Genomic DNA, 57,671 nt, shown 5'->3' with positions numbered 1-57,671 from the left:
AAAGGCAACCAATTTAGTATTGATTGCCTTGAAATACATATATTTTGTTTAGTCCCTATGCCACTAAGCTCTATGCTATTATCACTTTCTTACAGCTTCAAAAGTGATGATTTGACTTGCATTCGTTAGTTGTTTTTCATAAACATAGTCAGCAGAACATGTAATATCAGAAAAACCTATACTTTCTAAAATAAGCTTAAACTCTTCAATTCCATACCAACGCATTGCAAAACGTTGTAACTCGGTTTGTATCAATTTTCCTTGACGCCATTTTTCGTATTTTAAATACGACACAGTAATTTGGTTAAGCCAATCCATTTCAATCGATTTGTTTTCCAATGTAATCCCATCTCCGTTAGGTAGAGAAAAAGTTGATGTATTAATTTCTCCTGTCTTCCAATCATAAGGTAGGAGAAGATCAACAATCAAACGTCCACCCAACGCCAAATGTTTATAAAAACATTTCAATGCGCTTAAGGAATCTGCACGACTTTCAATTAAACAAAATGAACCAGTAGGAATAATAATCGCCTCATAATTAGCTGGTAATGAGAATTCCTGCAGTTTACCCTGATACAAATGAGGATTTAGGCCTCTTTCTTCGCAACGTTTACGACAAGAATCCAACATTTCAGGAGAAGAATCAATTCCGTCAACTGTATATCCAGCTTCAAGAAGTGGGATATACACACGTCCAGAGCCAACCGCTGCTTCAAGAATAGTCCCTTGGCAATTCTTTAATCGTTCTTGATAATATTCAATATCCCCGCTTAAAGAATAACCCACAGGTTTTGTAAAATCATAGAGTTCCGTGCAAAGTGTACTGTAATTACTAAACATTTAATTTATCCCTCCGTTTTATTGTACGGAAGCTGTTTAAAAAGAACTTCCTATAATGGTATTAACCCTTCCGTACCTCTAATTTAATTGGTAAGTGGAAAGATCTGACTGTCATAATATATCACTCACTTTCAATAAAGTATAATGATACTTTACCATAATTTACCTCTCTCAAAAAGAGAATAAAAGATTTACAGGTTCCTTTTGACTATATTTTTTCAAGAACACTCCCCTTTAAAATATGCCAGTAAACTGTAAAGTTAAAATTAAAGCGCCTAAAGCCCACACATAATACGCGAATACTTTAAGAGAATGTCGTTTTAAATATTGAATCATCCAAGATACGGCTATGTATCCAAAGAATGCTGCGGATAAAGTACCAACCATCAGCGATGTACTTGAAATCGCTTCTGCTTTTCCTTGAAATACGTCCACAGATTGTAAGACAATGGCTCCAACAATAGCAGGTGTAGATAACAAAAATGAAAAATACGCTGCGGTTTCACGATCTAATTTTCTCCATAGTGCAGCAACAATCGTCATGCCAGAACGAGAGATTGCTGGAAATATAGCAACCGCTTGAAAAGAACCGATAATAAAGGCATCTTGATATGTAATGTCATCCATCTTTTTACGGCCATTTTTTTGTTTTTCTGCCATGTATAAAAACAAACCCGTCACTAAAAACTCCCATCCAATTGTTACACCTGTTTTTGAAATATCTTCAAAGAAATCTTTAAATAATAAACCGATAATGACTGCTGGAATTGTCCCAACAATAAGCAAGAACATAAGCTTTGAAAATGGATTTTTAATTAAATAGATAAATTCTTTTTTATAGTAAATAAACACTGCGAGCAGTGTGCCAATATGAAGCATCGTATCTAAGAAAAGACCCGCTTCATCTAAGTTAAATAAATGTCTTCCTAAGTACAAGTGACCGGTACTGCTTATAGGTAAAAATTCTGTTAACCCTTGAATAATTCCTAATATAAAAGCTTCTAACCAGTTCATGATGATCTCCTTTCTTGTTTGCTTGTACCAGTATATGAAATAGATTTTGAGAGTATGTGAATAAGGAACAGAAAAACAACCACTTAAAGTTTAGTGGTTGTTTTATTCATACTAGCCTTTATAATTTTTTATCCAATCATCAAAATTATCACTTTCTAAATTCTTAACACTTTCCGCTATAGTTTTACTCGTCTTTCTTGAATAATCAAATGTTTTTAATGCAAAAAGAGTGTTTCCGACGCAATATGTTTTTATAAAATATAAAAAATCCTCAAATCATTATAGATTTAAGGATCAATAAACATTATATATACAGTTATTATTTGTAAAACACTTTATCAACGTTATATTTCGCTTGAAATTCATTAATAATATATGTTTCGTAAATTTCTCTTTCCAGTGGATTTTCTACAATACATACATCAATGCGATATACTTCGTCACGATGTGCTTTAATTGGTGACACGTTGTCTTCAAAATGCTTTTTAATTCGTTGTCTAATTTTTCTTGCTTTCCCGACAAAAAGAAGTTCGTCATTAATGTTATAAAACATAAAAATGCCGCCTTTATCTCTTGGGAACAAGTGGAAATCAATGAATCCATGAATTGGAGTAATTCTTGGTTCATCTCCTTTTATGACTTGTTTTCTTTCTGTTATAGAAACATCAACTGCAGGTACATCAATTTTAATCAAGTTACTTCACGTCCTCTTTTATTATAAAGGTAAATAATAGCACAAGTATGTAAGAAAAGCTATTCGTGTTGATTATAAATACAATTTAATTAAATGTATACGAATGATTTCGCTAAATAAATATGCTTTGAAAATATTCTCCCACCTTTTTTCTCAGTATCTACTAAATATTATAGGTATATCATTCATGCGTTTCCTCCAAATCATATGATCACATGCCTCACCCCAATAATCCTTTAGCAAATAATCAGGACCTCCAAATTTTTTCTTCCATATTTTTTGTGCATTGGTATATCCACTATCCAAACAGAATTCTTTTACCCCTTTATCCAATAAGGTAAGAAACATCGCATTTAAAAGTAAATTCCCTATGCCGTGTCTTTGGTAATTTGGGAGTACAAATACAGTTCCCACCTCATACAAATCTTTTAATGCGCCATCTGTGCAAATATTAATGAGTTGACTAGATGGACCAAATTCAATTGTTCCGATAATTTTATTACACTGTTTATCTACAGCTATCAAAAAATATCGATCTTTCCCATTGCTATCAAAGTCACATATCAAGTATTGCTTTTTATTTTCAATTTCCTTTTCTATATCGTCAACTAACTTCGATAAGCCTTCTTTAGCAAATGTATCTATAATGACTGTATGAAACAATTGATGTAACTCTTCATAATCTTCAACGGTTGGTCTTCTTATTTCAACGTTATACACTTATGGCAACTCCTTAATCCTTTAACATTTTATGTGTAATTTTTTTGTACTATCTATTTCAAAATTACAATCAATATAGCTTTCCTCTAAAATACGCGAAATTTCCTCTGCAAATATAAAACTCTTACTATGTACAATATAAAAAGAAACAAAAAAAATTAGGTAGTTGTCCCTAATCTTTTTTTGTTTCTAGCTCTATAACTATTCAATTGCACCAGCTACATCATAATGACTTAAATCTAATTCTATCGACTGGCCTAAAGCAAGTTTTGCAAGTTCAGATCCTAAGTACGGACCAGCAGTTAACCCCGAGGCACCTAGACCATTCGCAACAAGGATCCCTTCGAAACTAGGTAGTGGGCCGATTACAGGTAAGAAACCTGGTGTAAATGGTCTAAACCCAACTCTTGTCTCCAGCATTGTACTATTTTCTAAACCTGGAGCGACTGACAATGCTTTATCAAAAACTTCATGTAAACCGCCTGCTGTTACTCGGTAATCCAAACCAGTATCATTTTCATGTGTTGCCCCTACAACAATCCGTCCATCTTCAAAAGTTAAAATATATTGATCGTTTGGTGGCATAACAACTGGCCAATTTTCAGTATTCGCATTTGGCATATGTAAATGAACAATTTGTGCTTTTTGGAAAGTTACTAAGAAATTAACGTCCAGCGGTTTTAAAATTTCGTTTGCCCAAGCTCCTGCCGTTACAATTACTTGATCTGCTATTACTGTTTCACCATTTACTGTAACACCTTTGACATGATTGTTTTCATGAATTAAAACTGCGTTTCCTTTTATAAAGGTAGTACCATGTTTTTTTGCTGCATTTACAAGAGACTGACGAAGCGCTCGTCCATTTACTCTTGCAGCACCACTTATATGTACAGCACTATATTCTTCAGATAATGGCGGGAATATTTTTTTTGTTTCCTCTTGTGATAAGCGAGTAATTTTACCAATTTCAGGAGCATCCTCACGTCGTTTATATGCTCGCTCTTCCATTTGATCCAACTTTTTTTCGTCCGTATGAAGACTAATGGCACCTACTCGGTTATAACCTGTATCTGTCTCGCCATCCTCTTCTAATTGCTGAATTAAAGAAGCGTAATATCGTGCCCCGCCTTTGGCAATTTTGTACCAAGCTTGATTACGACGCTGTGAAAGCCATGGACATACAATTCCTGCCGCTGCATCTGTAGCTTGCCCTAAATCTTGACGGTCAATTAATGTAACATGAGCTCCCGCCTTAGCAAGATGATAAGCAGTAGACGCTCCCAGAATTCCAGCTCCAACTACAATATATGATTTCATTTCAAACACCTTTTCTTATTCATTCTTTTATGTTTATTTACTATACAAAAGTTCCGATGCATTCCCACAATTTCATTCCAATTACTTGTTTCATCATTGTGTATGTTTATTTTTTCTTTCTACGGAACAAATCAATTGTTTTATACCCTTGTGAAAGGATTTCCACCATTTGTTGTAGACGTTTTTCACGTGTTTTTTGCTGCTTTGCAGAGAATAGATGGCGTGCCCAATCTTTTTGATACCCCGGTGTTAAATTTTGATAAAAGGTAAGTTCATTTGGATAATCCGCTAGTAACGCCTCTACATCTGTAATATTCTCTGCATAATCAGCGACACATTGACTAGCAGCAGGCGTTTTCTTTGCTTTCTTTTTTTCATGCTTTAAACCAACAACAGTGAAAATATCATCCATACTTACCATCCGTGCGAACTTCATATCACTTTTATCTACATATCCATCCTCTCCAACCTTCAATGCTGGGAACATTTCATCTCTGTGAATAAAAGTGTTATAACGTGTATTGCCTTTCTTCGGATAAGCGAAAAACAAATACCCTTTCTCAAGTAATAGTTGTTCTTTATTAAGTATAAATTGTGTATGCTTGGCCATCTCATCAATTGTTTCTACGAAAATAAAAATGGCATCATGATCTTTAGAAAGAGTAGTTGCTTGTTCAGTAAAAACATCATAATCGTTTGGTTGATTAATCACTGCCATATTATTGTATTTATTAAGTTTCAATTTATCGATAATTGTCATAGTAGGCTCCTTTTTATATTTGAGTATTCATTGTTAGTTTTATCATACTTATATTACTATAAAAGAGTATGATCTTGCTGCGCAAACCAAACTATTTAATTCGTTTATCAAATAAATAGTTCGTTCATCGCAAAGTCCTCCTCGTGAACTCATTAGTATTTTCTTTTGTAACATGTATTTTTCATTCTTTTCAGCCTTATCTATGTACATTTGTTTAGTTATTGGTTATATTGTAGTTATTGAATGATTACGATTATCAATCTATCGCTTATATAAACACTTGTATTTCTTATATCCATGACAAAACTACAAAATGCACGAAAATCCATTTGTCAAATGAATTCTATATGGAAGGAGGTTTGTGGTTTATTCATCGGGATATAATAATCAGTTTTCCTTTTAGACAACTGATAAAAATACAGGAGGCGACAGGATGTTTCGTACGATTTCAAATTTTATGAGAGTAGCTGAGATAAGAAGGAAAATCCTTTTTACACTTATGATGTTAATTGTTTTTCGAATTGGCACGTTTATACCAGTTCCTCATACTAACGCAGAGGTATTAAAAATACAAGATCAAGCCAATGTTTTAGGTATGTTAAATGTATTTGGCGGAGGAGCATTGAAGCACTTCTCGATCTTTGCTGTAGGTATCACACCATATATTACAGCTTCCATCATTGTACAGCTGTTACAAATGGATGTTGTACCTAAATTTACAGAGTGGGCAAAGCAAGGAGAAATGGGCCGAAAAAAATCAGCTCAGTTTACTCGATACTTTACAATCATTCTCGCATTCATTCAAGCCATTGGAATGTCTATTGGCTTTAACAATATAGCAGGCGGACAATTAATTAAAGATCCTAGTTGGACTACATACTTATTTATTGCTACAGTTCTAACTGCTGGTACTGCATTTTTACTTTGGTTAGGTGAACAAATTACTGCTAACGGCGTCGGTAATGGAATCTCAATGATTATCTTCGCAGGACTTGTTGCAGGAATGCCAAATGTCGTAAATCAAATTTATTTACAACAATTCCAAAATGCTGGAGATCAACTCTTTATTCATATTGTCAAAATTATATTAATTGTATTAGTTATTTTAGCAATCGTTGTCGGTGTTATTTATATCCAGCAAGCAGTTCGTAAAATACCTATTCAATATGCAAAAGCTGTTTCAGGGAATAATCAATATCAAGGAGCAAAAAATACACATTTACCTCTTAAAGTAAATAGCGCAGGTGTAATCCCAGTAATCTTTGCTTCTGCTTTTCTAATGACGCCACGCACAATTGCGCAGCTATTCCCTGACTCTAATGTATCGAAATGGTTGAATACGAATCTGGATTTGGCGCATCCATTCGGAATGACCCTTTATGTCGGGCTCATCATTGCTTTTACATACTTTTACGCATTTGTTCAAGTAAATCCTGAGCAAATGGCAGAAAACTTGAAAAAGCAAAATGGATATGTCCCAGGTATTCGTCCAGGTAAATCGACAGAACAATATGTAACAAAAATTTTGTATCGTTTAACATTTATTGGTGCCATCTTCTTAGGTGCTATCTCGATTTTACCAATCGTATTCACGAAAGTTGCGACTTTACCGCCTTCTGCTCAAATTGGTGGTACAAGCTTACTCATCATTGTCGGTGTGGCATTAGAAACAATGAAAACATTAGAAAGTCAGCTTGTAAAACGTCATTACAAAGGATTTATAAAGAAAGTAAATTAACGCTTTGGACATATAAATTAAACATATTGAAACCCTCTCATTTTATATACGAGAGGGTTTTTATTTGTGAATGAGTAATAATCTAGCAAATCATTTAAAACAGACGTATTCGACATAAAACCTTTCTTTTTAGGCGGGAGAGAGAATCCGGCCATGCATAGAATCGGTCAAATCCTTTTTCTGCCCCATGCCAAGTGAAAACAAAGAAAGAAAACAAGTGCAGGTCACTTTTTGTTCGTCATAGCCGCGACTTATCTACTGGAAAATCAAAATGGATATATATAGTGGTGCAAAAAGGCTTCTTTTTAATTCCTCACCAAACAAATCATGCTTATGATTTAGAAATCAATAAGTGCAAATTCATGTTCATTCAAATGCTTCTTATGATATCCTTAGACTATGTTCTACAATTTAATGTAAGGAGTTGAGTGGATATTATTACATTAGAAAATATATATAAAGCCTCTGAATTATTACTCGTTTTATCTACATTTTGCTTTTACATGTATTTACGGAAAATTAAACTAAAAAGAAAACTTACCGTTTTTGAATTTTCAATGTATATCGTATCACAACTTGCATACATTCTTTGGGGGATTATCTTTATTTCTAAAACATGGGGTTGAAATAAAGTTGTACAGTTTTAAAGAGAGTTATACCGTTTATAAAAAAGATTGCTTAAACTACAGTCCATGTTTATATAAAAATGATGATAACACTGAATCGTTTTGATAAATCAGCATTCATAAATTCGCATTGTAACACTCGTTCAAAAGTACCTAGTTCCTGTTGTGAGAGATTCGATGAATATAGAAATTCCATTATTGACACAAAAAGCATTTCTTCCGTTTTTACGGGCATGTTGATTGGGTTAAAAAGACTTCATAGTGTATCGCTACATGTCCTAAAACAACAAAAAATAGTTAATATCTCTCCATATTAACTATTTTTTCAGATTGTATTGGTGTAATATCTTTTCTAACATTTCACAAGTAACGGGCTGTGCCCCAGCTGTTAGTTGATATCCAATGCGACCGTTCGGTTCTGCTGTTGCTTGTTGTAATGTTTTAATATCGTGAATTCCTTGTTGTCTTAAATGCATAAATAGTTGCTGTTCCGTCATTTTAGCACGAATTAAATTCCTTTTTAAAAGCTTCCCATTTTCAACAACAATGATGCTATTACCGTTTAAAAATTGTTCCATCTTTCGCGATTTCAATTCTAAAAAATGAATGATAATTAAAATACTTGAAAATATAACAGCTGCCAGAATAGACGAACCTACCTTTCTGCTTAGTACAGGTTCTACAATAATGCGTCCAATAGAGACAACGACAATAATCTCAGCTCTTGTCATCTGGCTAATAGATTTACTTCCCGTCAATTTTAAAACAAGAATCCCTGTAAGGATTAGAATTATGCTTTCAAAAAGAATATTCATCAACAACCCATTCCTTTAATGGTAATTTATGAATAGCATTAATCACATTCTTTATTGTTTACATAGTACATAAAACCAAAACCAAGTATATACTAGCTTTACCTAGCGTGTACTTTGCTTTGGTTATCTTTCAATCCTTATTTCTCCTCAACTCTTTACTAGATTTGTTCAAATTTCATGAAGTGTTTTTTAATTTATGCCTGCTCTCCTACTCCACAAACAAAAGAAGCGGATGTTCCTTTTTCCAAATTTCATGAATAACATAGGAAATCGCTCTCTTCTTTTCACTTAAATAACTTGGTGAACTTATTAATAATCACACTTGTTAGACTACCTATAACAGCACTTCCGATTATATCGAATGGGTAATGATGTCCTACCCAAATACGTGAAAAACCTGTCAAAATTGCTAATAACCACATAATAGAACCAATGAAGCGTTGGTGAAATAAAACGGAAGTCGCTACAGCAAAAGCTAGAGCAGTATGTTTACTTGGAAATGAAGAATTATTCTTCGATGGGATAAGCAAACGAACGCGATGGAAAATAAAAGGACGAGGTTTAAAATAAAAAAGCTGGATAATACGGTTTATAAATAACGTGACTCCTGCTGAAATTCCTGCATACAAGATGATTTTTTTGTAGAAATTGTTTCTAAACCACATAAATATTAATATGACAAGGTACAGATAGCGAGTCTTGTTTGAAAGAAAAACCATTGCCGTATCCATAGTAGTTCCTCTTCCTGCAAGACGATTAATAACTTTAAACAACATATAATTCATTGCAGATGTTCTCCTTTATTTCTGAAATGATACATAAATAGCATCCCCTCTTTAAAAAGATTCCATGTGAAAATTTCTATGCTATGCACTTTTTTAAGTCCCTTAATTAATAAGAAACGGAAAACAATTTATGACTGGATTGTCGGGACGGCCATTGTTCGCTAACAAATTTAAAATGGGCCCCACAATCTATAAACCATACCTCCAACAAAGAAGACTAAACCTAAAACTAATACTATAAAAACAAGGATTGACTTTTTATTATCTTCCATGAAATTTACCTCCTGAAAAATTGTTGATTCTGTATAAATTTCCCCACCATAAAAACCTTTAGTCATAATTATGGCTAAAGGTTTTTATCATCATACTTATGCAATAAAAATATGGAATTATAATCTGCACAAACTATCTATCCGGTTAAAATAGATTAAAACCTTTTTATTTGTCCTCGAATGTCTCCGGTTTAATTTTATTTATTTCCTTAACTTGATGGCTATGAGATCGGGCAGGATAACCATTTTTATCTGTCTCTGGTGAACCAAATATCCTTATACTATACCCATCGATATATTGTTTGTTCAGGAGAATACTTGAGATAGTCGAGTTAAGTGCCTTTTCGGACAGGGAATTCTGCTGTATTATGGAAGATATGTACCGTTCTGTTTTTAATTGGGAGTTTCGTTGCTTCTAGCCTGCTAAAAAGAATGGTGTTATATGTTAATAAGGGAATTGTCCCAACAGAGAATATGGCACAGACAAGGATTTAAAAATTTTTCAAGGTACGAAAGTTGAGTAACTTAGTTTAGATAACCTTTTCAACAAATTTCTAATTTAAGGAGTACTGGGTATGAGAGAACGCATTATAAGAGCTTTTGTTGAAGAGATTCATGATAAAGGCATGAAGTTTACAATGGACGATTTAGCGAAACGCATTGGTGTAAACAAACGATATCTTTATCAACATTTTTCTTCAAAAGTTGAAATTTTAGAATTAATCATTGATCAATCGTTATCAGAATTCGATGAACAAACAGAACAAATTATGAATAATACATCTCTAAGCCTAATTGAAAAGATCAGACAGATTTGTACTGTGTTACCCAATTTTGAATTTTACGACTTCAAAGTGTTGGAACAAATGAAGCGCTATTACCCGGAACAATGGAAAAAAGTGAATGACGCTTTGAGCGAGTGGGAAGCTCTGCGCTTGTTACTCGAAGAAGGTATGAAGCAAGGTGAACTCATTGAAATCAATCCAACACTCGCTGTAAAGCTGATCATAGATGCTACAAATTCTGTCTTTGATCAACGTTTTTATATGGAAAATAATATGACCTTACCAGAAGCACTCTCATCTATCGTAGACGTATTATTGTTCGGCTTAGTCAAAAATAAATCATAATAATGGTCTAATTTAAAAAACGGGTAAAGGAACGTTTGCTACACCCGTTTTTTTGTCTTTATAGGGCCTTCTTGCCTTCTGTATGATCCTGAAAAACGATAGCTCTATCAATTATCGTTATTATGTTTGAATATTCTGAAATTTATTCGCATAAAGAAAGCAGTAATCGCATATGAAGCAAGAGCGGATAACAGCGCTGTGTCATATAAATCACAAATATTTAGGCAAAGTTCACGGCTGTAATGATCGGATGCCGTCCTAATTTCACATTATTTCAAATTAATCTCATGGTTCATTTTATAATTCTTTTTCAAAAATTTTGGGCAATCCCATTCACAAACAAGATTTTTAGCCAAGGAAACGACCCAATCCTTTGTAATATGATATTTTTCTCTATCAACAGTAATAAACACTTCACCATCTGTCACATAGAAAACTTCCTGCTCTTCTACATGCCAAGTTCCTTTATTAGGTTCGCCTACCCACGCTTCCCAAGTGTCAACACCTAATTGTTGTGCTTCTTCTGCTGTAAGTTTTTTCGCAAAAAACATGATAATCCTCTCTCTTTCTCATAGATAATTTCGAAGGAATAGGTTCTATAAACGTACTGTCTTAACATTCGTATCTTTTAAACGTTTGAACTCTTTTTTCATAAAGTATATGGCAATGAGAACGCCTGGAATTTCTGCAGCAGGACCTGCATACCATATACCTTCTACACCCCAGAATTTCGGGAAAATAAATAGAAACGGAAACAAGAACAACAGCATTTTGCTAACATTAATAAACGTTGCGGTCCAGTTTCTCTCTTGGGATTCGAAATAACCGGATATAAGCAAGCTAACTGCATTAAGCATAAACAATGAGTTGAATACAACTGTCGACCAAATGCCCAGTTTCTGCAATTCAGGATTACCTCCAGAAAAAAATGATACAATTGGATCTGCAAAAATGATTAGTAAAGCTGTCGCAATCAAAAAGAAAGCAACAGTAAAAATGAGTCCAATCTTAATTGCTTGTTTAACACGATCAAGATTGCCTGCACCGTAATTATAACTAATGATCGGTTGAAGTCCCGTCATCCCACCGAGCGCTGCTAAGGCGAGCAGATTTGTAATATAACCGTTTTGAATTGTGAAAGCAGCAACGTGCAGCCCACCACCGTAGCTTTGCAGTAAATTGTTGAAGAAAATAATGGCAAAAAACATCATGAACTGACTCGAGAAAGATGCAAAGCCTGTCCAAGCCACCTCACCAATTGTTTTGAAGTTAATCATCATATCTTTTATTTTTGGCTTAAGCTTTGTTTTACCAAACCAAAAATAAAAGATTAGTAAAACAGGAATCGATTGTGAAATTGTATTCGCCCACGAAGAACCCATCATCCCCATGTCATATTTCACTACCATAATCCATTCTGTAATTCCGGCAACAACCGCTGCGGCTAACCAACTGTTCATTGATAATACAGGTTTTTCATCGATATTGGTAAAAATACTTAGTACAACCGCCAATATCGTTATTGGCAATGAAATCCACAATAGCCGGCTGTATTTCACCGCATATGGAAGTGCATCCTGACTTGCTCCGAATAAAGTCATGATTTGATTTTCAAAGACCAATCCAAGTACAGCTAGCAAAGTGGAGAAGAAAAGAGTAAACCATAAAGTTTGCCCCATAATACTCCTAGCTTCTTCAATTTCCCCTTTTCCAAGTCGAAGTGAAATGACTGCTCCGGCTCCTATACCAAAAAGAACGCCAAGCATACGGGTAATAACCATAATCGTAAATCCAATTCCAATACCTTCTACTTCCAGCTCCTGAAAACCGCTGACGAAATAGCCATCGACAACCGATACCACTCCAAGAATCGCATTAGCCATAATTCCTGCCAAAGCAAACCGGAAATATAGTAAAGGAATACTTTTAGTTCCCAGTGCTGAGTCATTTGCTGGCTTATTCATAATTTCTGCTTTTTCTTTCTTCGGTGAGGGACGGTTTCCTGCTATTTCCATACGCATACCCTCCTAAAAATAGTTTATACAGCAAGTTAAGTCGAATTAATTTGCATACCAACCGACAGACTTGGCATGCTGGTGGATATTGATTTGCTTCATTTCCATAAAGTGCTCCAGCCCAGTAGCCCCTAACGCTCTGCCAATTCCACTTTGCTTATATCCTCCCCAAGGCCCTTCAACATAAGCGAGGTGATAACTATTAATCCAAGTGATGCCCGCGCGTAATATACTAATGACACGTTTTGCTCGATCCATGTCTTCAGTAAATACAGCACCGGCTAATCCATAAATGGAATCATTGGCTTTTTGGATGGCATCTTCCTCATCTTTAAATTTCTCTACAACAAGGACTGGACCAAAAATCTCTTCCTTAACAATACGCATATTCGCGTTAACATCAGCAAAGATCGTTGGTGCAATAAAAAATCCCCGATCAAGCCCATTTTCTGTTAAGCGATTACCGCCACAAACTAATGTTGCACCTTCTTCGATTCCACTCTTGATGTAATCTAAAACGTCATTCATATGAGTCTCGCTTGTGATGGCTCCCATTTCAATGTTCTCGCTTTCTCCGTTGCCAACTACAATTTTGCTTGCACGCTCGGCCAGTCTTTCAACAAACTTATCGTAAATTGTCTCTTGTACAAGCAGACGGGATGCAGCTGAACAAACTTGCCCAGCATTGTGGAAAATACCGAACATTGCATTATCGACTGCAGTTTCAAAATCCACATCGTCGAACACAATAAGTGGAGATTTCCCTCCCAGTTCAAGTGTAATTTTTTTCATATTTCCCGCAGCTGCGCGCATAATGCTTTGGCCTATTTTTGTTCCACCGGTAAAGGCAACCTTGTCAACATCATGGCTCTCGGCAAGCTCATTCCCAACTTTTGATCCAGGCCCCAATACCAAGTTCGCCACTCCGGACGGAAGCCCGACTTCCTCAATAATTTCAAATAATTTGAATACGCTTACAGGAGTGATCTCAGCAGGCTTAATTACAATTGTATTCCCTGCAGCGAGTGCAGGAGCAATTTGCCAAACAGCTAACATAAGTGGGAAGTTCCAAGGGACAATAAGCCCACAGACACCAATCGGCTCCTGAATAATAATTGTTTCCGAAGAATCAGCACGAGTGTAAGATTCTTTTTTCATGCCTTTGATCAAGTCAGCATAATAGCGGAAGCATTGAATTGACACCGGAATATCCACATAGGTTGTTGCACGAATAACCTTACCGTTATTTGCAGTTTCCAAACGTGCAATTTCAGCCGCCTTCTCTTCAAGACGGTCTGCAATCTTATAGAGATATTCAGCTCTTTCATCAGCCAATAAATCCGACCAAATCCCACTGTCAAACGCTTTTCGAGCCGCCTTGATTGCCACCTTTGCATCGTCTTCTGATCCATCAACAGACGATGCAATCACCTCTCCAGTTGCAGGATTCATAACGTTTCTTCTAGCACCGGATAACGCTTCTACCCATTTCCCATCAATGAACATGTTAATTTTCACAAGTATCTCTCCTTTACGCAAAAATATCATGCAGTTTGAAACCAATATGCGCTAGATTTACAAGCATAGTTTTCTGATTATGGAACGGAAATGATTTTAGGCGTTCCTTTTCAAATCGATATCCGCCTGCATTCCCTGTAACGATCCATTGTGCCAATAACTTACCAAACAATGTCGAGAGAGAAGCACCATGACCCGTATAACCTGTTGCGAAATATGCGCCTTCTTTGGATCTGCCGATAATCGGGAATGTATCAATTGTAACCCCAATAAATCCTCCCCAACGGTATTCAATTTTGCTTCCTGCCAGTTTCGGCATCAAGTTTACCATCGCATCGTAAACTTTTTGATACACGCCATCACCTAAGTTTGGACGAATATCGCCACCGCCAAATACGATTCGATTATCTGGTGTACGACGGAAATAGTAAAGAAAACTACTCGTATCAAAAACCATGCGATCTTTAGGAATGACAGTATTCAACAATGACTCTGGAAGCGGTTCGGTTGCAATAATACGTGCCGAAATTGGCAGTACACCTTTGTTCAGTTCATTTATGATTTTTCCAGAATAACCATCTGTCGCCACAATAATGTCTTTCGCAATAACAGAACCTTTTTCTGTTTTAACTTTCACACTATTTCGACCGTACTCAATGGATAATACTTTAGAATGCTCAAAGATTCTAGCACCGATCGATTTAGCTGCTTCTCCCAAACCAATTGCATAATTCAGTGGATGGAATGAGTAACTTAAGTCATCGACTAAGCAACCATGATAAACCGGAGAATCGATCTCTTGATGCAATTGACTTCGATCGAGCACTCTTGACTCGTACCCGAAATTTTCATTTAAGTATGCGCTTTCAAGTTTTAATTCTTCAAAATGCTTGGCTTTGTAAGCCACTACAATATGACCTGTATTTCTAAAGTCACAGTTGATTTGATGTTCATCAATAATGCTTTTTACCAGTTCAATACCAAACAAGGAGAGATCGTTTAGCTGTCTAGCCTCGTCGGGACCATACTTTTTGGCAAGCTGCTGCATCGTTGGCTTATAGCCTGGCAATACCATCCCGCCGTTACGACCGCTGGCGCCGTATCCGATCGTTTCTTGCTCTAGGACAATGACATTCTTTCCTAATTTTTGCAAATGATAAGCAGAGGAAAGACCAGTGAAACCAGCGCCAATAATAACAACATCCGTCTCTTCATTTCCTTCTAGAGTTTTTCCTTTCTCACAGCTATTTGCAGTCGCTGACCATAGAGAAAGTGTATTCATTTGATTCATCTTATCACTTCCTTCTTCCTATTTATTTGAAAGAAACATTTTAGTGGAGAATACCGAATACAAAGGTGCACAAAATTTTTTTACTACTTGATTTGCAGGGATCTTCTCTTTAGAAATCAAGCGGTATAACTCTTGTAACTAAAAATGTTATTATAGTTACAAGTTAATTATACTGAATATACTGAATTTTTCAACCATTTTATCTCCTTGTTTTCGGATTAATATTTTGGCAATTTCAAATGTAAACTGATTCACAGGAAGACCTCATTTAATTCCATTAAATGAGGTCTTCCTTTTTGCGTGTTTATTTAGCAACATATTATTAGTTTTAAACTAAAATTATGAAAGAAAAAGTATAAAATCCTATATTTGATATACAGAATCTTATACTTTATTTAGCATGATACATCACTTTTCTTGAAGAACATTCTCTTCAAAATATTTACCCCAATCAGGTTGTCTCCCATCAATATCTTTAAATCCGTATTCTCTTGCTAATTCCCATGAACTAAGTGCTTTCCCTGTTTTATTATGAACATTCGGATCACTTGCTAAAGTAGCGATTGCCCTTCCAACAAAGAAAGGTGTTTCAGATGCAATAAAATGAGGATCTTTTTTTACACCTTCTTGCCAGTTTTCTTCTGTCACGCCAAATAAATCTAGCATCGCTTCCGAACGAAGGAAACCAGGACTTACAGCAACTGCAGTAATATTATGCTGCTCTAAATCTTTTGCCATTGCTTCTGCTAAATGGATGGTTGAGATTTTTGCTAAACTATAATATAGGTTACCACGGTATTGATAATCGATACCGTCTGTGATTTCAATAATAAGTCCTTTCTTATTATTCACCATTAGCGGTACACCGTAATAACTCGTCATCATATGCGAATGAACAGCACGTTGTTGCATAAGTAATCCATTATGTAAGTTGTGTTCCCAAAATGGTTTTTCCCATTCAGTAAGCGGATCGCCGCCCCAAACATCATTTACTAAAATATCCAGTTTTCCGTTTTGTTCATCTTGAATTCTTGTGAATAACGCTTTAATATCTTCCTCTACTGTATGATCCACACGAATAGCGATGCCTTCTCCTCCTTGCTTTGTAACAAGGTCTGCTGTTTCATCAATCGTTTCCGTTCGTCCCATTGATGATAAATTGTTCTTTGTACTTCTCCCTGTTACATATACAGTTGCTCCCGCTTCACCAAGCATCATCGCAATACCTCTTCCTGCACCGCGTGTTGCCCCTGCTACGACTGCAACTTTTCCTTGTAATGGTTTCATATAAAGCTCTCCTTAATTTTTATTTTCTAATTTAACTAATTTAGGTACATGCTCTCGATTATACTTTTTTGTATATTTCTTTCCATCTGGAGTAACAAATTGTAGCGTAATTTCACCACAAACGCCACTATAGAAATTGAACTCACCTTGTGAATTTGAAATAGCACATTCCTTATTTATGATTGATCCTTCATAAATTTTAACATTCGATACAGGAAGGTTGTTATGATCTACAATAATTGACTGTATTTGAACAGCAACCGCTTTACATTCTTCACTTTCTTTGTTATATATAATAATTGCTAATGCTACGATTCCCACGATAATACATATTAACAAGGCTATTATTTTTTTCTTCATAATAAACCTCCTGAAGCATTAGTCTTTTTTAAAATGGAAATCTACACGATTCACTTGTCTCATTTCCTCAATTACTTTATGAATTCCTACCTCGATTTTATCTTCTTTCACATTTGATACGTTGAGTTTTAAAAGTTTGTCCTTACGGAAAAAAGATAAATAATTTTTATCAATAGATTCTATACATATCTGATTTTGTCGTAAATTCTTAATAAGCGTTTCTGTAACTATACTTTTTTGTAATGACAGGCACGTATGTATTCCTATTTCGTTTCTTGCTCTATATGTAAACAAATGTTGATTTTCTTCATAAGCTTTTTCTAATGCCCCTGATAACACCCTAGATCTAGCATAGTAAGACAATCGAATTTTTTGTTTATGTCGTTCAAACATCCCGCTTTTTATATAGATTTCTAAAGCAGCTTGGGAAATCATTGAACTATCAATATCTAATAGTTTTTTATATTTATGAAACGCCCCTGCAATAGAAGAAGGAATAACTGCCACGCCTACACGTAATCCTGGAAAAATAATCTTTGAATAGCTTTTTAAATAAATTACATGTGAAGAGTGATCGTAACTATATAGAGGATCTATCTTTTGATTTTGTTCTAAATCTGCTAAATAGTCATCTTCTACTATGAATACATTGTATTTCTTTGCAAGAGAAATAATCTTTTCGTTTTCGTTCTTAGAATAGGAAGTGCCAAGCGGATGATGGAATCTTGGAATTGTATAAAAGAACTTAATTTTTTCCGTTCGGAATATTCTTTCTAACTCATTTAAATCAATACCTTCAGTAGTGCGCTTTATACCAATTACAGGAATATTGTTTGTTTCTAGATATTCAATAAATAGATGATAACTTGGTTGTTCAATAAGCACTGTTTCATTTTGATTCGGAAATGGTATAGAGGTTAATATAGCTAGTGCTTGTTGAACTCCTGATGTAATAAAAATGTTTTCTTCTTTTGTGAAGACTTGATAATTCGCTAGCTGTTTTTGCACAACTGAAATTAAAGATGGTAGTCCTTTAGGTGTACCGTATATAAATAGATCATTCTTGTACGTGTCAATTGCCTTGTTGATGCAGTGTTGAAAATCTAAGTATGGAAATACATCTGGATCTGGAGCTGATGAAGCAAAATCAATTTTTTCTGTTTCATTTTCTTCATAATTCCCCATTCTCTTCACAACATAATATCCGCTTTGAGGTACGGAATAAATAATATGACGCTTCTCTAATTCATGGAGCGCACGTATAATGGTTGCTTTGTTGCACTGATATTGAGATACCAGTGAACGTATAGACGGTAATTTCTTCCCTTCCTTTATCTCTCCTTTTTGAATCATGGTTTCTAACTCATTTAATACATTTAAATATTTATACATGACTACACCTCCACGCTCATTTTGTACCGGTACAGTTTATATTTGTTCACATTGTAGCACTGACTCAGAAAGATTACCATGTACATATACTGGCCAGTAACAAATTAACTATATGAGGTGGTATTATGAAAAACACAACAAAAGCATATACAGCCGCATTACTATATGCGTTTATTATTGGCTTTTCATTTATGTTTGTGAAATTAGCATTAACCGTTACAACTCCGATTGATATACTTGCCCATCGTTTCACGGTTGCTTTCTTAATAGCAACTATCCCAGTTCTTTTCGGGTTTATAAAATTAAATATTTCATTCAAAAACATACTTACACTTTTACCATTAGCGATATTTTATCCGGCTTTGTTCTTTGCTTTCCAAGCATTTGGTTTAGTATATACAAGTTCATCTGAAGCAGGGATTATACAAGCTGCCATTCCTATATTTACGATGATTTTATCGTCCTACTTCTTAAAGGAGTCTACAAATCCATGGCAAAAAATATCTGTACTCATTTCTGTAATTGGCGTCATTTATATATTTGTAATGAACGGTATGGAAACGCATGAAACTAGCTTTCTTGGCGTTATTCTCATTCTGTTATCCGCATTATCCTCTGCTTGCTATAATGTATTAGCTCGAAAAATGACAAAGAAATTTAAATTAATTGACTTAACTTATATGATGACAGCAATTGGTTTTCTCAGTTTCAATTTCATGGCCATCATTGAACATATAAATAAAGGGACAATTAGCGTATACTTTACACCATTTACAAACGAGAGATTTCTTATATCTATTTTATATTTAGGCGTATTATCTTCCTTGCTAACTGCATTTTTACTAAACTATTCATTAACTTATATCGAAGCAGCTAAAATGAGTGTTTTCAGCAACCTATCCACACTTATCACAATTATCGCAGGGGTTTTATTCTTGTACGAACAAATCGCATATTATCATATCCTTGGCGGGATTCTAATTGTTCTCGGTGTAGTAGGTACGAATTTTGGGAGTAAAAAAGGAGTTTCTACTAGAGAAAAGAATACCTCTATTAGTAAATAAAAAAGCGAGGGATATATGGTGCAACAATCAAATACTATTGATATGAGTAAATGTGTTTTGTAGAAAAAGAACTCGAGTTACTCGAGCAAATATAAGTAGATAACAATATGCTCCCTAATCCATGAAAAATAGTAAAGTTATTTAAGAAACAATAAAAGAGCGAAAGAATTCCCTCTGTTCTTATAGAGTTATTAATATACTAGGAGGAATTATAATGGTTGAATTAAAACCTATGAGTCAAGAAAATTTTCAACAGTATATTATGAAAGCTATTAATAACTATGCAAAAGAAAAGGTCACTTCTGGAAATTGGAGTGGAGATGAAGCAATTGACCTATCCAGAAAAACATTTACTGAACTGTTACCACAAGGTGAAAAGTCTGAGTTTAATTACTTATTTTCTATTTTTCACGACCAAAACATAGTTGGGATGATTTGGATTGCGCAAAAATCACCTGCGAATCATGATGAAGGTTATATTTATGATTTTATTATCTTTGAGCAATACCAAGGGCTAGGGTATGGCAAGAAGGCGATGAAAGAAATCGAAATTATCGCTAAAGAATTAGGAATGAAAAAAATTTCTCTTCACGTTTTTGGTCATAACGCAATTGCACGTGAATTATATGAAAAGTTAGGTTATGAAATTACGAACATAACGATGGCAAAATCAATTTAAAAAGCTATTACATTACTTCATATAGAACGGATGGATCTCTTTGTACAGTCTCATCCTGAAAGGAATTAAACCTTTTTATAAAAATTAAAAGCGTGTTTTAAGAAATCTTTTTTTCAAAACACGCTCTTTTTCATTTTTATATTATTAGTAATAATTTCATCAAACTTTATTCTCAAATAATAGTACTAACATATGTCCATCAAACTAAGCTTTGAATTATTCTATACTTATTATTAACCTTGCTTATTTCCAAGTTTTTTAATGTTTTCCATTTTTCGGTGCAAAGGAAATTCCATAACGACTTTTAAACCCCTTTGGTCCTTGCCGCTTGCAAGAATGAGGCGACCGTGATGGGCCTGCACAATCCTTGCCACCATCGGAATCCCTAGACCATGACCTTGCTGGACAGTCCGCTTTCTCCTTAATGAATAAGGTAACTCGGTAATCTCTTGTAATTGCTCCTGCGGAATACCCTTTCCATTATCCCTTACAATAAAGTGGTATTGGGAGCCGTCCTTAGATAAGGCGGTTTCCAGTATGATTTCGCATCCTTGCGGGTTGTGACGTACACTGTTTTGGACAAGATTACTGATTGCCCGAAGTAGCAATTTCTCATCCCCAATGATCTGGACCGCTTCAACAGTTAGCCTTAAATCAATGTCGTACCGGTCATCCAATCCATTATTCAAAAAATCCGTGGCAACCTGCCTCGCCAAAACCGACAGCCGAATGTGTTTCAAACGCAATGGCTGCATTTCATACTCGAGCATAGAGACCAGATTTAGGTCACTTATAAGTGAGCGTAGCTTCTCACCTTGATACCGGATGATACCAGCCTGATGTCTTTGCTCCTCCGGCAAGTCCGAATTATCCTCCATTTCGCTTGCATAGCCGAGAATAATCGAGAGCGGAGTCCGAATATCATGAGAGATCCCAGCAATCCAGTTGGAACGCGCTTCATCTCGCGCCTTTAATGCGGCCGTCTTATTCTGAAGCTTAGCCGACGCGGAATTAATGCTCTGGGCCAAATCACCGAATATACCTTTGGAATCCAGCTCAACTGTTTCCTCCCTGGCAAGATTGTGGACTCCCGACACAAGAGGACGTATCCCTCTTATGAGACGCGTGCCAATCACGACAGAGATCAATAGAGTCATCCCCACATTAAAGATCAGTAGCAGAACAAGGCGCAGAGGCATCGATCTTAGCCAGTCAGAAAGAAAATCAAATTGATACTTCCAGTGGCTTTCCTTTGGATATCCCACTACAATTAGGCCAGCCTCATGCTCCCAAATATAGACAGGATATTTCAAAAGATAATAACGTGAGAACTTGGCTACATCGACTAGATTGTAGGTTTTCGGAACATCGTTAGGAAGATGGTAATCCCATTGCACATGACCATCTTCATCAAGCAGCATAGCCCATGCCTGTTTGTGCTGCAGAAGCTCGGCGGCGTGTTCATCCAGACGATAGCTGCCGTCCTGCTTCCCTAAACCTTGAGCTACTTGCTTAAGCACATTTTCCGGGGACGGACTTTGATTAATTTCTTCGAACACCAGTGTTCCTAGTAGGACAAAATTAAAAATAAGCAAAAATATCAAGATAAAGATAGGCATCGTGACAAAACGGCGTAATATACGAATAATTCCTTTCACTCAACGTGTCTCCTTCACCAGCAGTTTATATCCCAGTCCCCTGACGGTGAGAAGATGGATCGGTTTGGAAGGATCTCGTTCAATTTTTTCACGAACCCGTCTGATATGGACCATCAATGTATTTTCGTAACCATAGCTGTCATCACCCCAAACGGCCTGACATAGGGCATCGCTCGTAACGATTCGACCTTGATTTTCGTACAACTTCATAAGAATGGCATGCTCCTTTGCCGTCAATGGCATTTCCTTCTGATTCCTGCGCACGACAGCGCTTTCCAGATCAATGGTCTGTTCCCCTAATCGGAAGACAGATAGACGCTCTGCCACTGAAGAGGAATAGACCCGCTTCAGAATTGCCATGAGCCGCAATACCAGCTCACGCGGCAGGAAAGGCTTCACAATGTAATCATCTGCTCCTAAACCCAGGCCGAGCAACCGGTCTTCATCCTCGCCCCGAGCGGAGAGAAAAAGGACTGGCATGTCCGAGAACTGTCTGATGGAAGACAGAAGTGAGAATCCGTCTCCATCAGGCAGCATGACATCGAGAATCACGATATCCGGTTTGCCTGTGTGGCAGAATGCCAGAGCTGAAACGCAATCGGCGGCAGTGTAAATGCGAAAAAAGCCCTCTTTCCTTAAAAATCTTTCAATCATTATTCTGATTTCCGGTTCATCATCTACAATTAATATTTTTTTGTCTTTTAAATTCTCCATCCTGCATCACCCAATTTTATTATACATGAAAAAGAAATTATCGACGTTTCAGTTCATAATGTTCTTAACTTGATGGTTATGGAACGTCTCCTTCTTCTTTCAGATTCTTATTATTTTTGATACTGCTGTTGTACTACCTCAGGTAGCTCCTTGAAGTTAACCTCTTCCCAGTGCGTGACTCCCCGAAGCAGTGTATAATACAGCTGGACGTAAGCCCCTTCTCTCAATTGCTTTCCAGCCGAAAAACTAATTTTTTTTTCTTTCCTTTCTCATTATAGGCTGTCAACTCATAGTCATAACGTTCATTCTTATCTCGAACGCCTGAACCTGTTATCTCTGTGTAATTGATGGTTTTTCCAGCAGGATTGTCAGGTGTAAGCTTCTCTGGACTGAAGAATAACATCAACAAACATGCCCCAATCACGATAATGACCCCCAGTACCAACAATATTTTTTTCATTAAAAATTCCTCATAAGCTCAATCAAGATGAAACAATATCTTTGTTCTTCAACCGTCGGATTGACATCGAAGCAAAAATAATAATGAAAACCATATTGATCACCCAAAACAAAAAGTTCTGTATGTCAGTCAACTTATCCTGGCTCATCACACTCATGCCAATGTTGAGCAATGAGAACGGGAAAAATATTCCCACCTTAGCAATATACATCCCCAGGCCGATAAAGACCCCGCACAGACTAATGCCAATAGGCGTAGCAAAGCTACGGATCCGCAGCGACAGTCCCAATTGCAAAGCACCAATGGACAGAGAAGCGTACCATCCGCGTATCGTCCAACCTATAGTCTCTAAAGGGAATGGTCCAGGTAAGGAAAACAAGTTACCCATAAGCCAGTAGAGTCCCATGAACAACCCTTGCGCGAACAAGATTAAAATGCTAACGACAATCAATTTAGCAAGAAACACACTGGCAACCGATACAGGAGAGGTCATAATCATATTCCAATTTCGGTTCAAATGCTCCAGCCTACATATATAGGAACAGCAGATGGCAATCAGGATAGGCAGGAAAAACTCACCGTAAAACAGGCTGACCTGAGTCCACAGGCTGTACCAGCCATTTTGCAGGACGCCCTGGTTAAAATAATAATTCGCACATCCAATCAGCAGACTTATGATAGGAAGTACAGCGAGTACAAGACCGATCCGGGAATGGCGCAATTTGAGCCATTCAGCAGAAATACTTTGTTTCATCAACTTCCCTCCTCAAATTTCCTGCCGGGTTACATGGATGCTTCCGGCGATATAGAACAGGACAGTCATAATCAGCGCAGCTACTACAATCCCAGAACTTACTGGCTGTACCATATAGGTGCTCGAAGACTCGGCGTATAGATAAGTAACCGGGCTGAGATCCAAATAGTAAGACCAAATAAAAATATGTCTAGTAGCAGCTGGGAACAATCCGGCAGTCATTCCTATAAAGCCGCCCAACATGCCCAAACACAGTGCGAAGGCCTGGTTTTTGATAGCAAAAGAAATCCATTGCTGAAGTGCTGTAACAGCGAGAGTCACCAGTAGGGTACCTCCAATGAAGCGGATTAGCAATTCAATAGGAGGAGCGCCGGGAAAATCTTTTATTAGTCCATATACAATCATGAATACGACCTGTGCAAAGATGCCATATAAGAGCAGACTATTAGCGCATATATACTTCACTGCGTAGAGATGCCCACGTCCCACATTGGTAGCAACAAGCATTTTCCAGGTTGCTCCCTTATGCTCCATATCACAAATCCGTGAGACGACAATGGCTGAAATAATCGGCATAAAAAGGCCATTCATGGATGATATAGTGAAAATGACAGATTCCCAGACGGCGTTATCCAGATTGCTAGCAATGGACCGGCTAATGGAGATGAAGGCCCACAGCATCTCCGCGACAAGAAATAATATAATCATAATCCATATTTTTTTGCGGCGGATTTTGAAGTATTCCAGTCCTAATATTTTAGTCACAAGTTCCGCTCCTTTCCTGTCAACTCTAGGAAAATATCCTCCAGACTTCTCTGCTGATCTTCAATCCGGGTGACAGGAATTTTATGTTCAACAAGTATTCTGTTCATTTTCGCCACCTCCGTATCCTGGAGATCGTCGAACTCAAGCCGGCTTCCGCTTTGGATCGGACTGTAGCCTTGAGTGAGAAGTAGCTGATTTGCTTTGGCATTGTCTCCCGTTTTTATAAGAATGACGTTTCTACTTTTTTGCCGTAGGCTTGCCATACTGCCCTGGAACAGTAGATTTCCTTCGCTGATAATACCTACTGAGGTAGCTATCTGTTCGATCTCCGAGAGTAGGTGGCTAGAGAGCAATATAGTTATTCCATAGCGTGCTGGTAATGATTTAATGAGCTCTCGGATTTCACCAATGCCTGCAGGATCAAGTCCGTTCGTTGGCTCATCAAGAATCAGCAGCTTTGGGAAGGCGAGTAAAGCCATTGCGATTCCTAGCCGTTGCTTCATTCCTAGTGAGTATTGTTCAGCTTTTTTGTTTTTCTGATTTTCTAGACGTACGATACGAAGCACCTCATGCACGTTTTTATCCGGCACATTCCGTAGGCGCTGCATGACCTTCATATTCTCAAGCCCTGTCAGATGTCCGTAGTAAGAGGGCGCTTCAATCAGTGATCCAGTACGTTGCAGAATGGATGAGCGATTTTTACTCAAGCTTTCCCCTAAAATTTTGATTGTCCCTTCAGAAGGCTTGATGAGTCCGAGTAGCATTTTTAGCGTAGTTGTTTTCCCCGCTCCGTTCGGCCCCAGAAACCCGTAGATTTCTCCTTCCTGAACATGAAGATTAACTTTATTTACACAGTTAATACCCCTATACGTTTTGGACAGATTTTGCGTTTGTACAATAGCCGATGCACTCATATAAAAAGTCAACTCCATTCGAATCTTTTTTAGATATTTCCCTTCTGTTTCAACTGTAATGAATCTACCTTTCACCAATCTAAAGAGAACCTTACATTAACCTTAAATTATTTGCGTTACATTAAATTCTTAACTGAATCAATTTCATAATTGTTTCAAGTACGTGCAGTTTCTTTATTTTTAAAATAATCTATACACGGATTAGCTCCACTAAGGTTTGATCTTACTATACGCTGTACAACATGTAGGTATAATTATGTCATTTGTTTATAAAGTGGGTGTTTTTTTCACTTTTATTGACAGAATTATACCAACTTTATGTTAGGAACTTAATGATATGCAGAAAATAAAAAGGGGTTTACCACCTGTATATAGTAGGTAATAAACCCCTTTTTATTATTAAGTGGACTTTTTTCAGTGACCTCATTTGTTTCAAAGTCTTTTTTGTTTATATGGTCTATGTAAAACAAACAGATATTAAAAATCCTCTATCTCATAAACTGAAATCTAGTTTTTTTGATTACTACCTTCTTCATACATATAAATGGCGTTGCCTCCTTGTATTAATACGACTACGCGGTCATCCTTTTTATATTTAATCATTGCACCTTCTTCTTCTTGTATTTTCCATCCAGCTAACCAAAGTCCTGCTTTATAATCAAAAGATAAACCGTTCGAAAAACATGTCCCTCTGTATTCAAAATCCTTATGTTCTTTCTGTTGTATATACTCCGCACGAGCAGGAACTGGGAACCCATTTATCTTTGATTCAGTTGTTCGATTATAAAAAAACAAAAATCCGATTGTAACTACTATTAATATTGTATATAACCATTTCCGCTTCATTATATTTCGAAACCCCTTTAATCCACTTTTTTAAATAAATTGAAAATTCATCCTTTACTCCCATCCGTCTTCATCATATCATAAGTTTGTATTATAAAAATATTCAAGAAAAAGGGATTTTCACGAAATTAAAGAAGGTATTAGTTGGTTCCGCATTGTCACTTGGTTTGATATTTAGTCAAATGTCACCTACAAGTGCGGAAGAAAAAATCGGTTCTGGCGCAAAAATCCCAAAATTCTTGTAAATAATCTTTTAAACTTGAACATACTGATACTATTACTCTAAAGAAGATGTCCTTCTTCATATACTTCACATTTAGCTGTTTCTAAGCTGGTTTCATTCCCTTCTCTATGTCCACCTAGCCTTACTACACCTAATCTATCTGCTCTTTTCGTTGGACCAACTTGAAACACAAATAAGTTTTTGTATAAAACGTATGCTCCCGATGTCCGTACATTTTTATTTATATCCAACATTCTTCTCCCTCCAAAGTAAACAAATACAATTTTGTATAGAAAAATATGAAGCTTTTACAACTAGTTTACCATAATTTTATTATGGATACTTAGTGTCCTTTGCAATCCCATTTACAGTATCCAAAAGATTATCCGCTATATATTGAGGAACTATTCCTTGCCACGCGCTTCTATATTTTGTTAAGGAACTTTCTCCCCATCCTGTTTTCACTAAAATCTTTTTTGCTCCTGCCTTCTCCGCAGCGATCATATCTGAACTCCCAGTATCTCCAACAACATAGCATTCCCTCAAACTCAAATTGTGTTCCTATGCAGCTTTTAAAAGTAATCCAATATTAGGTTTTTGACACTCGCAGCCATCACTAAGCTTATGTGGGCAATGATACATACCATCTATACAGGCAGATCGTTTTTTTAATGATTGTTCCATCCTATAGTAATCACACCTCTTTTCACACGCTTTAATTCAAAGATCTCATTATGAACCTCATCAAATAGCTGCATGATATATTTACCTTTATCAAATAGTAACTTACCTGCTTCTGTAATTTTGATACCTCTTCCAATTCGATGAAATAAAGGTGTATCAAGTTCACCTTCTAACACACGTATTTGTTGACTTAAAGTCGGCTGTGAAATACCTAGAACTTCCGCAGCTTTAGTAAAACTACCATTATTACAAACTTGAATAAAATACTCTAAATGACGTAATTCCATTCTTGATACCCACTCTCAGGTTTATGAAAGATTCACACTTAAAAGAACAATACGTATGCGTTGTCATAACAATTATCTTTTCTGTTTATACTAATTGTAATCCCATGATTTCTCCATTTTTGATACCATTAAATGTACCATATTTATTGATTCCCCCCTCCTGTTTATTTACTTTTAATTAATTTATATTTAATTAGGATATTACTAATTCGAGATGTAAATCAAATGATAATATATAGACATCTTAATTACGTTATTTCTTTTAAAGAGAACTTGTTTTCTGAAACAAGCTCTTTTTTTATATAGTCTATATACAATTCAGACACATTTTATATGGTGAGTTTTGTCCCCTTACAGCGATAGAGACAAAAAATCTGGTTCTGGTGCAAAAACCTCTAAACAATTGCAATTAATCTTTAAAGCCCGGACATACAAAAAATAGGCAGTCAGACGAATCCTGACTGCTAAAGTTTGATTAAAGAACTATTTCTCTGTGGCAAAATAAAGCAGTGCTATGACTGGAAAAGCGATTCCTATCCATAATACTACACTCCATCCACCTGAGGCGTATGCCCATCCTCCGATAGAGGATCCTACAGCACCACCCAAAAAGAAAATAGCCATGAATAACCCGTTTAATCGACTACGAATTTCTGGCTCCAAAGAGAAAATCAAACGTTGACTAAGCACAAGGTTTGCGGATACTCCCATGTCCAACAGAATAGCTGCAACTACTAAGACAGCTATTCCAACGGGCGAGCTACTCTGAATCATGAGTGGTAGTAATAAAGAAACGATAACAACAGCGAGAGCTATCCCAGTGGCAAGCCGAGTCCATCCACGATCAGCTAGATGACCACCTACTGGTGCAGCTATCGCACCCGCAATTCCGACAAGTGCATACAGCGCTATAGCTTTCTGAGAAAAATGAAAGGTAGGGCTAGACAATAATAACGGAACAGTAGTCCAGAATAAGCTGAAAGTCCCGAATACACACGCATGATAAATCGCGCGACGGCGTAAGATCGGGGTAGTTCGCAACAGTTGCCACATTGAACCGAGTAAGGCGGTATAATTTGTGTTTGCCATTGGCCTCCTAGTAGGGAGTACTTTTGATAATATGATAGCTAAGAGAAGAATTACTGCCGCAGACAAGGCAAATATTGCATTCCATCCCCAAATGTCAGCTACTAGGCTTGATATCGGTCGAGAAAGCATGATGCCAAGTAACAGACCACTCATGACATTGCCAACAACGCGGCCGCGTGTAGCTTCTGATGCAAGGTATGATGCAAAAGGTACGAGCACTTGTGCTGCGACCGATCCCAATCCGATGAAGAAAGAAGCCACTAAAAAAAGTATTCCGTATTTCACAAATACTGTGGCAGTTAGGGCGACTGCACTTAGAAGTAACGATATAACTACCAGCTTTCGGTTTTCAACAATATCTCCTAAAGGTACAAGAAATAGTAAGCCAACGACATATCCAATCTGGGTTAGCGTTACAATCAATCCAGCACTACTAGTAGAAAGTCCAATTGCAGAGCTAATTAAACCAACCAAGGGCTGTGCATAGTAAAGATTAGCTACAATGATACCACATGCAGTTACTAGAAGTATGGTTAACCCTGCTGAAATACCTTTATTAATTGTTTGATTTTTTAAATTAGACATAGTTAACTCCTCCTATACCATTATCCCGAAGTTCTTGAATCATCTTGGCAAATGCTGCGGCGGCATCAGACGCCATTGTACTAATTGAGTCTGAACTGCATCCCACTCTTCTTTCAATACCTTCAATTGTGCCATCTCTTTATTCTCCTGTTCCATGTATTTTTTAATAATAAGTTCTTGTGGAGTCTTAGGCTTAGTTGCATCATTTAATATCGCAAGATTTCTTAACAATTAAATACTAAACTTTTTTTTCTAAAAAACAGTGTAGATCATTGGAAATTTTGCATATCAAATAAACCCTAATGGGCTTCACTTTTTATTAAGCTGCTTGATTGTCCGACATGGTACAATTATAAACGACATCTAATATATCAAAGACTGTTTTCTTCTTGTATCGATGAGATTTTCGTCCATTTTGCTGTAAGAGGTTAAACAGACGAAGAAGAATCTTTGATAATCCGTGGGTGTCTTTTGTATTGCTCGAAACAGAAGGAAAAAATAGTCTTTAATTATATATATAGCTTTATGTTCACTCAATTCTTGTTTCTTTTTCATAAGAAGCAATTTCCACATTTGAAACATAATAGAGGAACAGAGTAGAATAGCAATCAGCTGCCCATACAAATGGCATTCCAATCGTTCTCGTTTTATCTTTTTACAATGATGAATATCAAAGAATGATTTCCATGTTTTAAATAAAAATAGTGTTTTTTTCATTTTATGGATACAAATTCGCTTTAGCTTAATGAGAATGCTATTTTGTTAGTACATCGACTCTTTACTACAAAATAGTATCCTCATTTTCTCTTTTTCAAACTTCATTCATATATAGTCCTTCTTATAAAAAAAGTAACAGAGCAAACAATAGCCAATCCCATATAATACATCATAGCAACGATACGTAGATTTTCATATATCGTTGGAACTCCTCCGGATATAATTTCAAATATTAAAACAATTCCTACTCCCAAAAGAATATATAACCATAAAGAAATCATAAAATTGAGTTTAATAGGTAAAATAAAATATTTAAACAATATCTCACCAATAATACACCCAAATAAAACTACAGGAACTCCAACAACAACTGTTATTCGTATCATATTAATAAAGACTTCTCCTTCAAAAATATTTGTACCATCGTACAGTTGGAGTATATTCATTGAAATCACTAAACTTAATAAAGAATATAAAAAAGATACGGCGAACTTTTTCACTAGAATTCACCCCATTTTTCAATTACATCATTCATTTTTTATATTACTTGGTTACTCTATGTTTCTAACTAACATTTTTGCACCAGAACCTTCATCTTTTCATAATTCTACCTGTTCAAAAAGGGCCACTGCATAGGAGTTTTTTTAAACTAGCGGTCTGTTCATACATCGGTTCAAATTCACTTTATATTGCAATTCCCTGAAAAAAGCTACTAACTTTAAGAAACTATATTTCTAATGAATGTTGAAAATAAAAGAAGAAGATACATATTCAGGCCTTAAAAATCATATTTAGTAACGAGTGATGGAAATTAAATTTTGGAGGCTATAATAATGAATGAAAAACATCATAAACAAAGGCAAACCTTATTAGAGGAAAGCCATTATGAGAATCGAACCCCCTCCAATGAGCCAGCTAAACTTCATTCCCAGACGATCAGCTCTGGGGGACCTGTACTGGAACAAGATGGTATACTACACGAAACCTTACAAGAATTTATTCATGAAAAGGTTTTAGAAAGACCTGTTCATGCAAAAGGATTTGGTGCATTTGGTTATTTTCAAACGATATATTCGATGTCCGAACATACAAAACTGAGCTTTTTACAAACTTCTAATCAAAAAGTTTCTGTTATGGTTCGCTTTTCGTTAGCTGTCGGTACGAAAGGAACACCTGATACATCTAGAAATGTAAGTGGTTTTGCTACAAAATTTTATACAGAAGAAGGCGTTTTTGACCTTTTATGTAATCACATTCCTGTCTTTTCTGTTCGTGATGCGATACGATTTCCAGAATTTATTAAAGCATTATTACCTTCACCAAAAAATAATTTAATTGACCCTAATAGGTTTTGGGGCTTTGTAGCAAGAGCACCTGAATCGATTCATTTTGTTGTACGTTTATACTCTGATGCTGGTACGATAAAAAGTCTTCGCCACATTCCAGGACATAGTGTAAATACATATGTTTGGAGAAATGCTCAAGGTATTAGAAAGTACGTTAAATACCATTGGTACCCATTTGAAGGTGTACAATACATTGGTCGCGAAGAAGCAAATAGACTAGCCGCTGAAAATCCTGATTACGCTGGTAAAGATTTATACGATGCGATTGCGGGTGGTAAACCAGTGGAATATGGCTTATATGTCCAGCTCATGGACCCAAAGGATGAAGCAAATCTTTCTTATGATCCTTTAGACGATACAAAAGTATGGGATGAAAAAGAGTATCCCCTAATACCAGTAGGCAAAATGGTATTAAATAAAAATCCTGATAATTATATGGAACAAGTAGAAAAGGTCGCCTTCTCCGTTTCTAATTTACTAGACGGCGCAGAATTATCTGATGATAAAATACTGCAGGGCCGTGCCAATATTTATAGTGATTCTCAAAGAAGAAGAATTGGAGCTGAATTTCGTAAATTACCGGTTAATCAACAGCAAAATTGGACACCAGCTAATCAAATCACAAGTGGTGATGGAAGATATGTTGAAGGCAAACTAGAAAGAACTTCTATAACAAAGCAAGACGATTTTGGGCAGGCTGGTGAATTCTATACGAGGTTAACTCAAATAGAAAAAGAACATCTTGTCGACAATTTAGCTAGTGATTTGAAAATCATATCTGATGATATTAGAAAGAAAGTTATGGAGTATTTCAATAAAGTATCATCTGACTTAGCAAAGAGAATTGAGATTGAAATGAAAAAGTGATAAGAAGATTAAAAAACGGCATTTTTACGATTAAAATGACGTTTTTTTTGTATAAAATTTATTAATTTCCGTCTGTTCTTAATAACCGTATACTTTCACAAATACTACAATTGTTGCTTTGAAATATAATTTGATTAAAATTATCGCGCGAACCCTATTTTACGATAAATAAAAAGAAGCTATTTTGAAAAAAGAATAATCAAAATGGCTTCTTTTCTTCTTGAATAAACATTCCGTTTTATAAAAAAGTTTGATTAAAGTTCACTTAGAATTCTTTAATCGAAAAGGAATAAAACGGTATAACTTTTTTCTAGTTTTAATACAAATACAATTTAGAATAATTTTAGTATAGATTATTAAATTGTTACTTTTGTATATATAAGGAAAAAAACAGCTAACTGAACAAAGATGAGAATGTTTGGAACTACAATAAACAGGTCAAATAATAAAAAGGCAAACAAAATACACATAAATAAACCTAAATGATAGATCTTCAGTCGGTTCTTGACAAATCGATATTTATGAAAAACAAACGTAGTTGACAAGAAATAGATAAAAGTAGATACGAAAACTAAAATTACTAAAAATAAATAATGAATATCCTGCGAAAACGCTAATTGAATAGTCGACGCAATCATGCTTAAAGACATATAAATGAATAGGTGCCCATAAATAATTGCTTGCCCAGTAGTTTCCACTTCTTTATCAACCTTTTTTTCAACATTATCGAAATATTGCCACCACATGGTAATAACAATTGTAAATGATACAAGCACAAAGCTAATTGCATCCCAACCCCCTTTTTCTGGATGCAAAACAGCAATTAAGCTGACAATTGATTCCCCAAATAAAATAATGGTAAAAAGTCCAAATCTTTCTAATAAATGCGGGGTATTTGTCGGTGCTTTAATCAAGTATCTTCGACCCAAAATAGGAACAATGGTATCAATAAAAATCCCCAGATATAAAATAAGATATCGAACCCACGAATCAAGGAAAATAGAACATAAAGATACTGCAATTCCTATTAAAAATCCATATCCTAAATATTCAGCTGCCTTTTTACGTGAGCCATTTTCTTGCTTGCTAATCCACATATATTGCATAGATGTAAAAAATCGAATGCCAACATACCCTATAAGGAAGGAGACATAATACTGATCAAAATTCACAGATAAGCTGGCCGTCATTAAAATGATAAAAAGCATTTGCATAATTATAAACCATCGTTGAGCGACACAATCTTTACCAAACCTGTTAACGTATAAAGATTGGCCTACCCATGCCCACCAAATAGGAACGAAAATTAATATGAATTTTAACAAATACTCGAATGAAATAATTCCATGTTCCAAATGGAGCAACAAATGTGTCGCTTTTGAAATAGCAGCCACAAAAATCAAATCAAAAAACAGCTCCAGCCACGTTACTTTTTTCTCTTCCATCAATGCTTTCCTCCCACAAAATTTTTATGCCTAACCTTTGATCGATACATCAAGAGAACTTATTTCCAAAAACAGAAAACATTGTAATATATCCTAAAATAACATAATAGTCTCTTATTGATTCAATGCCTACCTAAAGTTTCTATAAGCTTTTGTAAATATAAAATCCAGCCTTTGTCATCAGTAAAAACATAGGCTGGATTATTTATGTTTTGAATAAGTTATACGCTATTTTAGCAATCAGAAAATGCTTTTGAATAGTGTTATATTAACCTTACATTCTCCTAAATTCTTTTTATTGATTTGCTTTCTTTATCCATTCTGCAACAGTTACTGTACGCTTCGCTTGATATTTCACTGCTGCTTGTACATCTTCAATCATTTTCCCATCTTGACCAACAGTAACACTAGTACCATATGGGTTTCCACCTGCACCAAATGTTACAGGATCAGTATATCCAGGTGCAGCAACAATTGCTCCCCAATGATACATTGTAGTATATAATGATAAAATTGTTGCTTCTTGGCCTCCATGAGGGTTTTGTGCAGAAGTCATTGCACTCACAACTTTATTTACAAGTTTTCCATTGAACCATAATCCACCTGTTGTATCTAAAAATTGCTTCATTTGTGCAGGCATATTTCCAAAACGAGTGGGTACACTAAAAATAATAGCATCTGCCCATTCTAAATCATTTAATGTTACTTCAGGTACATCCTTTGTTGCTTCAATATGTGCTTTCCAAGCTGGATTTCCTTCTATTACAGATTGCGGAGCTAATTCTGGTACTTTTAATACTTTTACTTCCGCACCAGCTTCTTTTGCACCTTCCTCAGCCCATTTTGCTAGCTGATAGTTTGTTCCACCCATGCTGTAATAAATTACTGCTAATTTTACATTTTCCATTGTTTTTTTCTCCTTTACTGATAAATTCCCAAATAACTTGGATAAAATACCCACTTCATTACACCTAGCTATTTTTTCACTTTTTTCAAATTATAATCCACATCATAAAATCTTTTTATCACTCATTTAGAAAAGTACGATACCACTGAGCCGCCGCCTCTACTTCACTCACAGTCAGTTGATGCCCTCTATTTTCCCAATGCATTGTTACATTTGCCTTTGCTTTTTCTAATAATGTTTGTAATTCCTCAGATTCCATAGATGAACAAATTGGATCATTGGTTCCAGCTGCAATAAACATAGATTTACCAGATAAATTAGGAAGCTCAATTCCTCTTCTTGGTACCATAGGATGATGAAGAATGGCACCCTTTAATGCATTTTGATAATGGAATAATAAACTTGCTGCTATATTTGCTCCGTTTGAATAACCAATGGCTACTATATTTTCTCTATCAAAACCATATGTTACTGCTGCTTCATCAAGAAATTCATTTAATTCTTTTGTGCGAAAAATAAGATCCTCTTCATCAAAAACGCCCTCTGCCAATCTTCGGAAAAAACGAGGCATTCCATTCTCTAATACATTTCCACGAACGCTTAATATAGATGCTTCATCATCAATTCTGCCCGCAAGTGGTAATAAATCTAGTTCATTCCCACCTGTACCATGAAGCAGTAATAATGTTGGTTTCGATGAATCCTTCCCTTTATGAAAAATATGTTTCATTATTTATCCCCTTCCAAAACTCTAACCTCAATAGGAGGTAAGAGTTCTTCTAATTCTTCTCTTTTCGGCTCTAACCAGGATGGTAACATAAGCTTTTCGCCCAGTTCCTTTGTGGGTTCATCCACTGCAAAGCCTGGTGGATCTGTCGCTATTTCAAATAAAATGCCACCTGCTTCATGAAAATATAGAGCCTTGAAATAATTTCGATCCAGAATTTCGGTGGGGTAATATCCTTTTTCTTGAAGCATAGACCACCACTCTTGATGCTCTTCTTCATCCTTTGCTCGCCATGCAATATGATGAACAGTTCCTGCTCCCATTAAACCTCGTCTTGAAGCCGTTAATTTAATATCAATTATATTTCCAACCTCTGCTTCTGATTGAAATCTCAAAAATTCACCCTCTTGTCCGATGCATTCTAATCTAAATACCTCTTCAAGCAATTGGGCTGTTTTATTCGGCTGTGCAGAATATAGAGTAGCACCACTAAACCCTTTAATCGCGTTTTCTACACCAATTCCTCCAAAGCTCCACGTATTTTGTGGCCCCCCTTCTCGCTCAACCAATTCAATTTGGAGACCATCTGGATCTTGAAATTGTAAATACGTTTCTCCAAAACGAACTGATGAAATAAATTCAATATTGAATTCTCGCAAACGGCTCTCCCAAAATGGCATAGATCCATTTGGTATCATATAACCAGTTACTCCAACCTGCCCTGTTCCAATGCGTCCCTTTAACTGCTTAGGCCACGGAAAGAAAGTAATGACCGTTCCAGGTTCACCGGATTCATTTCCAAAATACAGATGATACACTTCTGAACGATCAAAATTGATTGTCTTTTTCACAAGCCTTAACCCTAGCACACCTGCATAAAAATCAATTGTCCGCTGCGCATCATTTACCATGGCAGAAATATGATGAATCCCTGCTATTTTGTTTGACATATTCCTCTCTCCACTTCATTTATAAGCTATACTTAATTTATTTCGGTCTTGGAATGATACTTCCAATTAGAAATTTATAATTTTCTCTTTCAGTATTTTGTAATGGATCTATCGATAGCAAAGAAATCATTCCTTTCTTGAAATTAATCTAACTCTTTTACTTCAAATGGTAGTAATGCTTGTTCAATCTGTTTTCTATGTGGCTCATATTGTTCAGGTAACATTAATTTCTCACCCATGGTTTCTGTTGATTCATCATGTGCGAATCCTGGAGGATCAGTTGCAATTTCAAACAAGATTTCTCCATGCTCTCTAAAGTAAATCGCGTTAAAATAGTTTCTATCTCGTACAGGTGTTACACCATATCCATAGCGTGAAACATGCTCTCTCCAATCCAATTGATCTTGATCATCACTAGCTCTCCATGCAATATGGTGAACTGTACCAACTCCCATTTGTCCACGTCCAACAGAAGTTAATTTTAGATCAATGATATTTCCAATCTCAGCTGAGGAACGTAAGCGAACAAAATCTCCTTCTTCTCCAATGCGTTCTAACCCCATTACATGTTCTAATAACTCTGCAGTTTTGCTAGGTTGAGCAGATAGAAGAGTTGCTCCACCAAATCCCTTAATCATAACTTCTGGTGTCACTTCACCAAAATTCCAAGTATTCAATTCCCCTTCTTCTCTTTCAACAATTTCTAAATGCAAGCCGTGAGGATCGTCAAACTCTAAGTACTGTTCTCCAAAACGACTCATTTTTGTGTACGGAATATTGAATTTTTCTAGTCTCTTTTCCCAAAATTTCATAGCTCCTTTTGGAACAACGTAAGAAGTTACTCCTACTTGACCATCTCCAATGATTCCCTGACGAGCACCTGCCCACGGGAAGAAAGTAATAATTGTTCCTGGTTTTCCTCCCTCATCACCAAAGTAAAGGTGATACGTTTCTGGATCATCAAAGTTTACCGTTTGTTTGACTAAACGTAACCCTAAAACCCCTGCATAAAAATCTACATTCTCTTGTGGATGACCTACGATTGCTGTAATGTGGTGAATTCCCATCGTTTTCTTATTCATTTTGTATACTCCTTTTTATTTTCTTATTTAAAAACTTTAATCTTAATCACTAAACATTAACGATTGTCTTATTCCTTTTACATTAGCTTACACTTAATCTTATTCACATGATGTGGTTACATTCACATCAATATAATTTATCTCAAATTATATTATCTTGAATTCGAGATAATATATAAAAAAATAACAATTTCTTCTGTCTATAGTTTCTTACAAATCCATTTATCTCGAATTCGAGATATCAGCCCAAAATTTATAGTTTTTGGGCATAGTATCCTAATTTCTTTAATTGTTCAATCATCATTCTTTTTTCCACAGAATTCAATCCACCAAATATTTGTTGGATTGCCTCTTTATGTTTAGGAAATATAGCGTTCATCAATTCAATCCCTTTCAAAGTAATCGCTGCATACGTGACACGACGATCTTTAGGACAAGGTTTTCGAACTAACAATTGCTTCTTCTCTAACTTATCAACAACATAAGTAATACTACCACTTGCAAGTAAGATTTTATCCCCAATTTTTTGTATAGGTTGATCACCTTTACTAAATAGGAACTCAAGAACTGCAAATTCAGTTGGATTAAGTCCATGGCTTCTTATATCTTCTTCAATGCGTTTTGTTATTGTCTGTCCTGCACGAGAAAATATAATAAATAACTTTAGAGATAAATCCTCATCGTTCATCTTATCCATAATTATCAATTCCTTTTAATTTATCTCGAATTCGAGATTTATTATAAAACCATTAATTTCATTTGTCAATGGACTATTATTAGGACATTAGCATATACCTAAATTTCTTTCTCAAAATATTATTGGGATACAGCCGAGATACGTGTAATTTTGGGTATAGTCTGTATTTTTTTCCAAACACAACTTATAACGAGGTTTTGTTTCGTTTATTTACAATAAAGAATCTGTCTTTGTCTATTATGGGTTTACTCTATTGACACTTAACTGATTTTGCTTCAAATAAAGCTTGCGAGTGTCTCATATGACTTGTCTCAAAATCTTTATCGTTGTTAAATTATTCATTTTTAATGATATAAACAACTTAACGTTGTAAATCCGCATTTTCAGGACGCTACCCCATATAGAGTAAATTCATATGGATGCATTCCCCTTCCAGTACCTCCAATTGTACCATCACGATCTAAAAAGACAGCTTTCATTTTTTACTCCCCCAATTATTAACAAATGTATATAATTTAAAAACCAATCAAAGTAGGTATTTACAGTTTTTTGAAGAATTTTATATTTATCAATTACAGACCGGTATAAAGATTATCTTCACTATAAATCTATGAAAAGGTGGTTAGCTACAATTGTGACAGTGAATAAAGAAACAGAATTACATTCTACTTTAAAAGTTGGAAGTAGATTACCCGCTTCCTACACGATTTTTATTTTTGCTTTATTCATTTCTAGACTCGGTGATTCTTTGTATACCTTTGCTCTACCTTGGATTGCTTATAATCTAACTGGATCTGCAGTCATTATGAGTTCACTTTTCGCTATTAATGTATTACTTACTTTCTACGTTACATTTGACAATGGTTATTAAGCAGAAAAAAGCACTATACATGTGCTTTTTTCTGCTTAATCTTTCATTTTTTTATCGGATAACAAACTTCTGTAACCCACTTATTAGGATCCGCTTCTATCGCTGGACTGACATGATATATATTAAACATAGGTCCTGCTAATTCATATCCTTCAGACTCAATCCATTTTGCAGCAGCTTCATTTACTGCTGTCATTTGTTCATAACTGCCACTGACTGTAATGGAAGCTATTAAAGATGAATCCACATTTTTAAACGTAACATTTTTTGTACTTTCATATTCTCCTACTACATTCATTTGTATTTCTACATCTACATCTTTTTCTTTATACTCTTTGTCATGAAATACAGCTAAACTATAACTTGGATTAGCTATATTTACATTTTCCAATCTTATTTCCTGCATTAGTATATTCCATAACTCACCTTCACAATTATAAGATGGAATCACTTTTCGAACGCTCGCTACTTTTCTCTTTGGAATCTCTTTTATAGAAACATGGTAACTCATCTCAACAACATCCTTTCTCATTGTTTTTATTGAGTCTTCGAGAAGGCGTAACTGTTTTTGAAGATTATTCATTTCTTCTTTTATTTGAGAACTACGAATAAAGAAATGTTCTTTTATAGATTCTAAGTTTTCATTACTATCTAATACTTCTTTAATAACCGCTATGCTAAATCCCATTGCTTTTAAATTTTGAATTTGATTTACTTTCTTTAATTGTGCAGCTGAGTAATAACGGTAGCCCGTTTGAACATCAATTTTTTCTGGGTTTAGTAGTTCCATCTTATCGTAATGTCTCAACATTCGAACGCTAATTGAAGAAAGTTTTGAAAAATCTCCTATTTTAAACATTAGTTCCCCCTATATATTACTGTTATTTCGAAGCTCAAATATAGTGTAAACAATGACATAATGTGAGAGTCAATTGACACTTATAAAAAATATTTCCCAGTACAAATACCATGTGTAACATGTAACATAACAGTAATTATTTTTATCTATAATTCTTTTTACTATGTTATAATTATATAATAACATAGTAATATGGATTCGTTTAACAAACGAATCATGAATATGAATCCATTTCCAATCAAGGACGACTCAAAATGGATTCTTTCATTACATATAACATCTCTTATTATTTTATCGACATAGCAAGTTGCATTACCATTCGTATTGAGATATCATCTGTATTTGCAATAATGTATCCATATGGCGCTCCACCATTGTCCTATGTTACCGAACTTTTTCGAGGTATTTCAAACCATGTTATTAGCATTGATTTAATTACATTTTATCCCAAAGCAATATATAACAATTTAAAGAGATCTAGGGTACCCTTTTGAAACAAAAAAAGAACCCTTAATATAAAGGATTCTAAGAATTGTCTGAACTTGAATTTAGTATTTTAAAATCTATAGAAAACATTTCTTTTTTCGGTAAAATTAAATGACTCTCTTTCAAGCTTCCCTTTAAATCATGAGCATATAAAATATTATCGCCGTTTTCAGTAAAACTTCCTGGCGATAGAGAATATAGGTAATGACCTAACAATTTAGTTCTGAATACTTTCGAAGATTTCGGGTACTTATATTCTTTCAATAAATTAAAATTTTTATCATATTCTACAATATGACCTTCAACAAAAGTTACATAGTATTTATCTTCATATGCATGCACTCCAACTGTATTAGAATAAGGTAGCTCGATGTATCTTGTAGTTAGAGTACTCTTGTTAAAAATACTGAGTTTTTTTTCAGAACTAAAGATGATCTCATCATTAGTTCTAATAAAATTTTTAGGTGAACCAAAAACCTCAAAACTATATTCTTTCAATTCCCCCGTATTAACATTAACTGTATAGAGAACACTTTTCTGCTCATGGGTAAAATCATTAAAAACGTAAGCTATATGCTTTGATTGATCATAATCGATTTGTGTAATATAACCTACTAATTTAATCTGGTGATTAATATTGGGGTACAGCCGAGATACATGTAATTTTGAGTCATAGCCTTACTTTTATTTCCAAACCTACTTAAAATCAGGGTTTTCTCTATTATTTTTGAACTTATTATCATACACCCTAATCACACAATTGAAACGAATTGTTTTCAGTAGCTAACGAATGGATGATTAGGGTTAACCCATAATAGACAAATTCTTTAATGAAAATAGACAAAACGATATTTATAAGCTCAATAAATTGCGTCTGGAAATAAAAGTAAACCTATGACCTGCTTTTACACGTATCTCGGTCGAACCCCATATTGGTACCTTTAATAAGTAAAGTAGAGTCTTTCAAATCATCATTTAAACCTTTAATTACTATATTATCATCTTCGTAAATTGCAGAAACTCCGGATTTTTCTTTTTCTCGTGCCAATTCAACTTTATTCTTTCGATCAATAAAAGCACGATTACCATTGGTAACGGAAGATAAAACAAATTTATCTTTATTTTTTATAGTGTCTTCAAAATAATAATCAGTACCATTTATTTTCTTTGTAATAATTTTATCTTCAGGATTTTTTATAAATACAAATTCGCTATTAGGCATTATCCCTGGCTTCATATAGAGAATTCCAATATTCTCAAATGCTGTTGATTTATGACTTTGTACAGATACGTGATTGTTGTCATTTTTCAAAAGAAAATAATATATAACTGTTATAGAGGAAGTAACTAAAACTGCAATTAATAGCATCATTTTTATTTTCTTCATTATTTCCTCCTTTCTATTGTTGAAATCCATAATGTGTGCTGCATAATAATTATCATCACTTGCATATTTTACAAACAAAGCATACTTTATCATATAAAATTCTATTATATTTTATATGATAGCCCAACCAATTGGAATAATTAGTATTTAATTGGAATATAATGTTATATATTTTTTACTTTAAATTTCGTTTATAAAAAGTAGAGACAAAGTTTTTTTATATTAATTCATGATAAAATTGTGCAAAAAGGATGTGTGTTATGGACACGTTTATGGAATACTTTAAATCATCACAAGGTTTTATTGAAATGTTAATTTTGTATATTCCTTTAACCTGTATATTTTTAAGCATCCTAATCACAATTATTGTAAGGAACGTTTTTGTTGCGCCAATATTATTTGGAATTTTATTAGCACTATTCTTTATATACGCTTATAAGCAAATGAATGTTGTAGCAAATAATTTTGTTATAGCATATTTTATATACATTTTCATTTCATATCTAACTAGTAAATTAATAATAATTTTTTTAAACAGGAAATTTAAATTGAAAAAGAAATCAATGTAAAGTGAAATACTAATAATGAACATCTTGCCTGCTAATTTTATTCTGAAGAGATTATATTATAGCTAGGATACAAAAATAGGTATTATAACGGTCTTTACACTATCTGATTTGAAACATGGTAAGCTAAGATTCCGTTAGTGTATCCGTCTTGAATCGTAGACAAATAAGTTTTTCTTATTATTACCGTAAACTAGATAGGTGATATCTGTAAGAAGCACCTTTCCAGTTGAAATTTCTTCAATCCTAACACTTTCCTTTCGTACAAAAAACACCCTATAAAATAGACACTTAAAAAAGTCTATTTTATAGGGTGTTTCTTTTTATATTACTGTTAACTCTTATTTAACTCTCACATATACTTCTTGGAATGTTTTATATTCTTCTTCAGTTGCTGACAGCAGAGTTCCTTCTATAACCGTTTCCGTTTCCGTTTCCGTTTCCCATCATGTTCAATAAATGTTAATGTATTTTTCAAGAGACCATATTGGGTTGAAAGGTCACAGTAAACAAACACTGTCAAAACTTTTTTATTCCACGATAAAAACATTTTTATCATATAATAATTACATAATAATAAGGTTCATTTATATCATTATTTTCGAATTTTATTAGCTACTGCTTATATCTTTCATACCATTTTTCCCACTCATCTTTTGGAAACTCCATATCATAGCCATCTAGTACAGAAGAAAAGATTTCTAAACATATAGGCCCCACACGACCAAAAAAAGAAAATTGTACGTTAAGGAAATATTTTACATACAAAACCCGATTCTCATGTATTTAAAGAATCGGGTTTTTATTACTTTCTTTTAATTTTAGTTTCCCATAATGGACGTAATTTTTCAAAATTAACCTTTTTCTTATTGATCCTTATTTACTTCCCTCTCCTCTCTATTTAAATAATCGCTTATAAAAACAAATTGCGAAAAGGGATTACATTTTTAGATGTCGAAACCTTGTATCATGTACAAGATACTTTGGAAGACTATTTTGAAATAAAAGAAGAAATCAATGATAGATATTTTTTTTGAAAGCAAATGGAAATTTCAAAGCAGGTTACAGTTTAATATAAGAAAGCCTTGAGGTGATGAAATATGCACATACCAATGGAAGAAGAGGTACGTTCATACTTAATAATAGGTTTTTCAATCGTCATATGTATTGCAATTTTGTATACAATATACTTATGGATAAGACATAAAAAAAAGGGTTATTTATGGGTTATATTTCATTTTTTAACTTTAAGCTTTGGGATAAGTATATTCATCAATGTATTAACTGGGAATTCCACGAATGAAGTTATGACTTCTGAAGATAATTCAATAAAAATAGCAGAAGTTGGATTAATTTGGATGGTCAGTGTGTTATTTCTTTTGAAAGGATTAACTGATTTATCAAGAAATAATAATTAAATATACTAATCTAGGACATCTAAATTATTAGATGTCCATTTTATTTTTCGCACCATTAAAATCAAAAACATTTCGACAAATGCCATAAAAATACATGTAAAAAAAAGGATAATTGTCGTTTGGACAGAGTTAATAGTTCTGAGTAAATATTAAAGAGCGAGGAGAAGTAATAAATGAAAAAAACTAAATGTTTAAAAAAGATCTTACCAATATTAGGACTAGCTACTTTGTTAGCTGCCCCTAATTCAAGTAGTGCAGCAATTAGAGATACTGATTTTTCGGTTGGTAGTTCATTCCCATGGTCACCATACGGTTATAGTGGACTCTCTTTCACTGCCTATAGTGATCCTTATGAAATGGTCGGAGCATTTAATAATATCCGATTTGATTCTACTGCTACTAATCTACATAACTCTGCATATTATTTAACTCTTGAAATCAACAATGTAAGCGATAATCTATACCATACTGGGTGGTATTATACGAACTTACCAGACCCTGGTTTTGATACAGATAATGATAATGGAGATCAATTCGTCGAAGAAGCTGAAGTTTATGTTAACAGCCTAACTGCGATGATTGAAGCTCATAAATATTATGCATTCCAAACGACTTGGCGAAAAGTAACAGATTCCGCTAGAAGTGGGACCCTTAATTTCATTGTTCAAAGGTCCGCATGGAATCCAACAAACAATGAAATGGAAGGTATACATTATGATTTAATTGATCAAACATCGTGGTATTTGGCTCCGACGTTAGCTAAAGAACAACAAACACTTTCGAAAAATGGAAAAGGAATTAATAAACCACAAGAAACAACAAGAGAAGATAAAGAGGCTAGTAATGAAGTAATGCAGGCTATTTCGCATAAAAAAGCTGGTAGAGAAAAGTTTTCAGTAATTCCAAAAGTGAATAATAAACAAGAATTAAAAAAATATAAGGAAAAACAGATTGAAATTGCACAAAAAATTGATTCAATATCAGAAGGTGTAATAACTTTCAAAGAACCTCTATCAATTGAACAATTACAAGAATTACAGCAAAAATATAACTTCAAAATAAAGTCATATGAAATTAAAGCTAATGATCAAGACGGAAATTGGGTAACTATATCTGGGACACAAAAAGGAACACAACTTTTTGATCAAAATAAGTTTGATGATGTTACAAGAAATCAAAATGTTAAATTTATTGGTGTTACAAGTGCAATTATAGAAATGGAAAACTTTTCAACTAATAAATTAAATTCTATGCAAAATGATAATAACATCTTTTTAGTAGATATATCGTCAGAGTATATAAAACAGATAAAAAATGACAAAAACCTTCATGTTAGGGTACCAGATTTAGCTTGGAAAATAGACAAATTACAATAACCTTTGCATACTTGATGTAAAATGAAATTTAGAAAAATGGATGATAATTATTGATTATCCATTTTTTATTTGAACGAAAATTAACTGGTTCCCTTAGTCTAGTTTAAGTATTGAGGAAGATGTCCTCAGTTTATTTCGCTAAATTTCCAATGAAAATTTAACTATTTACTTCTTCATCTAATGAATTTGTGTACATGGCCCGACACGACCCCAAAAAAGAAAATCGTTATAGTATAGAAGAAAACCGATTCTTATGTAAAGGAATCGGTTCTCTGATTTATGAATCCGTTCCATTCAATTCTCTTAACTTGCGATATAGTGAGGCCTGACTTACACCTGTAATTGCACAAATCTCTTTAATCGTTTTTTTTGTTTGTTGGCGTAATTCAATCGCATGGTTCATACCAGCATGTTGTTCTGTATATTTTCTCACTCGACCTCGATAAACTCCTTTTTGCTTTGCAAGTTTGATTCCAGCAATTTGTTTTTCCTTAATCATTTCTCGATCTAATTCACTAAAGGCCGACATAACTGTTAAAAAGAATTTTCCTGTTGGAGTCCTTGTGTCAATTCCTAAATTTAAAACCGCAAAGTGTACGCCTTTTTCACGAAGATGTTCAACAAATTGTAGCAATTGAATTGTATTTCGGCCTAGCCGGTCCATTCTTGTGACCACGAGTGTATCTCCTTTTATTAATTGCGAAAGTAACTCATCTAATTCTATTTTTTCTTGACTTACACCACTGATTTTTTCTTTAACAATCTTATCGACCCCATATTTTAGAAGTTGTTCTATCTGTGTATCTAAATTTTGATCTTGTGCACTGACACGAGCATATCCATATATCATTTTTTCACCTTTTTTCTCTTTAATTTTGATAAGTGCTATTGATAGTCTGCGAACCCTTTATTATCAAGGAGACAAATTATTATCAATAGGGTATACTCTATTGATAATAACTGATTTTTCAGAAGAATGGAATTAGATAGTGAAAACGAGAGAACTTCTTACAGATGCACAAAGAACATTTTTTTATGAAATTCCTAGTCAGATGGATGAACGTGAATTAATTCGCTATTACACATTATCTGATGAAGAGTTACAAATAGTTAATCAACAGCGTGGTGATCATAACCGATTAGGATTTGCTATTCAACTGTCTTATTTACGTTTTCCAGGGCGAGCATTATCAGCAAAGGAAGAAGTACCCCAATTTATTGTAAAGATTATTGCGAAACAAATAGGAATATCACCTTTAGAGATAGATAATTACGCACGAACACGTGATACAACACGACGAGAGCATTTGGCCAAAATAAGACATTTTTTCAATTTACGTTCTTTTACGCTAAAAGAATATCGTGAATTGGCTCGTTGGCTTCTTCCTATAGCTATGAAAATAGAAAATGGATACTTATTAGTAGAAGCTCTTATTCATGAGATGAGGAAGCGTAAGATTATTCTCCCAGCAGTCTATGCGGTAGAACATTTAGCTTGGTCTGTACGAGAGCGTGCTAGAAGAAAAATTTTCAAACATTTAACCAAAGGAATTTCTGTACAGCAATATATACAATTAGATAATTTACTTTACACCAATGATGAAAAGAGAAACTCATCTTTATCTTGGTTACGTCAACTACCAGGTGTAATTTCTCTTAAGAATTTTCATGAGATTTTGGATCGGTTAAAGTTTATTCAAAGTTTAGACTTGCCTTTAGATAATGGTAAAGATATACACCAAAATAGATTAATACAGATGGCCCGTGAGGGATCACGTTATTCCATACAACATTTATCCAGGTTTCATGAATCAAAGCGATATGCAACCATTATAGCTTTTCTTATTCATATTTATGCATTTTTAATAGACCAAGGGTTAGATATGTTCGCCAAATTAATGGGAAGAATATTTGATCGTGGAGAAAATAAACACAACAGGCAATTTCAAAAGGATGGAAAATCTATCAATGAAAAAGTTAGGCTTTATGTAGAGATAGGAAAAGCATTAATTGAGGCAAAAGAATCAGAAGAAGATCCCTTTGAAGCTTTACAATCTATAATACCCTGGGAACAATTTATTCAATCTGTGAAACAAGCTGAAGATTTAGCTAGACCAATAGAATTTGATTATTTAGATTTACTTGATAATCACTATGGTCATTTTCGTAAAATGGCCCCTCGGTTATTGAATCGATATATTTTTAAAGCTTCTTCAACAAGCCAAACCTTATTACAGGCATTAGAGATATTACAAACTTTAAATGAAGGTGGAAGACGAAAACTTCCTGAAAATGCGCCAACAGATTTTATAAAACCTAAATGGATGAAATATGTGTATCAAGACAACGAAATCAATCGGCACTACTATGAATTCAGTGTATTTTCAGAGCTATTAAACAGCCTTCGTTCGGGTGACATGTGGGTACAAGGAAGTAAACAATATAAAGACTTTGAAGACTATCTTTTACCGGTACATACGTGGAATAAAATGAAACAAACAAAACAAATCCCGTTAGAATTCACAGAAAATGTAGATGAATATCTACAAAAACGCTTTGAACAATTAGACAAAGAGCTTTCTGCAGTAAATCATTTAATTACTAATCAACAGTTACCAGATGTAACAGTATACGGAGGTAAGATCCAGGTTACTCCACTTAAAAAAATGGTTCCTGATGGTGTAGAAGAAATTACTCGACTTGTATATGAGTTGTTACCACGAATTAAGTTAACAGATTTATTAGTGGAAGTAGATTCTTGGACGCATTTTAGTAAGCATTTTGTTCATCTTCATACACAAATGCCACCAAAAGAAAAATCTGTTTTATTTGCGGCAATTTTATCAGATGGTATCAATTTAGGGCTAAGTAAAATGGCAGATGCATGCCCAAATATTTCTTATGCACAGTTGTCCTGGATAGCAGATTGGTATATAAGAGATGAGAACTATACGAAAACACTTGGAGATATTGTTAATTTTCATCATAAGCAACCCTTTTCTATATATTGGGGAGATGGGACTACATCTTCTTCTGATGGACAATTCTTTCGTGCAGGCGGAACTTCAAGTCCATTAGCGCAGGTGAATGGGAAATATGGGAGTGAACCAGGTGTAAGCTTTTATACACATATATCAGATCAATATCATCCATTTTATGTCCAAGTTATTAGCTCTTCTGAAGAAGCACCGCATATCATCGATGGATTACTTTATCATGAAACAGATTTACAAATTGAGGAGCATTATACAGATGCAGCAGGCTTTGTTGACCATGTATTTGGCATGTGTCATATGCTAGGTTTTCGATTTTCTCCAAGAATTAAAACAATTGGTAATCATAAACTCTATACATTGTCAGCGCCAACAATATATGACCATGTTAATTTTATGATAGGTGGGACAATCCAAGTAAAAAAGATACGCGAAAATTTGGATGATATATTACGGTTAATTAGTTCTGTACGCCAAGGGACAGTTACAGCTTCGCTTATTTTAAAGAAACTAGCATCATATCCCAGACAAAATAGCTTATCTGTAGCACTTCGTGAAATTGGTCGAATAGAAAGAAGTTTATATATGCTGAAATGGATACAAGATCCTGATCATAGGCGAAAAGTTCATGTGGAGTTAAATAAGGGGGAAAGTAAAAATTCTCTTGCAAGAGCTGTGTTTTTTAATCGATTAAGAGAAATTCGTGATCGTTCATATGAAGATCAATTACATCGGGCAAGTGGACTTCAACTTCTTATCTCTGCAATTGTAACTTGGAATGCAGTCTATATCTCTCGTGCAATAGAGACATTACGTACTAATGGTACTCATATTCCGGAGGAATATATTCAACACATTTCTCCACTGGGATGGGAACATATCACACTCACAGGCGATTACGTATGGAATTTAAATCAAAAGGTTACTTTTGAAAATTTACGTCCATTGCGAGAAACTAAAATAAAAAGGAAGTAATAACAGGACGATTCTTTAAATCTACGAGAATCGTCCTGTTATTTGTAAAATATTTCCTTAACGTACAATTTTCTTTTTTTGGTCGTGTGGGGCCTATATGCCATCCAGATAAGTCTTTTGGTGTGTGATCATTTATTTCATGAATAAACTCCTTTAATACAAATAGACAACCTTCTGGATTTTTATGTATTTCAAATCGAACTCGATCTTCTCCCCATGTAAATTCTAATACCGAATTGATTTGACATTCTAAAATATCGATATCAATAAATTCACCTGAACCATCCATCATATCAAATTTTATCATACCTCCTTTTCGCAAATCCTCTACGTGAAGGTTTGGCATCCATCTTGTTAGCTTTTCATTCTCTGTTAATACAGCCCAAACTTGTTCTACTGAATAATGTAACAGACGATTAAATTGAGCTACATATTCATTATCTCTTTTCTCTATTAGAGCTAACATTGTCATACCTCCATTTGAATTCAGTTACATAATTTATTACAGTCACTAAGTTATTTTCAGTTCACTATCACATCAAAAAGCAAATAAAAAATATAAATCCTTCAGTTTCTTTTACAGTATGAAGCTGAAAGATTTTCCTATTTTCAGCTTAACATTACAATGTAAAATACATTTCATACTGAGCCAACGGACTTTTTTCAAACCCGCATTTTTTTACAAAGCCTTCAAGCAAACCGTTATTAGGGAATCCAATAGAAAGACTGGCAAGCTGTAATTCTTTGCTTACTATTTGTAATAAACTTGTAGCCATCCCAATTCCTCTACACTCTTTATCTACAAATAAAAAACTAATTTTCCCGTTTTTATTTATACAGATGCATCCCTTTAAGTCATTATCAATATAAGCACCATAATACACATTTTCTGTTTTCTTCATATAATCGAGATCATTTTGCCAATTTATATGAAAGTTCAACCATTTTTGCACTCTTATTTGAAACTCATGAAACTTAATTTGCTTTATTTCTATATTTTCCATACTCTTACTTCTCAGTTTTGAAAAATCCTTTAGATTATAGTAAGAAAGGTCATATATTTTTTCATATCCTAATTTATCATAAAATTGAATCGCTCTATCATTACCAACAATAACTTCAAGAAACAGTTGTTGGCATCCATTTTTTATCGCTTCTGCTTTATGAAGTTCAAATAACTTATGGCTAACACCAGTACCGCGAAAGTCAGGGTGAACCGCTAATGTTCCACATCTCATTGTTTTTATACTTTCATAGTCTTTGATGCCACCAAGTATAACACCAACTGCTTTATTTTCGTCTAGTGCTACATGAGAGTGTTCCAGTTTATTCCCTTCTGGACCGAAAAATCTTTCTATAAAGTTCTCTTTTGAAACTTCCATCTTTATAATATAATCAGAGAAACCATCTCGAAAAGCTCCATACACTAAATCTATATTTACTTCGCTACATTTTTTATATTGAATCATAGTAAAACTCCCACCCACCTTTTCCTATAAATTTGAAATAAACGGACATTTTCGGTTGTACGTATCATCATTCATTTGCTTTATAATAAACGGAGCAATATCGCCATTTTGAATCTTAATTCCTGGTAAATCTACGAGACTTTCTTTTACTCTACTGCTACCTTCTCCCTCTACAACAAAAGGCAATCGCACTATAGTCCAATTTACATTACTATTTTGTATCAAGTGTAATTCCTTATACTTATCTTTCATCATATCCGAAAGAAATAAACGAAATAACATTGCACCTATTCTATTTAGTAAACTCTTTCGATCTCCTTGTACATCCAATGAACCCCCAGAAACGAGAATATATCGTTTTATTTTGTATTCTTCCATTACTTCTAAAATATGATTCGTAACCGTGCTAAATATATATGACTCTTTTTTAGGTTGACCTACCGCATTAATAACACCATTGCAACCTTGTAATAATTGACGTATTGCAGAAACATCTCGAGCATCTCCTTTTATAACATCCAAATGCTCATGGGATTGTTTAAATTTTTCTGGATTTCGTGTAAGAATACGAACAAAGTATCCTTCTTGTAGTGCTTGATTTACAAGATATTTACCAGCCTTTCCGTTTGCGCCGATAATTGCTATTTTATTTATTATTTGCATTGTTAAAGTTAGGCTCCTTCTAAAAAATAATGATTTATTGACGAGCTGTAGTTACTTCATATACACGTAAAAACGCAATTAAATATTCACACGCTCTCTCACATGCTAACATTTTAAATACTTTTTGTTCTTCCGCTGTTTTGTCATTCGCTTGATCTGATGCTGCTTTTAAACATAAGAACGGTTTCTTATTTACATGACATACATATGCAAAAGCAGCGATTTCTTGATCAACAGCTAATGCACCATATACAGTATGGAGTAAGTATCTCATATCTGTACTACGAATTCGCTGATCTCCCGATATAAAGGTACCAAAATGTACAGGATCATAAGAACGTATTTTTTTCATTTGTCTCACAAGATATTTTGTTGTTTCAATAGGAGCTGCTCTGCTGGTATATAAATCGAAACTATCTGTTCCTGTTCCCGCAGCTGTCACATCATGCTGTAATGTTTTAAGTGCTACAACAATATGACAGTTTTTTACTTTCTCAGATAAACTTCCGCAGATTCCAGTCATAAATAATTGTTCTGGCTGAAATTCACTTATTAGTAACTGTACACAACTAGCACAGTTTACTTTTCCAACACCGGTAATTACAGATATCACTTCTAATTCATCTATAGAATGAAAATGAAATTCCCAAGCTGCTCGCTTTTCTACACGATGACTTGGATAATGATGATGCAAATATGTAAGTTCTGGTTCCCATGCAGATACAATTGCAATACGCTTCATTACACTTTTCACTTCCTCCTATTTTCATTTGAATAAATCATCAATACTTTCTCGCTTATAACATGGAATCCAATTTTTATATTTTTCATATAAATACCTTATTATTTCTTTATTCTTCGCAATGACCTCACATCCTCTATCATCATAAATAAACATGATAATATCTTTGGTTACATTGACAAAAAATACATCTTCTTCAGCTGGCTCGAATAGATATAGTTTTTTATGTAATATGTTACTCTCTTCTCAATAAAACTTTTATTCAAGATATCATGAATAAAAGATAATCCTTACATTTCTTATTCGTGATATATTTTTTAAATCCCTTTTTAATACGTTACATGAAATTTTATATAGAATCTTAAGCCCTAACACCCAAATGTTTGTTATTATATTAATGTCGATGAAATGAAAAGAAAGGAATTTAAATATCCAATGGAAAAAAATATTTTAATTATTGATGATGATAAAGAAATTGTCGAATTACTTGCCGTTTATTTACGAAATGAAGGCTACAATATTTATAAAGCTTATGATGGTGATGAAGCTTTACATATGCTATCTATGCATCAAATTGATCTTATGATTCTAGATATTATGATGCCAAAGCGTAATGGATTGGAAGTTTGTCAGAAAGTTAGAGAAGAGAACACAGTACCTATTCTTATGCTAAGCGCAAAAGCGGAGGATATGGATAAAATATTAGGTCTTATGACAGGTGCAGATGATTATATGATTAAACCATTTAATCCACTAGAATTAATCGCTAGAGTGAAAGCATTATTACGTAGATCTTCATTCCAGCATACTGCATCACAAATAAAAGAGGACGGTATTATTCGCATTCGTTCTGTCGAAATACATAAACATAATCATACTGTTAAAGTAAATGGATCCTATATTAAACTTACATCTATTGAATTTGATATCTTATATTTACTTGGCAGTAATACTGGTAGAGTATTTAGCTCAGAAGAAATATTTGAAAGAGTTTGGAACGAAGATGGTTACGGTTCTAACAAAACTGTAATGGTTCACATTAGTAACTTAAGGGATAAACTTGAAACTGGCATAAATGCTGAAAAACTGATTCATACTGTTTGGGGAGTAGGTTATAAAATTGAGAAATGAAGCATTTGAAATATTAAAAGTCATTCCAAAATGGAAAATTATTTTTTGGCTTTTATTAGCGCTTTTACTTACACCTATTACTGAAGTTGTTATGTATCGTCTTGTTACAAGCGTAATCGATAGTTCCCTTACATTAACAGAATTAAGTAAAGAAATCGTCAGAATTATTGGCTATGAAAAATATAGGGGATTAAAAGAATCTCTTTGGGCTATGATGATATCTTATCTATATTGGTTCTCTATTTTCTCGTTCTATGTTTATATTTTTTATCGCCACGAAAAGAAATTATACTATGGAGCTTGTATTAAAAAAATGATTGAGGAAATCCGTTACATCGCAAACGGAAACTTTAATCATAAGGTTTCCATTTTGCAACATAATTATTTAAAAGAATTAGCAACTGGCGTGAATCAAATTGTTGAACAATTAAAAGTTTCCATTGAAGAAGAGCGTCAAACCGAGCAAGCTAAAAGTGAACTGATAACAAATGTATCACATGACTTGCGAACCCCGCTAACATCAATTGTTGGCTATGTAAATCTTATCCATGATGATAATTATAGAGATGAAGTTGAACTACGTCATTATATTCAAGTTATTTATGATAAAGTGAACCGTTTAAATATGTTGATGACCGACTTGTTTGAATATACGCGTGTTCAAAATAAGGAGCTAAGTCTAAATTATGTACCTATTGATATGATTGAATTACTGGGACAATTAACCGTCCAATTTCGTATACAGCTCCAAGAAGCAAATATTGAGTGTAGACCTTCTTTTCCATCTCAAAAGCTAATGGTACTCGCTGATGGTGATAAATTAGTACGTGTATTTGAGAATTTAATTATAAACGCGATCACTTACGGAAGCGATGGGAACAATATTGATATTACTGCATATGAAGTCAATAATATGATTACAATTGAGATTACCAATTATGGACAGCCTATTCCAAGCACTGATCTCCCTCATATTTTTGAGCGTTTCTATCGCGTTGAAAAATCTCGCTCTACATATACCGGGGGATCTGGACTTGGGTTAGCAATTTCCAAAAGTATCGTGGAACTTCACAATGGAACTATTGAAGTATATAGCGATGAAGAAAAAACAACTTTCACGGTAAAATTACTTCCCTATAAATAGTAAAACGATTTATATTTTCTCCAAGGTTCGATTTCTTAACTTAAGGAATCGAACCTTTTTCTATAATTATCCAATATTTAATGATTCCTTAACATTCTTTAGAAATTCTTTACTTTTTCTTTCTCCCTTGTTAATTATTAATTTTTACAATAGTGATATTGATGTAATAATAGGAGGATCGCTTATGCAATTCTTAAAAAAAGTAATGATTCTATTCTTATCTTTTCTTATCACTGCAGTTATTGTGTTATATTTTTATGTTTATGTAAATGGACCTACTGTTAAAGCTAAATCAGCTATTTTAATAGATGCCTCTACAGGTAAAGTTGTTTATAAAAAAAATGAAGACACTCCCTTTCCCACAGCTAACGTATCCAAATTGATGACGGAATATATTGTGTTAGAACAGATACATAATGGTGTAATCAGATGGGAAGATCATGTGAAGATAAACAATCAAATCTTCCAGGTTGAAGGAAATAACATTGATATAGCAAATAGAGAACAGGTAACCATTCGCGACCTATTTCACGCGATTGTTTTAACAGGAGACAATAGAGCTGCACTAGCTTTAGCAGAGCATATATCAAAAAACGAACAGGGCTTTAAAGAGCTAATGAATGAAAAAGCCAAACAATTAGGATTATCTAGAAAAACCTATTTTGCAAATGCAACTGGGATGACAAATACACAAGATCAAAACTCCCAAATTACTGCTTTAGACGCCTCGAAATTAGCTCGCCACTTAATTAATGATTACCCAGTTATATTAGAAATTAGTAGATTGACCTCTTATCAATTCACCTTCAAAGAGACTCATATTTTTAATACAAATAAAATGTTATATTCGCTTGATAAAAACGTAAAACTTAAAGGTGCTGATGGTTTACAAACTAGTTTCTCGAATACTACTGGCTATAGTTTCGTTGGAACCGCGAAGCAAGGAAATAAAAGGCTTATTTCAGTTGTATTAGAGACAAATGGAGAAAACGCCTCATTTATAGAGTCAAAAAAATTATTCAATTATGGTTTTGACCCTACTCATTTTCCATCTCTTCAATCTCTTAAAGATTATGTTACATCATGGGTATCATCACTTTCGTTCAAGAACCTTTTCGTACAAACAATAACGATTTTCTTGATTATTGTCATCTCAATGGTAGTGTATATACGAAAAAAAGATTCAGAGGATTTTTAAATAAAAGACCTCTTTTACATAAAAAACCGGCTTATATTTCTAAATAAGTCGGTTTTCCTTATTTCTCTTTTTTCTTTTCATAATATAATTCATCTGCATATTTTTTATTGGTTCCCTTTAAATATGCCAAAATAATTTGAGGTCTCTTTACTAAAGTCCAATCACCATGCTCATCAAATTTCCTACAAGATGTTGTCATATAAGCTTTCTTAATGGTAGTAAAGCCTTTTCCATGGACCTTACCGTATTTTTTTAAACGCATTGCAAATTCTGCATCTTCAGCCATTAATAAATCCTCGTTAAAACCACCAATTGCTTCAAAATCCTTTCGATAACACCAAAACATTCCGACAGAAACAAATCCATATTTAAAAATAAGGGGAATAATTAACAATAATCCTGAAACGATAATTCCTAGTGAAATACGTTCAAATTTCCCTCTTACTCCCCCTCCTATATATTTTCCAGTTTTTAAATAGTCATCTATTTCTCTTAACATATTATCACTCATCCAGCTATCAGCATCTATTGTAACAATGATTTCTCCTCGAGCTATTTTCGCTCCAGCATTTCTAATTTTAGATAGGTTCTTATTCTCATCTTGTAAAGTTATACAATGATAAGATTGTGCAATTTCTTCTGTGCGATCACTACAACGATTTAATACAACAATTACCTCTACTTGATTTTTACAATATTTGGATGAAGCAACAATAGAATCAAGACATCGGCCGATATATTTCTCTTCGTTATGAGCAGGGATAATAATCGAAAATTTAATATCTTGTTTATTCTGCATTTCAACAAAACTATTGTTTTCGTTCACCTTGCACCCTCCCTTATAAGACTGAAATTAAATAGACAAGTGCTAATAATATATCTGTCTAATCTATCCCAACAAACCTCTTCCAATTAAATTAGCTGAGATTGGCTGAATGTCCAATTCTCTAGACCATATAGATAATTGACCAATATGATGTATTTCATGCGCAATCACATGCCGCACAACCTCACCATATGTATACGTCTTATCTGTCCATGAAGCTGTTAATATTTTATTCTCTAAATCACTCGACCATGCTTGTAAAAAGAGTCCCAGTTCTTCTCGATAGGAGTCCGAAAGTTTTTTCACTTTCTGAAGTGACTGATACTCTTGAAATTGTGGTTCAACATCCTCCTTTCCTTGAAGAGCACGAATCCAGCTATACTCCACATCTACAATATGAAATAGTGTTCGCAAAATCCCCCCAACTCCTCCAATTCGTTTACAAAGTAATGCTTCTTTTGAAAGCTGCTTACACCATTCAAACCACTCCTCTCTTACTTGCCAATTGTATCGAAATAAGGTCTCCAATTGAATCTCTCCTCTCTTTATTGTGTATAATCTATAACCCATTTAACAGCATCTATCACATACTTTGGCTCATCTCGTTGAATATAATGACCACTATTAGGAGCAATCATAAACTTATGACATGTTGATAACTTTAATAGGTCTTTTTGTAATTGCAACCACTTCACTTGAGCTTCCTTAGAATAAAAAGCTTTTTTACCTGCCGCAACTACAACAAGCGGAATATTTCCTATTGATTTACAACACCGTTTCGCCTCACCCAAGCTATACATAAATTCTTCGTATGTACTTTCATATATAAATTGCTTGTAATATGCTTTTTGAAATTCAACAGGCATGATAGGTAGAAAATCTTCTTTATAATTTTCTGGTGTGGAATCTACCAATATGATTCCTAAAGTTTCTTCTGGATAAAAAGAAGCAAACAAACGAGCATTTATACCTCCATAGGAGTGTCCTACCAATATATAAGGAGGTTTTAACTGTAACTCATCTAATAACGCTCTCAGTTCCTTAGCTATCTCAGAACTAATTCGCCTACTAGAACTTTCTTCACTTTTCCCTAGTCCAGCTCGATCATATAAAATCACTGTCCCATATTCTACAATTTCCTTTGAAATTTCTTCCCAGGCTTTTGAATAATCACCATAGCCGGCCTCCATAATAATTACTGGTTTAGCCTTCTTTCCTTGTAATATCTTAGTATATAATTTAAAGCTGTCTATCTGTACGTGTCTTTCTTGTTCTTTACTTATCATCTTTTGCTCCTCTACCAATAGATCACAGTTTATTTGATTATAACATTTAAACAGAAAATTCTTTCATTTCATGATGCTATTTTTAACAAAGGGGGTTATACAATGACAGTAGGAACATTTGTCACACCCCCTTACAAATATTTACTGGATTAAAGGGAAATTTATTATAATTCTCTTTTCTTTATTTCTCCTAATATTTGACTAACAATCAAACTTATAGGGTAGGAACCATCAACAACAATATCTG

54 protein-coding genes and 7 pseudogenes (1 of these 61 only partly in view) are annotated in these 57,671 nt (G+C 34.3%); 12 read left to right on the top strand and 49 right to left on the bottom strand.

The window, feature by feature from the left end; genetic code table 11:
• Positions 1-81: 81 nt before the first annotated feature.
• The 6 genes from ACIQ7L_RS00605 to ACIQ7L_RS00580 all read right to left on the bottom strand — a co-directional run bounded on the left by ACIQ7L_RS00605 (position 82) and on the right by ACIQ7L_RS00580 (position 5,345).
• A complete protein-coding gene (locus tag ACIQ7L_RS00605) occupies positions 82-840 on the bottom strand; it encodes a class I SAM-dependent methyltransferase (protein ID WP_400565481.1) in 759 nt (252 codons plus the stop codon).
• 234 nt (positions 841-1,074) lie between these two features.
• A complete protein-coding gene (locus ACIQ7L_RS00600; RefSeq protein WP_400565480.1) occupies positions 1,075-1,854 on the bottom strand; it encodes an undecaprenyl-diphosphate phosphatase in 780 nt (259 codons plus the stop codon).
• A 319-nt stretch (positions 1,855-2,173) separates the two neighbouring features.
• The gene (locus tag ACIQ7L_RS00595) at positions 2,174-2,548 is read right to left on the bottom strand and encodes a nucleotide excision repair endonuclease (RefSeq protein WP_400565477.1); all 375 of its coding nucleotides are present in this window, start codon (positions 2,546-2,548) and stop codon (positions 2,174-2,176) included.
• Between the two features lie 153 nt (positions 2,549-2,701).
• Positions 2,702-3,268: a GNAT family N-acetyltransferase gene (locus tag ACIQ7L_RS00590; protein WP_400565476.1), complete on the bottom strand. Its 567-nt coding sequence runs from the start codon at positions 3,266-3,268 to the stop codon at positions 2,702-2,704.
• Between the two features lie 201 nt (positions 3,269-3,469).
• The gene (locus tag ACIQ7L_RS00585) at positions 3,470-4,585 is read right to left on the bottom strand and encodes an NAD(P)/FAD-dependent oxidoreductase (RefSeq protein ID WP_400565473.1); all 1,116 of its coding nucleotides are present in this window, start codon (positions 4,583-4,585) and stop codon (positions 3,470-3,472) included.
• Between the two features lie 106 nt (positions 4,586-4,691).
• The gene (locus ACIQ7L_RS00580) at positions 4,692-5,345 is read right to left on the bottom strand and encodes a YdeI/OmpD-associated family protein (protein ID WP_400565470.1); all 654 of its coding nucleotides are present in this window, start codon (positions 5,343-5,345) and stop codon (positions 4,692-4,694) included.
• Between the two features lie 433 nt (positions 5,346-5,778).
• On the opposite strand from ACIQ7L_RS00580, the gene secY reads away from it, so the two are divergent.
• The gene (gene secY, locus ACIQ7L_RS00575; RefSeq protein ID WP_400565467.1) at positions 5,779-7,083 is read left to right on the top strand and encodes a preprotein translocase subunit SecY; all 1,305 of its coding nucleotides are present in this window, start codon (positions 5,779-5,781) and stop codon (positions 7,081-7,083) included.
• A 943-nt stretch (positions 7,084-8,026) separates the two neighbouring features.
• On the opposite strand, the gene ACIQ7L_RS00570 is transcribed toward secY, so the two are convergent.
• Both ACIQ7L_RS00570 and ACIQ7L_RS00565 read right to left on the bottom strand, forming a co-directional pair.
• On the bottom strand, positions 8,027-8,524 hold the full coding sequence (locus ACIQ7L_RS00570) for a DUF421 domain-containing protein (protein ID WP_400565464.1): 498 nt from the start codon (positions 8,522-8,524) through the stop codon (positions 8,027-8,029).
• 284 nt (positions 8,525-8,808) lie between these two features.
• Entirely contained in the window at positions 8,809-9,309 is a 501-nt protein-coding gene (locus ACIQ7L_RS00565) for an undecaprenyl-diphosphatase (protein WP_400565462.1), read from the bottom strand.
• 847 nt (positions 9,310-10,156) lie between these two features.
• Here ACIQ7L_RS00565 and ACIQ7L_RS00560 point away from each other — a divergent pair.
• Positions 10,157-10,711 carry a TetR/AcrR family transcriptional regulator gene (locus ACIQ7L_RS00560; protein ID WP_400565459.1) on the top strand — a complete coding sequence of 185 codons (555 nt, stop codon included), beginning with the start codon at positions 10,157-10,159 and terminating at the stop codon, positions 10,709-10,711.
• A 269-nt stretch (positions 10,712-10,980) separates the two neighbouring features.
• On the opposite strand, the gene ACIQ7L_RS00555 is transcribed toward ACIQ7L_RS00560, so the two are convergent.
• The 7 genes from ACIQ7L_RS00555 to ACIQ7L_RS00525 all read right to left on the bottom strand — a co-directional run bounded on the left by ACIQ7L_RS00555 (position 10,981) and on the right by ACIQ7L_RS00525 (position 18,574).
• The gene (locus ACIQ7L_RS00555; protein ID WP_400565457.1) at positions 10,981-11,262 is read right to left on the bottom strand and encodes a cupin domain-containing protein; all 282 of its coding nucleotides are present in this window, start codon (positions 11,260-11,262) and stop codon (positions 10,981-10,983) included.
• A 45-nt stretch (positions 11,263-11,307) separates the two neighbouring features.
• Complete coding sequence (locus tag ACIQ7L_RS00550; RefSeq protein ID WP_400565455.1) at positions 11,308-12,726, bottom strand: MATE family efflux transporter; 1,419 nt, start codon at positions 12,724-12,726, stop codon at positions 11,308-11,310.
• A gap of 45 nt (positions 12,727-12,771) precedes the next feature.
• Positions 12,772-14,244: an aldehyde dehydrogenase family protein gene (locus ACIQ7L_RS00545; RefSeq protein WP_400565452.1), complete on the bottom strand. Its 1,473-nt coding sequence runs from the start codon at positions 14,242-14,244 to the stop codon at positions 12,772-12,774.
• A 13-nt stretch (positions 14,245-14,257) separates the two neighbouring features.
• On the bottom strand, positions 14,258-15,535 hold the full coding sequence (locus ACIQ7L_RS00540) for an NAD(P)/FAD-dependent oxidoreductase (RefSeq protein ID WP_400565449.1): 1,278 nt from the start codon (positions 15,533-15,535) through the stop codon (positions 14,258-14,260).
• A 408-nt stretch (positions 15,536-15,943) separates the two neighbouring features.
• The gene (locus ACIQ7L_RS00535; RefSeq protein WP_400565446.1) at positions 15,944-16,822 is read right to left on the bottom strand and encodes an SDR family oxidoreductase; all 879 of its coding nucleotides are present in this window, start codon (positions 16,820-16,822) and stop codon (positions 15,944-15,946) included.
• A gap of 12 nt (positions 16,823-16,834) precedes the next feature.
• Positions 16,835-17,182 carry a hypothetical protein gene (locus ACIQ7L_RS00530; RefSeq protein WP_400565445.1) on the bottom strand — a complete coding sequence of 116 codons (348 nt, stop codon included), beginning with the start codon at positions 17,180-17,182 and terminating at the stop codon, positions 16,835-16,837.
• A gap of 18 nt (positions 17,183-17,200) precedes the next feature.
• Complete coding sequence (locus ACIQ7L_RS00525) at positions 17,201-18,574, bottom strand: aminotransferase-like domain-containing protein (RefSeq protein ID WP_400565442.1); 1,374 nt, start codon at positions 18,572-18,574, stop codon at positions 17,201-17,203.
• 125 nt (positions 18,575-18,699) lie between these two features.
• Here ACIQ7L_RS00525 and ACIQ7L_RS00520 point away from each other — a divergent pair, with 125 nt between their 5' ends.
• Positions 18,700-19,638, top strand: coding sequence for a DMT family transporter (locus ACIQ7L_RS00520; protein ID WP_400565441.1), 939 nt, complete (start codon positions 18,700-18,702; stop codon positions 19,636-19,638).
• Positions 19,639-19,852: 214 nt separating this feature from the next.
• Positions 19,853-20,317 carry a GNAT family N-acetyltransferase gene (locus tag ACIQ7L_RS00515; RefSeq protein WP_400565438.1) on the top strand — a complete coding sequence of 155 codons (465 nt, stop codon included), beginning with the start codon at positions 19,853-19,855 and terminating at the stop codon, positions 20,315-20,317.
• 233 nt (positions 20,318-20,550) lie between these two features.
• Here the strand turns inward: ACIQ7L_RS00515 and ACIQ7L_RS00510 are convergent, their stop codons facing one another.
• From ACIQ7L_RS00510 to ACIQ7L_RS00450, 13 genes and pseudogenes are all read right to left on the bottom strand, one after another.
• Complete coding sequence (locus ACIQ7L_RS00510) at positions 20,551-21,975, bottom strand: sensor histidine kinase (RefSeq protein WP_400565436.1); 1,425 nt, start codon at positions 21,973-21,975, stop codon at positions 20,551-20,553.
• A complete protein-coding gene (locus ACIQ7L_RS00505) occupies positions 21,976-22,689 on the bottom strand; it encodes a response regulator transcription factor (protein WP_400565433.1) in 714 nt (237 codons plus the stop codon).
• A gap of 110 nt (positions 22,690-22,799) precedes the next feature.
• Positions 22,800-23,149: pseudogene (locus tag ACIQ7L_RS00500) on the bottom strand (YxeA family protein).
• A 22-nt stretch (positions 23,150-23,171) separates the two neighbouring features.
• Positions 23,172-23,903: an ABC transporter permease gene (locus tag ACIQ7L_RS00495; RefSeq protein ID WP_400565431.1), complete on the bottom strand. Its 732-nt coding sequence runs from the start codon at positions 23,901-23,903 to the stop codon at positions 23,172-23,174.
• 12 nt (positions 23,904-23,915) lie between these two features.
• Entirely contained in the window at positions 23,916-24,668 is a 753-nt protein-coding gene (locus ACIQ7L_RS00490; protein ID WP_400565428.1) for an ABC transporter permease, read from the bottom strand.
• Complete coding sequence (locus ACIQ7L_RS00485; RefSeq protein ID WP_400566304.1) at positions 24,665-25,582, bottom strand: ABC transporter ATP-binding protein; 918 nt, start codon at positions 25,580-25,582, stop codon at positions 24,665-24,667. Before ACIQ7L_RS00485 ends, ACIQ7L_RS00490 begins: the two co-directional genes overlap by 4 nt.
• Before the next feature lie 507 nt (positions 25,583-26,089).
• A complete protein-coding gene (locus ACIQ7L_RS00480; RefSeq protein WP_400565426.1) occupies positions 26,090-26,428 on the bottom strand; it encodes a hypothetical protein in 339 nt (112 codons plus the stop codon).
• Positions 26,429-26,716: 288 nt separating this feature from the next.
• Positions 26,717-26,905 (bottom strand): annotated as a pseudogene (locus tag ACIQ7L_RS00475) (NUDIX hydrolase); the annotation flags it as partial.
• A gap of 79 nt (positions 26,906-26,984) precedes the next feature.
• The gene (locus ACIQ7L_RS00470; RefSeq protein WP_400566302.1) at positions 26,985-27,197 is read right to left on the bottom strand and encodes an HAD hydrolase-like protein; all 213 of its coding nucleotides are present in this window, start codon (positions 27,195-27,197) and stop codon (positions 26,985-26,987) included.
• A 137-nt stretch (positions 27,198-27,334) separates the two neighbouring features.
• Positions 27,335-27,622, bottom strand: a pseudogene (locus ACIQ7L_RS00465) (LysR family transcriptional regulator); the annotation flags it as partial.
• 483 nt (positions 27,623-28,105) lie between these two features.
• Positions 28,106-29,296 (bottom strand): MFS transporter, encoded by a 1,191-nt coding sequence (locus ACIQ7L_RS00460; RefSeq protein WP_400565425.1) that lies wholly within the window; start codon positions 29,294-29,296, stop codon positions 28,106-28,108.
• 319 nt (positions 29,297-29,615) lie between these two features.
• Positions 29,616-29,995: pseudogene (locus ACIQ7L_RS00455) on the bottom strand (IS4 family transposase); the annotation flags it as partial.
• Between the two features lie 119 nt (positions 29,996-30,114).
• On the bottom strand, positions 30,115-30,513 hold the full coding sequence (locus ACIQ7L_RS00450; protein ID WP_400565422.1) for a hypothetical protein: 399 nt from the start codon (positions 30,511-30,513) through the stop codon (positions 30,115-30,117).
• Between the two features lie 333 nt (positions 30,514-30,846).
• Between ACIQ7L_RS00450 and ACIQ7L_RS00445 the strand changes: the two genes are divergently transcribed.
• Positions 30,847-32,226 carry a catalase gene (locus ACIQ7L_RS00445; RefSeq protein ID WP_400565419.1) on the top strand — a complete coding sequence of 460 codons (1,380 nt, stop codon included), beginning with the start codon at positions 30,847-30,849 and terminating at the stop codon, positions 32,224-32,226.
• 356 nt (positions 32,227-32,582) lie between these two features.
• On the opposite strand, the gene ACIQ7L_RS00440 is transcribed toward ACIQ7L_RS00445, so the two are convergent.
• The 7 genes and pseudogenes from ACIQ7L_RS00440 to ACIQ7L_RS00410 form a co-directional block, all read right to left on the bottom strand.
• Positions 32,583-33,671 (bottom strand): low temperature requirement protein A, encoded by a 1,089-nt coding sequence (locus tag ACIQ7L_RS00440; protein ID WP_400565416.1) that lies wholly within the window; start codon positions 33,669-33,671, stop codon positions 32,583-32,585.
• A gap of 295 nt (positions 33,672-33,966) precedes the next feature.
• A complete protein-coding gene (gene wrbA, locus ACIQ7L_RS00435) occupies positions 33,967-34,578 on the bottom strand; it encodes an NAD(P)H:quinone oxidoreductase (protein ID WP_335360858.1) in 612 nt (203 codons plus the stop codon).
• A 118-nt stretch (positions 34,579-34,696) separates the two neighbouring features.
• Positions 34,697-35,311, bottom strand: coding sequence for an alpha/beta hydrolase (locus ACIQ7L_RS00430; protein WP_400566300.1), 615 nt, complete (start codon positions 35,309-35,311; stop codon positions 34,697-34,699).
• Positions 35,308-36,255 (bottom strand): ring-cleaving dioxygenase, encoded by a 948-nt coding sequence (locus ACIQ7L_RS00425; RefSeq protein ID WP_400565414.1) that lies wholly within the window; start codon positions 36,253-36,255, stop codon positions 35,308-35,310. Before ACIQ7L_RS00425 ends, ACIQ7L_RS00430 begins: the two co-directional genes overlap by 4 nt.
• A 43-nt stretch (positions 36,256-36,298) precedes the next feature.
• Positions 36,299-36,376 (bottom strand): annotated as a pseudogene (locus ACIQ7L_RS00420) (flavin reductase family protein); the annotation flags it as partial.
• A 22-nt stretch (positions 36,377-36,398) separates the two neighbouring features.
• Complete coding sequence (locus ACIQ7L_RS00415) at positions 36,399-37,337, bottom strand: ring-cleaving dioxygenase (RefSeq protein WP_400565412.1); 939 nt, start codon at positions 37,335-37,337, stop codon at positions 36,399-36,401.
• 253 nt (positions 37,338-37,590) lie between these two features.
• On the bottom strand, positions 37,591-38,034 hold the full coding sequence (locus tag ACIQ7L_RS00410) for a MarR family winged helix-turn-helix transcriptional regulator (protein ID WP_400565411.1): 444 nt from the start codon (positions 38,032-38,034) through the stop codon (positions 37,591-37,593).
• A gap of 634 nt (positions 38,035-38,668) precedes the next feature.
• Here ACIQ7L_RS00410 and ACIQ7L_RS00405 point away from each other — a divergent pair.
• Positions 38,669-38,869, top strand: a pseudogene (locus tag ACIQ7L_RS00405) (MFS transporter); the annotation flags it as partial.
• Between the two features lie 79 nt (positions 38,870-38,948).
• Here the strand turns inward: ACIQ7L_RS00405 and ACIQ7L_RS00400 are convergent.
• From ACIQ7L_RS00400 to ACIQ7L_RS00385, 4 genes and pseudogenes are all read right to left on the bottom strand, one after another.
• Complete coding sequence (locus ACIQ7L_RS00400) at positions 38,949-39,764, bottom strand: MerR family transcriptional regulator (RefSeq protein WP_400565409.1); 816 nt, start codon at positions 39,762-39,764, stop codon at positions 38,949-38,951.
• 525 nt (positions 39,765-40,289) lie between these two features.
• Positions 40,290-40,748, bottom strand: a complete 459-nt coding sequence (locus ACIQ7L_RS00395; protein ID WP_400565406.1) for a hypothetical protein — start codon at positions 40,746-40,748, stop codon at positions 40,290-40,292.
• Between the two features lie 394 nt (positions 40,749-41,142).
• Positions 41,143-41,637: a hypothetical protein gene (locus ACIQ7L_RS00390; RefSeq protein ID WP_400565405.1), complete on the bottom strand. Its 495-nt coding sequence runs from the start codon at positions 41,635-41,637 to the stop codon at positions 41,143-41,145.
• Positions 41,638-42,818: 1,181 nt separating this feature from the next.
• A pseudogene (locus ACIQ7L_RS00385) lies at positions 42,819-42,914 on the bottom strand (SRPBCC family protein); the annotation flags it as partial.
• A 389-nt stretch (positions 42,915-43,303) separates the two neighbouring features.
• On the opposite strand from ACIQ7L_RS00385, the gene ACIQ7L_RS00380 reads away from it, so the two are divergent.
• Both ACIQ7L_RS00380 and ACIQ7L_RS00375 read left to right on the top strand, forming a co-directional pair.
• Positions 43,304-43,621, top strand: coding sequence for a hypothetical protein (locus tag ACIQ7L_RS00380; protein WP_400565402.1), 318 nt, complete (start codon positions 43,304-43,306; stop codon positions 43,619-43,621).
• 173 nt (positions 43,622-43,794) lie between these two features.
• The gene (locus tag ACIQ7L_RS00375) at positions 43,795-44,997 is read left to right on the top strand and encodes a hypothetical protein (RefSeq protein ID WP_400565400.1); all 1,203 of its coding nucleotides are present in this window, start codon (positions 43,795-43,797) and stop codon (positions 44,995-44,997) included.
• Between the two features lie 277 nt (positions 44,998-45,274).
• On the opposite strand, the gene ACIQ7L_RS00370 is transcribed toward ACIQ7L_RS00375, so the two are convergent.
• A complete protein-coding gene (locus ACIQ7L_RS00370) occupies positions 45,275-45,847 on the bottom strand; it encodes a recombinase family protein (protein ID WP_400565397.1) in 573 nt (190 codons plus the stop codon).
• A 139-nt stretch (positions 45,848-45,986) separates the two neighbouring features.
• Here ACIQ7L_RS00370 and ACIQ7L_RS00365 point away from each other — a divergent pair, with 139 nt between their 5' ends.
• Complete coding sequence (locus ACIQ7L_RS00365) at positions 45,987-48,965, top strand: Tn3 family transposase (protein ID WP_400565395.1); 2,979 nt, start codon at positions 45,987-45,989, stop codon at positions 48,963-48,965.
• On the opposite strand, the gene ACIQ7L_RS00360 is transcribed toward ACIQ7L_RS00365, so the two are convergent.
• The 5 genes from ACIQ7L_RS00360 to ACIQ7L_RS00340 form a co-directional block, all read right to left on the bottom strand.
• Positions 48,946-49,431, bottom strand: a complete 486-nt coding sequence (locus ACIQ7L_RS00360) for an SRPBCC family protein (RefSeq protein WP_400565393.1) — start codon at positions 49,429-49,431, stop codon at positions 48,946-48,948. The two genes, ACIQ7L_RS00365 and ACIQ7L_RS00360, sit on opposite strands and share 20 nt — an antisense overlap.
• A gap of 154 nt (positions 49,432-49,585) precedes the next feature.
• Entirely contained in the window at positions 49,586-50,434 is an 849-nt protein-coding gene (locus ACIQ7L_RS00355) for a GNAT family N-acetyltransferase (RefSeq protein WP_400565390.1), read from the bottom strand.
• A 24-nt stretch (positions 50,435-50,458) separates the two neighbouring features.
• Positions 50,459-51,097 (bottom strand): SDR family oxidoreductase, encoded by a 639-nt coding sequence (locus ACIQ7L_RS00350; protein WP_400565388.1) that lies wholly within the window; start codon positions 51,095-51,097, stop codon positions 50,459-50,461.
• A gap of 34 nt (positions 51,098-51,131) precedes the next feature.
• On the bottom strand, positions 51,132-51,839 hold the full coding sequence (gene mtnN / locus ACIQ7L_RS00345; RefSeq protein WP_400565386.1) for a 5'-methylthioadenosine/S-adenosylhomocysteine nucleosidase: 708 nt from the start codon (positions 51,837-51,839) through the stop codon (positions 51,132-51,134).
• A gap of 24 nt (positions 51,840-51,863) precedes the next feature.
• Positions 51,864-52,073, bottom strand: a complete 210-nt coding sequence (locus ACIQ7L_RS00340) for a DUF3885 domain-containing protein (protein WP_483861800.1) — start codon at positions 52,071-52,073, stop codon at positions 51,864-51,866.
• 201 nt (positions 52,074-52,274) lie between these two features.
• Here ACIQ7L_RS00340 and ACIQ7L_RS00335 point away from each other — a divergent pair, with 201 nt between their 5' ends.
• From ACIQ7L_RS00335 to ACIQ7L_RS00325, 3 genes are all read left to right on the top strand, one after another.
• Entirely contained in the window at positions 52,275-52,970 is a 696-nt protein-coding gene (locus ACIQ7L_RS00335) for a response regulator transcription factor (protein WP_400566298.1), read from the top strand.
• Positions 52,960-54,114 (top strand): sensor histidine kinase, encoded by a 1,155-nt coding sequence (locus ACIQ7L_RS00330; protein ID WP_400565385.1) that lies wholly within the window; start codon positions 52,960-52,962, stop codon positions 54,112-54,114. The genes ACIQ7L_RS00335 and ACIQ7L_RS00330 overlap by 11 nt, the downstream gene beginning before the upstream one ends.
• Positions 54,115-54,298: 184 nt before the next feature.
• Positions 54,299-55,312, top strand: a complete 1,014-nt coding sequence (locus tag ACIQ7L_RS00325; protein ID WP_400565383.1) for a D-alanyl-D-alanine carboxypeptidase family protein — start codon at positions 54,299-54,301, stop codon at positions 55,310-55,312.
• A 58-nt stretch (positions 55,313-55,370) separates the two neighbouring features.
• Here ACIQ7L_RS00325 and ACIQ7L_RS00320 read toward each other — a convergent pair whose 3' ends face one another.
• The 4 genes from ACIQ7L_RS00320 to ACIQ7L_RS00305 all read right to left on the bottom strand — a co-directional run.
• Positions 55,371-56,138 carry a glycosyltransferase gene (locus ACIQ7L_RS00320; protein ID WP_400565381.1) on the bottom strand — a complete coding sequence of 256 codons (768 nt, stop codon included), beginning with the start codon at positions 56,136-56,138 and terminating at the stop codon, positions 55,371-55,373.
• A 63-nt stretch (positions 56,139-56,201) separates the two neighbouring features.
• Positions 56,202-56,666 carry a DinB family protein gene (locus tag ACIQ7L_RS00315; protein WP_400565379.1) on the bottom strand — a complete coding sequence of 155 codons (465 nt, stop codon included), beginning with the start codon at positions 56,664-56,666 and terminating at the stop codon, positions 56,202-56,204.
• 17 nt (positions 56,667-56,683) lie between these two features.
• Complete coding sequence (locus ACIQ7L_RS00310) at positions 56,684-57,424, bottom strand: alpha/beta fold hydrolase (RefSeq protein WP_400565376.1); 741 nt, start codon at positions 57,422-57,424, stop codon at positions 56,684-56,686.
• Positions 57,425-57,588: 164 nt separating this feature from the next.
• Positions 57,589-57,671: the 3' portion of a nucleoside/nucleotide kinase family protein gene (locus ACIQ7L_RS00305; protein WP_400565374.1), read on the bottom strand. Its footprint extends 466 nt past the window's final position; 83 of the gene's 549 nt are visible here — the last part of the coding sequence; the start codon falls outside the window, past its right edge — the gene reads right to left on this strand; the stop codon is at positions 57,589-57,591.

The sequence above is a fragment of the Bacillus sp. NPDC094106 genome (assembly GCF_044764345.1).
Classification (GTDB): Bacteria; Bacillota; Bacilli; order Bacillales; family Bacillaceae_G; genus Bacillus_A.
The sequence above is the reverse complement of the archived record's forward strand: the minus strand, read 5'-3'. Positions and strand labels throughout refer to the sequence as shown.

Excerpts from the sequence above, each read along its gene's own strand:
- ACIQ7L_RS00560 (WP_400565459.1), top strand. The coding sequence starts at position 10,157 with ATGAGAGAACGCATTATAAGAGCTTTTGTTGAAGAGATTCATGATAAA.
- ACIQ7L_RS00335 (WP_400566298.1), top strand. The coding sequence starts at position 52,275 with ATGGAAAAAAATATTTTAATTATTGATGATGATAAAGAAATTGTCGAA.
- ACIQ7L_RS00600 (WP_400565480.1), bottom strand. The coding sequence starts at position 1,854 with ATGAACTGGTTAGAAGCTTTTATATTAGGAATTATTCAAGGGTTAACA.
- ACIQ7L_RS00570 (WP_400565464.1), bottom strand. The coding sequence starts at position 8,524 with ATGAATATTCTTTTTGAAAGCATAATTCTAATCCTTACAGGGATTCTT.
- ACIQ7L_RS00525 (WP_400565442.1), bottom strand. The coding sequence starts at position 18,574 with ATGTATAAATATTTAAATGTATTAAATGAGTTAGAAACCATGATTCAA.
- ACIQ7L_RS00530 (WP_400565445.1), bottom strand. The coding sequence starts at position 17,182 with ATGAAGAAAAAAATAATAGCCTTGTTAATATGTATTATCGTGGGAATC.
- ACIQ7L_RS00370 (WP_400565397.1), bottom strand. The coding sequence starts at position 45,847 with ATGATATATGGATATGCTCGTGTCAGTGCACAAGATCAAAATTTAGAT.
- ACIQ7L_RS00360 (WP_400565393.1), bottom strand. The coding sequence starts at position 49,431 with ATGTTAGCTCTAATAGAGAAAAGAGATAATGAATATGTAGCTCAATTT.
- ACIQ7L_RS00325 (WP_400565383.1), top strand. The coding sequence starts at position 54,299 with ATGCAATTCTTAAAAAAAGTAATGATTCTATTCTTATCTTTTCTTATC.
- ACIQ7L_RS00445 (WP_400565419.1), top strand. The coding sequence starts at position 30,847 with ATGAATGAAAAACATCATAAACAAAGGCAAACCTTATTAGAGGAAAGC.
- ACIQ7L_RS00515 (WP_400565438.1), top strand. The coding sequence starts at position 19,853 with ATGGTTGAATTAAAACCTATGAGTCAAGAAAATTTTCAACAGTATATT.
- ACIQ7L_RS00390 (WP_400565405.1), bottom strand. The coding sequence starts at position 41,637 with ATGAAGAAAATAAAAATGATGCTATTAATTGCAGTTTTAGTTACTTCC.
- ACIQ7L_RS00605 (WP_400565481.1), bottom strand. The coding sequence starts at position 840 with ATGTTTAGTAATTACAGTACACTTTGCACGGAACTCTATGATTTTACA.
- wrbA (WP_335360858.1), bottom strand. The coding sequence starts at position 34,578 with ATGGAAAATGTAAAATTAGCAGTAATTTATTACAGCATGGGTGGAACA.
- ACIQ7L_RS00565 (WP_400565462.1), bottom strand. The coding sequence starts at position 9,309 with ATGAATTATATGTTGTTTAAAGTTATTAATCGTCTTGCAGGAAGAGGA.
- ACIQ7L_RS00480 (WP_400565426.1), bottom strand. The coding sequence starts at position 26,428 with ATGAAGCGGAAATGGTTATATACAATATTAATAGTAGTTACAATCGGA.
- ACIQ7L_RS00520 (WP_400565441.1), top strand. The coding sequence starts at position 18,700 with ATGAAAAACACAACAAAAGCATATACAGCCGCATTACTATATGCGTTT.
- ACIQ7L_RS00355 (WP_400565390.1), bottom strand. The coding sequence starts at position 50,434 with ATGATTCAATATAAAAAATGTAGCGAAGTAAATATAGATTTAGTGTAT.
- ACIQ7L_RS00485 (WP_400566304.1), bottom strand. The coding sequence starts at position 25,582 with ATGAGTGCATCGGCTATTGTACAAACGCAAAATCTGTCCAAAACGTAT.
- ACIQ7L_RS00310 (WP_400565376.1), bottom strand. The coding sequence starts at position 57,424 with ATGATAAGTAAAGAACAAGAAAGACACGTACAGATAGACAGCTTTAAA.
- ACIQ7L_RS00400 (WP_400565409.1), bottom strand. The coding sequence starts at position 39,764 with ATGTTTAAAATAGGAGATTTTTCAAAACTTTCTTCAATTAGCGTTCGA.
- ACIQ7L_RS00505 (WP_400565433.1), bottom strand. The coding sequence starts at position 22,689 with ATGGAGAATTTAAAAGACAAAAAAATATTAATTGTAGATGATGAACCG.
- ACIQ7L_RS00550 (WP_400565455.1), bottom strand. The coding sequence starts at position 12,726 with ATGGAAATAGCAGGAAACCGTCCCTCACCGAAGAAAGAAAAAGCAGAA.
- mtnN (WP_400565386.1), bottom strand. The coding sequence starts at position 51,839 with ATGAAGCGTATTGCAATTGTATCTGCATGGGAACCAGAACTTACATAT.
- ACIQ7L_RS00375 (WP_400565400.1), top strand. The coding sequence starts at position 43,795 with ATGAAAAAAACTAAATGTTTAAAAAAGATCTTACCAATATTAGGACTA.
- secY (WP_400565467.1), top strand. The coding sequence starts at position 5,779 with ATGTTTCGTACGATTTCAAATTTTATGAGAGTAGCTGAGATAAGAAGG.
- ACIQ7L_RS00535 (WP_400565446.1), bottom strand. The coding sequence starts at position 16,822 with ATGAAACCATTACAAGGAAAAGTTGCAGTCGTAGCAGGGGCAACACGC.
- ACIQ7L_RS00555 (WP_400565457.1), bottom strand. The coding sequence starts at position 11,262 with ATGTTTTTTGCGAAAAAACTTACAGCAGAAGAAGCACAACAATTAGGT.
- ACIQ7L_RS00585 (WP_400565473.1), bottom strand. The coding sequence starts at position 4,585 with ATGAAATCATATATTGTAGTTGGAGCTGGAATTCTGGGAGCGTCTACT.
- ACIQ7L_RS00540 (WP_400565449.1), bottom strand. The coding sequence starts at position 15,535 with ATGAATCAAATGAATACACTTTCTCTATGGTCAGCGACTGCAAATAGC.
- ACIQ7L_RS00440 (WP_400565416.1), bottom strand. The coding sequence starts at position 33,671 with ATGGAAGAGAAAAAAGTAACGTGGCTGGAGCTGTTTTTTGATTTGATT.
- ACIQ7L_RS00410 (WP_400565411.1), bottom strand. The coding sequence starts at position 38,034 with ATGGATAAGATGAACGATGAGGATTTATCTCTAAAGTTATTTATTATA.
- ACIQ7L_RS00350 (WP_400565388.1), bottom strand. The coding sequence starts at position 51,097 with ATGCAAATAATAAATAAAATAGCAATTATCGGCGCAAACGGAAAGGCT.
- ACIQ7L_RS00460 (WP_400565425.1), bottom strand. The coding sequence starts at position 29,296 with ATGTCTAATTTAAAAAATCAAACAATTAATAAAGGTATTTCAGCAGGG.
- ACIQ7L_RS00495 (WP_400565431.1), bottom strand. The coding sequence starts at position 23,903 with ATGAAACAAAGTATTTCTGCTGAATGGCTCAAATTGCGCCATTCCCGG.
- ACIQ7L_RS00425 (WP_400565414.1), bottom strand. The coding sequence starts at position 36,255 with ATGTCAAACAAAATAGCAGGGATTCATCATATTTCTGCCATGGTAAAT.
- ACIQ7L_RS00415 (WP_400565412.1), bottom strand. The coding sequence starts at position 37,337 with ATGAATAAGAAAACGATGGGAATTCACCACATTACAGCAATCGTAGGT.
- ACIQ7L_RS00380 (WP_400565402.1), top strand. The coding sequence starts at position 43,304 with ATGCACATACCAATGGAAGAAGAGGTACGTTCATACTTAATAATAGGT.
- ACIQ7L_RS00580 (WP_400565470.1), bottom strand. The coding sequence starts at position 5,345 with ATGACAATTATCGATAAATTGAAACTTAATAAATACAATAATATGGCA.